Annotated in this window: 38 protein-coding genes and 1 other RNA gene (2 of these 39 running past the window's edge); 23 read left to right on the plus strand and 16 right to left on the minus strand. The window is 38.7% G+C overall.

All coding sequences use genetic code 11. From position 1 onward, the window contains the following. Both H6G68_RS04775 and H6G68_RS04780 read left to right on the plus strand, forming a co-directional pair. Nucleotides 1-2,282 carry the 3' portion of a GSCFA domain-containing protein gene (locus H6G68_RS04775; RefSeq protein WP_190905598.1) on the plus strand. 139 nt of this gene lie to the left of the window's left edge, so 2,282 of the gene's 2,421 nt are visible here — the last part of the coding sequence; its start codon lies beyond the left edge, outside the window; it ends in the stop codon at nucleotides 2,280-2,282. A 40-nt stretch (nucleotides 2,283-2,322) separates the two neighbouring features. Further along, entirely contained in the window at nucleotides 2,323-5,037 is a 2,715-nt protein-coding gene (locus tag H6G68_RS04780; RefSeq protein WP_190905599.1) for a hypothetical protein, read from the plus strand. On the opposite strand, the gene H6G68_RS04785 is transcribed toward H6G68_RS04780, so the two are convergent. The 7 genes from H6G68_RS04785 to gyrA all read right to left on the minus strand — a co-directional run bounded on the left by H6G68_RS04785 (nucleotide 5,006) and on the right by gyrA (nucleotide 15,967). Beyond that, nucleotides 5,006-5,812, minus strand: a complete 807-nt coding sequence (locus tag H6G68_RS04785) for a class I SAM-dependent methyltransferase (RefSeq protein ID WP_190905600.1) — start codon at nucleotides 5,810-5,812, stop codon at nucleotides 5,006-5,008. The two genes, H6G68_RS04780 and H6G68_RS04785, sit on opposite strands and share 32 nt — an antisense overlap. An 89-nt stretch (nucleotides 5,813-5,901) precedes the next feature. Next, the gene (locus tag H6G68_RS04790; RefSeq protein WP_190905601.1) at nucleotides 5,902-7,056 is read right to left on the minus strand and encodes a glycosyltransferase family 4 protein; all 1,155 of its coding nucleotides are present in this window, start codon (nucleotides 7,054-7,056) and stop codon (nucleotides 5,902-5,904) included. 154 nt (nucleotides 7,057-7,210) lie between these two features. Continuing rightward, entirely contained in the window at nucleotides 7,211-8,053 is an 843-nt protein-coding gene (locus tag H6G68_RS04795) for a hypothetical protein (protein ID WP_190905602.1), read from the minus strand. 98 nt (nucleotides 8,054-8,151) lie between these two features. Next, entirely contained in the window at nucleotides 8,152-10,356 is a 2,205-nt protein-coding gene (locus H6G68_RS04800) for an O-linked N-acetylglucosamine transferase, SPINDLY family protein (RefSeq protein WP_190905603.1), read from the minus strand. A 221-nt stretch (nucleotides 10,357-10,577) separates the two neighbouring features. Beyond that, the gene (locus H6G68_RS04805; protein WP_190905604.1) at nucleotides 10,578-11,129 is read right to left on the minus strand and encodes a type IV pilin-like G/H family protein; all 552 of its coding nucleotides are present in this window, start codon (nucleotides 11,127-11,129) and stop codon (nucleotides 10,578-10,580) included. Between the two features lie 473 nt (nucleotides 11,130-11,602). Continuing rightward, nucleotides 11,603-13,219 carry an apolipoprotein N-acyltransferase gene (lnt, locus tag H6G68_RS04810; RefSeq protein ID WP_190905605.1) on the minus strand — a complete coding sequence of 539 codons (1,617 nt, stop codon included), beginning with the start codon at nucleotides 13,217-13,219 and terminating at the stop codon, nucleotides 11,603-11,605. 108 nt (nucleotides 13,220-13,327) lie between these two features. Continuing rightward, nucleotides 13,328-15,967 carry a DNA topoisomerase (ATP-hydrolyzing) subunit A gene (gyrA, locus tag H6G68_RS04815; protein ID WP_190905606.1) on the minus strand — a complete coding sequence of 880 codons (2,640 nt, stop codon included), beginning with the start codon at nucleotides 15,965-15,967 and terminating at the stop codon, nucleotides 13,328-13,330. A 925-nt stretch (nucleotides 15,968-16,892) separates the two neighbouring features. Here gyrA and H6G68_RS04820 point away from each other — a divergent pair. Next, nucleotides 16,893-17,804 (plus strand): histone deacetylase family protein, encoded by a 912-nt coding sequence (locus H6G68_RS04820; RefSeq protein ID WP_190905607.1) that lies wholly within the window; start codon nucleotides 16,893-16,895, stop codon nucleotides 17,802-17,804. Between the two features lie 30 nt (nucleotides 17,805-17,834). Here H6G68_RS04820 and H6G68_RS04825 read toward each other — a convergent pair whose 3' ends face one another. Continuing rightward, nucleotides 17,835-18,359, minus strand: coding sequence for a GNAT family N-acetyltransferase (locus H6G68_RS04825; protein ID WP_190905608.1), 525 nt, complete (start codon nucleotides 18,357-18,359; stop codon nucleotides 17,835-17,837). 283 nt (nucleotides 18,360-18,642) lie between these two features. Between H6G68_RS04825 and H6G68_RS27565 the strand changes: the two genes are divergently transcribed. From H6G68_RS27565 to H6G68_RS04845, 5 genes are all read left to right on the plus strand, one after another. Then, nucleotides 18,643-18,777, plus strand: coding sequence for a hypothetical protein (locus tag H6G68_RS27565; protein ID WP_277871992.1), 135 nt, complete (start codon nucleotides 18,643-18,645; stop codon nucleotides 18,775-18,777). Nucleotides 18,778-19,323: 546 nt separating this feature from the next. After that, a complete protein-coding gene (locus tag H6G68_RS04830; RefSeq protein WP_242045136.1) occupies nucleotides 19,324-20,781 on the plus strand; it encodes a UDP-N-acetylmuramoyl-tripeptide--D-alanyl-D-alanine ligase in 1,458 nt (485 codons plus the stop codon). Nucleotides 20,782-21,427: 646 nt separating this feature from the next. Further along, a complete protein-coding gene (locus tag H6G68_RS04835; RefSeq protein WP_190905609.1) occupies nucleotides 21,428-23,284 on the plus strand; it encodes a putative bifunctional diguanylate cyclase/phosphodiesterase in 1,857 nt (618 codons plus the stop codon). Between the two features lie 11 nt (nucleotides 23,285-23,295). Further along, nucleotides 23,296-24,621 carry a hybrid sensor histidine kinase/response regulator gene (locus H6G68_RS04840; RefSeq protein WP_190905610.1) on the plus strand — a complete coding sequence of 442 codons (1,326 nt, stop codon included), beginning with the start codon at nucleotides 23,296-23,298 and terminating at the stop codon, nucleotides 24,619-24,621. Nucleotides 24,622-24,641: 20 nt separating this feature from the next. Next, the gene (locus H6G68_RS04845) at nucleotides 24,642-30,677 is read left to right on the plus strand and encodes a hybrid sensor histidine kinase/response regulator (RefSeq protein WP_190905611.1); all 6,036 of its coding nucleotides are present in this window, start codon (nucleotides 24,642-24,644) and stop codon (nucleotides 30,675-30,677) included. A gap of 110 nt (nucleotides 30,678-30,787) precedes the next feature. On the opposite strand, the gene H6G68_RS04850 is transcribed toward H6G68_RS04845, so the two are convergent. The 4 genes from H6G68_RS04850 to H6G68_RS04865 form a co-directional block, all read right to left on the minus strand. Beyond that, nucleotides 30,788-32,110, minus strand: a complete 1,323-nt coding sequence (locus H6G68_RS04850) for a CO2 hydration protein (protein WP_190905612.1) — start codon at nucleotides 32,108-32,110, stop codon at nucleotides 30,788-30,790. Between the two features lie 381 nt (nucleotides 32,111-32,491). Then, complete coding sequence (locus tag H6G68_RS04855) at nucleotides 32,492-33,994, minus strand: NADH-quinone oxidoreductase subunit M (RefSeq protein ID WP_190905613.1); 1,503 nt, start codon at nucleotides 33,992-33,994, stop codon at nucleotides 32,492-32,494. Nucleotides 33,995-34,080: 86 nt separating this feature from the next. Continuing rightward, nucleotides 34,081-35,940, minus strand: coding sequence for an NAD(P)H-quinone oxidoreductase subunit F (locus tag H6G68_RS04860; protein ID WP_190905614.1), 1,860 nt, complete (start codon nucleotides 35,938-35,940; stop codon nucleotides 34,081-34,083). Between the two features lie 440 nt (nucleotides 35,941-36,380). Continuing rightward, nucleotides 36,381-36,551 (minus strand): hypothetical protein, encoded by a 171-nt coding sequence (locus H6G68_RS04865; RefSeq protein ID WP_190648768.1) that lies wholly within the window; start codon nucleotides 36,549-36,551, stop codon nucleotides 36,381-36,383. Nucleotides 36,552-36,698: 147 nt separating this feature from the next. Here H6G68_RS04865 and H6G68_RS04870 point away from each other — a divergent pair, with 147 nt between their 5' ends. The 4 genes from H6G68_RS04870 to H6G68_RS04885 all read left to right on the plus strand — a co-directional run bounded on the left by H6G68_RS04870 (nucleotide 36,699) and on the right by H6G68_RS04885 (nucleotide 41,377). After that, nucleotides 36,699-38,240, plus strand: coding sequence for an FAD-dependent oxidoreductase (locus H6G68_RS04870; protein ID WP_190905615.1), 1,542 nt, complete (start codon nucleotides 36,699-36,701; stop codon nucleotides 38,238-38,240). A gap of 112 nt (nucleotides 38,241-38,352) precedes the next feature. Beyond that, entirely contained in the window at nucleotides 38,353-39,543 is a 1,191-nt protein-coding gene (locus tag H6G68_RS04875) for a class I SAM-dependent methyltransferase (protein WP_190905616.1), read from the plus strand. Between the two features lie 105 nt (nucleotides 39,544-39,648). Continuing rightward, entirely contained in the window at nucleotides 39,649-40,227 is a 579-nt protein-coding gene (locus H6G68_RS04880) for a PFE-CTERM domain-containing protein (RefSeq protein WP_190905617.1), read from the plus strand. Between the two features lie 559 nt (nucleotides 40,228-40,786). Beyond that, the gene (locus tag H6G68_RS04885) at nucleotides 40,787-41,377 is read left to right on the plus strand and encodes a PFE-CTERM domain-containing protein (RefSeq protein ID WP_190905618.1); all 591 of its coding nucleotides are present in this window, start codon (nucleotides 40,787-40,789) and stop codon (nucleotides 41,375-41,377) included. A 347-nt stretch (nucleotides 41,378-41,724) separates the two neighbouring features. On the opposite strand, the gene H6G68_RS04890 is transcribed toward H6G68_RS04885, so the two are convergent. Continuing rightward, entirely contained in the window at nucleotides 41,725-42,855 is a 1,131-nt protein-coding gene (locus H6G68_RS04890; RefSeq protein WP_190905619.1) for a LuxR C-terminal-related transcriptional regulator, read from the minus strand. 316 nt (nucleotides 42,856-43,171) lie between these two features. Between H6G68_RS04890 and H6G68_RS04895 the strand changes: the two genes are divergently transcribed. The 9 genes from H6G68_RS04895 (at nucleotide 43,172) to H6G68_RS04935 (ending at nucleotide 52,186) form a co-directional block, all read left to right on the plus strand. Further along, entirely contained in the window at nucleotides 43,172-45,565 is a 2,394-nt protein-coding gene (locus tag H6G68_RS04895) for a calcium-binding protein (RefSeq protein WP_190905620.1), read from the plus strand. Between the two features lie 495 nt (nucleotides 45,566-46,060). Further along, nucleotides 46,061-46,522, plus strand: a complete 462-nt coding sequence (locus H6G68_RS04900; RefSeq protein ID WP_339327838.1) for an ATP synthase subunit I — start codon at nucleotides 46,061-46,063, stop codon at nucleotides 46,520-46,522. A 53-nt stretch (nucleotides 46,523-46,575) separates the two neighbouring features. Beyond that, complete coding sequence (gene atpB, locus H6G68_RS04905; RefSeq protein ID WP_190713726.1) at nucleotides 46,576-47,334, plus strand: F0F1 ATP synthase subunit A; 759 nt, start codon at nucleotides 46,576-46,578, stop codon at nucleotides 47,332-47,334. Between the two features lie 103 nt (nucleotides 47,335-47,437). Beyond that, nucleotides 47,438-47,683, plus strand: a complete 246-nt coding sequence (gene atpE / locus H6G68_RS04910; protein WP_015206126.1) for an ATP synthase F0 subunit C — start codon at nucleotides 47,438-47,440, stop codon at nucleotides 47,681-47,683. A gap of 140 nt (nucleotides 47,684-47,823) precedes the next feature. Next, the gene (locus H6G68_RS04915; protein ID WP_127053817.1) at nucleotides 47,824-48,315 is read left to right on the plus strand and encodes a F0F1 ATP synthase subunit B'; all 492 of its coding nucleotides are present in this window, start codon (nucleotides 47,824-47,826) and stop codon (nucleotides 48,313-48,315) included. Between the two features lie 112 nt (nucleotides 48,316-48,427). Further along, the gene (locus tag H6G68_RS04920; RefSeq protein ID WP_127053818.1) at nucleotides 48,428-48,979 is read left to right on the plus strand and encodes a F0F1 ATP synthase subunit B; all 552 of its coding nucleotides are present in this window, start codon (nucleotides 48,428-48,430) and stop codon (nucleotides 48,977-48,979) included. Further along, nucleotides 48,976-49,530 (plus strand): ATP synthase F1 subunit delta, encoded by a 555-nt coding sequence (gene atpH, locus H6G68_RS04925; protein ID WP_190905622.1) that lies wholly within the window; start codon nucleotides 48,976-48,978, stop codon nucleotides 49,528-49,530. The genes H6G68_RS04920 and atpH overlap by 4 nt, the downstream gene beginning before the upstream one ends. A 99-nt stretch (nucleotides 49,531-49,629) precedes the next feature. After that, a complete protein-coding gene (gene atpA / locus H6G68_RS04930; protein ID WP_190905623.1) occupies nucleotides 49,630-51,150 on the plus strand; it encodes a F0F1 ATP synthase subunit alpha in 1,521 nt (506 codons plus the stop codon). A gap of 88 nt (nucleotides 51,151-51,238) precedes the next feature. Beyond that, nucleotides 51,239-52,186, plus strand: coding sequence for a F0F1 ATP synthase subunit gamma (locus H6G68_RS04935; protein ID WP_190905624.1), 948 nt, complete (start codon nucleotides 51,239-51,241; stop codon nucleotides 52,184-52,186). 290 nt (nucleotides 52,187-52,476) lie between these two features. Here the strand turns inward: H6G68_RS04935 and H6G68_RS04940 are convergent, their stop codons facing one another. Both H6G68_RS04940 and H6G68_RS04945 read right to left on the minus strand, forming a co-directional pair. Then, complete coding sequence (locus H6G68_RS04940; protein ID WP_190905625.1) at nucleotides 52,477-52,896, minus strand: type II toxin-antitoxin system VapC family toxin; 420 nt, start codon at nucleotides 52,894-52,896, stop codon at nucleotides 52,477-52,479. Continuing rightward, complete coding sequence (locus H6G68_RS04945) at nucleotides 52,893-53,150, minus strand: hypothetical protein (protein ID WP_190905626.1); 258 nt, start codon at nucleotides 53,148-53,150, stop codon at nucleotides 52,893-52,895. The genes H6G68_RS04940 and H6G68_RS04945 overlap by 4 nt, the downstream gene beginning before the upstream one ends. A gap of 245 nt (nucleotides 53,151-53,395) precedes the next feature. Here H6G68_RS04945 and H6G68_RS04950 point away from each other — a divergent pair, with 245 nt between their 5' ends. Next, nucleotides 53,396-56,674, plus strand: coding sequence for a HEAT repeat domain-containing protein (locus tag H6G68_RS04950; protein WP_190905627.1), 3,279 nt, complete (start codon nucleotides 53,396-53,398; stop codon nucleotides 56,672-56,674). Nucleotides 56,675-56,926: 252 nt separating this feature from the next. Continuing rightward, nucleotides 56,927-57,317, plus strand: a transfer-messenger RNA (tmRNA) gene (ssrA, locus tag H6G68_RS04955). Between the two features lie 227 nt (nucleotides 57,318-57,544). Here ssrA and H6G68_RS04960 read toward each other — a convergent pair. After that, nucleotides 57,545-57,671 carry the end of an aromatic ring-hydroxylating dioxygenase subunit alpha gene (locus H6G68_RS04960; protein WP_190905628.1) on the minus strand. 1,307 nt of this gene lie beyond the right edge of the window, so 127 of the gene's 1,434 nt are visible here — the last part of the coding sequence; its start codon lies off the right edge, out of view — the gene reads right to left on this strand; the stop codon is at nucleotides 57,545-57,547.

Here is a 57,671-nt window from a genome sequence, read left to right on the forward strand (position 1 = left end):
GAGGAATCTATGGAAGCCATGATCAAATTCTCCAGAATCTCAAGTTGATTTTGTTAGAAAAGCTTGATCTGACTCAAACATATACTGCACAGAGAATTTTACTAACAAAGTATCTAAATAAAATTATTCAACACGAAATAATGACCTTGGAGTGCCAAACATCCTATGATCCTCGTCAAAAGAGCAATCCTTATGCCGTTTTTTGGACTAATCCTCAAAATACGAGTTATCCAACATCTATTTATAATACTATTCCCTATGCTAACAAATTTCCAATTATTGATAAAACAACTCCCATCGGCTCTGCAGGAAGCTGTTTTGCAATGGAAATTGCTAACTATTTACAAGATAATGGCTATAACTATGTCAAAACAGAGCCTAATCATATTTCTAGTGCTAGGTGGGGAATTCTATTCAATGCTCCCAGTTTTAGACAAATTGTAGAACGGTCTTTTGGCCTTAGGGAGTTACCTAAAGTTCTTTCGCAAATAGTCATTGATGGTGAAAAACGCCTTTATGATCCGTTTAGAGATGATGTTTTTTTTCACTCTATTGAAGAATATGAAGCAGACTACAACAAGCATATTGAAGCTTCTAGACAAGCACTTTTAAAAGCAGAGGTTTTTGTACTGACTCTGGGAATGAATGAAATTTGGGAACTGAAGGCAGATGGATCAGTGTTTTCACGTTCCCCTTGGAGAATAGGCTCATTTGCTGTTAGACCTAGAATTTTAACAGTTGAAGAAAATATTCAAGAATTACAACGAATGCTTGACATTTGGCGTGCCTATAATAATTCTATAAAGCTGATAGTGACCGTTTCTCCTGTACCTCTTCATGGAAGTTTCAGAGGTAATGAACACCATGTTATTGCGGCCAATTTACACTCTAAATCTATTCTGCGAGTTGCAGTTGAAGAATTTACTATACGAAATAAAGATGTTTTTTATTTTCCATCTTATGAAACAGTATTGTTTTGTACAGAAAATCCCTGGGATGCAGATCAACGTCATGTTTCCAGAGAAGCTGTTGGCAAAGTGATGCAAACATTTCAAACAATTTTCGTGAAAGACAGAATAGATGAAAAATTAGAGAATACACCAAATTCAGAAGAATATTATTTAAAATTAATGGATGTTTCATTTACTCTGTCACAGATTGATGAATCTGATCTAGCTGAAACTGAAAAAAAATTAAATAAACAAAGTTATTTTCAAGAAATATTTGCGGAAATAGTGAGAGACTGGGCTGTTAATGAAGAAATACAAATTTTAGTTAATCACGAGCAGTTTTTAAGCATCCTAGATGTTTTCAATCAAGGCTATGAGTATTTTCTGAAAAATTCTCAAACCCCTCCTGAATCTTTTCAGGCTATGCGGTTACTATATTTTTTAACAGATGGAGCATTTAATAATTTTTGGGTATCCTTATATGGCTTGTTTCATTTACCCTATGATTTAAACACAGCAAAAGAATTTTTAATGCCTTGTAGCAAATCTAAGTCTGAAACGATTGCTAAGGAAATTCAAGATCAAGGTTACTATGTTTTTGAAGATAAAGTTCCCAGTGATATCTGCGAGCGGTTATTGGATTTTGCCTACTCTACACCATGTAATATCAACATACATGACCCTTCTCAAGCACAATATGAAATCTATCAAATAGAACAACCTAAAGCTACTACTTATCATATTGAAGAAAGACAACTAATTGAAAATCCAATTATTCAGGATTTAATCTCAGATCGTTTCATCTTAGAAGTTGCTCAATCTTATTGTGGTTGTAGCGTTACAAATGCAAACGTCAGTATGTGGTGGAGTACAAATTTTTCAAATAGTCAACCTTCATCGCTAGACGCTCAATTATATCATTGGGATGGAGATCAAATTAAGTTTCTGAAATTTTTCATTTATTTGACAGATGTTGACACCAATAATGGACCACACTGTTATGTAAAAGGTTCTCATACAACTAAGCCTACCGCTTTATTGAGAGATGGACGGTTTTTAGATGAGGAAATAGAAAAATACTATGACCAAGACCAAATAATAGAAATTGCAGGTTCAAGAGGTACTATTATTGCCGCAGATACGAGAGGTTTTCATAAAGGTAAACCAGTCCAATCTGGACATAGATTAATCTTGCAAGTAACTATGGCAACCTGTCTTTTTGGAGCCTTATATAACTCAATTAATCTAAAAACAATGCAAGTGACTCCAAGCTTGATGGCAGCTTATCAAGATTTTCCTGACATATACCAAAGGTTTCATATTAATCCTTAACGAAACAGAAATTATCTACGTTTTTTATCATCACTAAATTATGTCTAATAAAAAAAGAGTCTTATTCTTTTCTCCCTATGGATCAGGTTTAGTTCATAAACAAGTAGATGCTGTTGTAGCTACTTCATTAAGATTGCGTGGCTGTGAAGTTTTGGTTGTAGGTTGCGACAGAATTTATCAAAACTGTGCTGTTACAAGATTTGACGAGGACAATAACAAATGTCAACAATGTACTCAAATAGGCAAACATTTCTTTGCGGAAGTATTTGAACTTCCTTACATACAAATAGGGAGTTTTATTGAAAGTGATGATTACGCTGCTGCTAACAATTGGCTAGAAACAGTAAGTCCTGACAATTATGCAAATGCTATCTATCAGGACTTAGCAATTGGCCAATGGGTAACTTCAACTATTTACACTTATTTTCGTATTTCTGCTGCTGGACTATCTCGAAAAGATGTCCAAATAGTTCATAGAAAATATTTAATAGATGGTTTCGTAACTTATAAAGCCTTAGTGAGAATTTTTAGTGAGTATCAACCAACCAATATATTTTTATTCAATGGAAGATTTGCTCCCTATCAAGTAGCATTTGAAGTTGCACGTCTTCAGAACATAGATGTAATTACTCATGAAAGAGCCTTCATCGATGATAGCTTTATGTTCTTTGATAACTATCCCACATATAATACACAACCTATATTAGATTGTGTTAAATCTTGGGAAAACACAACTTTAACTCACGAAGAAATACAACAAACAAAAAATTATTTCATACATCGTGAATACGGTGTAAATATGAATTGGCACGCCTTTTATAATTTTCAAACTAATTATTTAGATGTTCGTTATAAACTGCGAATACCATCAGATGCCAAAATATTAGTTGTATTTACCTCCAGTGAAGATGAACTAGCTGCATTAACAGATAGAGCTAAAATTACTGCACAATTTGAGATTATTGCCAATCTTATCGAAATTTTTAGAAATAGAACTGAGTATTTAGTAATTCGCCATCATCCTTTTATAGCAGGTAATCTTACAGATATATCAGAGACTTATTCTTTAACAAAAGCCTATAAGCAAATTTTTTCTGCTCCAGAAAATGTTAGATTTGTAATGCCTTCTGAGCAACTAACTTCTTACTCATTGTTATGGAATGCAGAAGCAGCAATTGCTTGCTTTAGTACAGTCGCAATTGAAACAATTGCTAGGGGTATTCCAACTGCAATTTTAGCAACTTCAGCTTATGAAAAGGCTTCTCAGTATATTATTACTGACACTACGGTAGAGCATCTCACTCAAATTGTAGAAAGTCTTTTGGTAGATACAGTAAAAATTACAACAGATGATTTAAAGAGAGTTTATCGCTTTACGAATTCTTTCTTCTTTAAGTTTTCCCATAAATTCCGTTCACTGGGTATTAAAGATATTCATTTTCTTGATTTGCGATTTAAAACAGTAGACGAATTACAACCAGGCAATGATCCAACCCTAGATAAAATATGTGACAGGATTATGACAGGGGCTTCCTTTGCAAATCTACCTGGAGAAGATTTCAGCAACCGCATTTCCGAAAATGAAGAAGCTTTCTATCAAGAAGAATTATTAGCAATAGAACAATATAAAAAACTGGTCAGACAACAAACTGTAAATAATCTCAATAATTTAATTATTGATCCTTTAAAAGTAGGTATCATATACCTAAACTACAAAGCTAATTACACAGATGGAAGTAAACTTTCATCCGATTATTTTTCCCAATCAAGATATAAAAATATTCTCATCCATGAAGTTAATAATTGTGAAAGTGATAAGTATGAAGAAATTATAGAAGATATCCTATCTTTGATTGAAGATACACCAGCCGAATATATCTTAGTTGCTAATAACTACACACAATATGATGAATCATTCATTTCTTCATCTCTCGATATTCTCACATCTCCAGATTCTCAAAACTTGACAGGAGTTTTTAGCGCAGCTTGGTTATCTTCTATAGAAGATAGAATTGAAGATGCTATATTCATGCCAGGATTATTTAATACTCAAGGGCAATTTTTATGCCGTAGCGGAAAAATGACCTATGCAGAAGCTGTAAGGTTACTACCCATACTCGGATTTCCATTAACTCTTTTATCATTTACTATATTCAGTAAGAACACACTGAGAGGAATTTTACAATCGATACAAGGACTTTCTGTAATTGAGGCATCTCAACAAGTATTTGCATCTATTTTCGAGAGCGAAAATGTATTCAAACTAGAATTACCTAAATTAATAATTCGTCAAGAATTAGCAGTTTTTCAAGATATTAATTTACAATATTTAGTACCATATTTCCAAGAAACATTAAATTTAAGAGAAGTTAATTTAATAATGTTTCCGAATTGGGAACAGCTAGAAGAAGCTATTGTGCAAGATTTAATCACCATAATTAAATCTGTGGTTACAGATTTTGAAGTTCCAAAAACTACCTTACTCATTCATATTGGTGCAATAAATGAAGAAGATGCTCAGGTTGTCATATCTACGGCAATTATGCAACTAATCATGGAAGAAAATATAGAGATTTCTGATGAATTACAAATTTCGTTTGTAGGCATTTTGAATGAAAAGGAATGGGAAGCTTTAAAAGCAACACTCCATGCACAGATGATTGTGAATCAGGAAAATCAGATGCTCATACCACCACAACTAGAAGGAATTCCTAAGTTATGGTTTAATCAAGATTTAAGTCAAGAATATCAATAACTTCATTAAGGGAATTTAATCGTTGACCAATAATTTGATACTTTTGCTCATCACTCTCTATAGCAGAAAGTGTGACGTAGGATCTTTCATAAGCCCAACTATTAAATGAAACTCTCACATTTAAACCCGCAACACTCGCTAAAATTTCTGGTAGGTTAATAAAAAACTTCCTGTAAACATTAATATATCGGCTCTCACATAGGTAAGCTTTACCAAAACCCATAGCTACACAGTGCAAATTAGGATGACTTTTTAAATAATCAAACATTGCATGAGTACAACAAGCAGAATTAATGTTAAATATATCATCTAGCACTATCAAACCACTGTTGGAAATATATAAAGTAGAAAGATCCATATCTGAGTAAACAGCATCATAGCTATGTTCACCATCTATATGAATAAACCTGAACAAAGGAGAATAAGGTTCTAAGAACTTTGAATGACGCTTGGAAATAAAAATTGAGTCTATCTGAAAATAAACTAATTGGTTATTTTCAATGCCTGAAAAGTGAGATATTATGGGATAAATATTATCAGAATTTTGATATGGATCTATGAGAAATAATCTTTCCTTTTCTTCTAGAGAGGTTGCCAAAAGTGCAGATGTTGCACCTTCTAGTACACCAATTTCCAGAATATCACCTGGTATTTCCAGGATCTTTTGTAATCCTAAAAGTTGTTCAAAAATGTGAATATTGTATATATTTAAATGAGTAATTTCTGAAAATGTATTAAGATATCTTTGAATTAGTGGATTATTATTATCTTGCATGGGAATATCAACTTAAACTGTTCTACATTAATACTATAATTCTAGCCAAATTCTGCCCAAATTGAGAATTGTATTTTCTGAAAAAAGCGTTATTTCATGGAAACTAATTTAAATAATACATTTTCTAATTGCTCAACAGCACGGGTTTGGCTAAACTTAGACATAGCTGTTTGTTGTCCTGCATAAGTTATTCTTTCCCACTCTTCTGGATTAATCAACAGAGAAGACAAAACATCAGCTAAGTCTAAAGGATTTTCTGACTCAAACTTTAACCCATCCTCACCATGTTCTACTATTTCCCCCGCACCACCAGTTCCACTAGTGACTAATGTTAATCCAGCTGCCATTGCTTCAATTTGACTAATACCAAAAGGTTCTGGAAATCGAGAAGGAAATACTAAAACATTATGTGTACGGTAAAGTTCCTTCAGTTCTTGACGAGAGAGAACTCCAGGAAACTTTACTTGATTTTGCATTCCTTCTGATTCAACAAATTCTTTTAGAGCTTCCACAAATTCTGGTTTCATAGTTCCTCCAGCTATGGTAACTGAAAATTCAATTCCAGCATTATGGAGTAAGGAAAGAGCTTCAATGAGTACATCAGCACCTTTGTATGGCATTACCAAACTAGCATAGGCAATACGGATTTTATCCCTGGGTGGTAATTCAGCTTGATAAAATTCTTCAACCGCAGCACCTGGATAAATCGTTTGAGTAGTTTCTACGGGATAGTTTGTTTCCTCTAAATTAGATTTGATCCAATCGCTACAGGTTATATATTGATGTAACTTACTTTTAGGAGTTAATATAGGGAGATAACCAGGGCTATTATTCATTACGTAATGGGCAACTGGAATACCATCTGCGAGGATTTTATCTAATAATTCTATGCCTAAAAAATCAATATTTCCTGCTAGACAAATATCTGGCTGAAAATTTTGTAATTCTTCAGCTGTAATTTTACGATTCTCCAAAATTCTAGGTAACATCAACTCTGGAGAATACCACTGTGGTCCTTCATTTGTCCATTCTCCACACAAATATAAGCTGCGGTGAACTACGGGTGCTGGTTCAGCTATTTCGTAATTAGTAGCATATTCTTCTGCGTTACTTGTCAGCACTAAAACATTATGTCCACGAAGATGCAATAATCTAGCGTAGTCAGCTATAGAACGTTCATATCCACCAAGAACTTGAGGTGGATATAAATTACTAACAATTAAAATTTTTAACTTATCCAACATACTATCCTTTAAATATTTGTTTTCTCAATAATTCATGTACACTGATAATTTGACCCTATATAGAGCTTTATTGTTTAATAAACCAACAATAATAATTAATTTTGTCATCTTTCAAGTGGATGTGGATTTTTATCTATGTAACTATAACTAATATCTAATCAAATAACCTGCCAGGATACTTTCTCTGCTCTGGTGGTAAAACTTGAATTAACTCTTGAATACTTGGTAAGTGAACTTCTACATCATGCCAAATCATCATATTATTTCCTCCTACTACTATCGTCCCGTCATATAGTTGAAATACATATGTCCAGAATTGATAGTTATGATTCATTTGCCAGATAGAATTGTCTTTAATTCCAAACAAAGGAAAATATTGCGAATCTACAAATATGGCATTCCATTCAGTAGAAGCAATTAATTCATAACCTTTTTTTTGACCTAGTGCTTGTAATGCTAGTAAAGATGAACCATGATATACTTCTTGATCTTTAGGTTGTACATGGTATATATAATGGGGAATAGTTGGATTAAATTCAATCATAACAACTTTAGGGTGATAGACTTCCAGTGAATACCAAATATAATAATCATTACCGTCGATATCTATTGACATAAAATCAAAATCGACAGGAATAGAAGTAGTTTGTAAAACTTTATCTAAAGTGTTTTCTCCATCAAAACTAATAAATTTATTTAAACAAATAACTTCATTTTTCTCACCGTATCGACTTGCTAATAAATCATAATCTCGTGAGTTCGCTTCAATTTGTACTGATGACCAACCGCAATTGTTAATAAGATTGTAAGTATTACTAAAACGTTTACCATCACCAGCACCAAATTCCACACACCAATGATTTTGATTAGGAATTATCTCGAAAATCTTCTCAATAATCCCATCTTCACCTAACTGGGAAGTAACAATTTTTTTATGCTGCAATAACCAATTATTTGAATTATATAGAGGAAATTGTGATTGATTGTTATCTCTCATAATCTATTGTGTAAAATAAACAAAATTTAATATTTTGATTTTCCCAACATCTCTGTGTTTGTACAGTCGTAACTAACTGATGGTTAACTATCAGTAATTTATATGAACCTATCCCACATTTGCTGATAAGCCTTTTCCATATCACGGGTGAACTGTTTACCATTCCAAAGCGGTGCTGTCTGTCGTGACTTTAATAATTTCCAGTGAATTTCTTTTCTCATATCAGCATCTTTACCCAAGCGCACACCCCATTCTATATACTCTTCATCATTCCAAGCAATACCTTCACTAATACCCGCATTCACCATCATCGTATAACTATTGCGAGCGGAAAACTGCTCTCCCACTTTCGTGACCAAAGGGACACCCACCCATAAAGTTTCCATTGTTGTAGTTGCGCCATTATAGGGATAGGTATCTAACACCACATCGGCAATCATTAAATTAGCACGATGAACTGAGGATAAGGGTACTTTTTCTAAAAATCGTAATCTCTCTTTACTGACTCCTTCTTCTTCCGCAATTTGTTCAAAAAACTCTCTAATCACACGTACATCTTTATTAATATCCTTGATTAAAAAATAACTATTTGGTACTTGTTTGAGGATTTTCATTTGTAAGCGTACATTATCAGGATTGCGTTTATAACCAGATTGAGCGCTAAAATAAATTACTGCATCATTGGGGATTTCTAAATCCTCTCGTCGTAGAGTTGGTACACCAATTTCAAAACCATCAACCCCTAGATAGGCATTTGGTAAACGCCAAATTTTTTCACTGTAATATTCTTGGGCATATTCTGGTAAAACATAATTATCAGCAATATAGTAATCAATAGCAGGGATTCCCGAACCATCCCAACCTAACCATGTTACTTGAATCGGGGCAGGTTTTAGTGCTATTGCTTCACAGCTAATATCCGCAGTCATACTATCAAGATCAATTAAAATATCAATTTTATCTTGATGAATTTGTTCGGCAATTTCTATGCCATCTCTTCCTAATTTTCTGACATGATCTGAATTGTCTTCATACCAATTTTGGAGAAAATCGTCAATATGAGAAAGGTGATTTACAAAATAAGTATAAATTTCAAACTGCTCTCTATCATGATGTTGATATAACCATCTGGCTAACCAACCCACAGAATGTTCTCGAAAACAATGGGAAAGATAACCAATTTTTAGTTGTTTTTTTGGCTTTCTGATTCTCTGAGCATTGGCTTGAGAGTAACGTTTAGATTGCGCTTGAGCAGAGACTTCAATATTAGCTTGGCATAATTTGAGAATTTGGTTATGTAAAGAACGGTTTTGGCGAGCAGCATCCCGAATATAGGGCAGAAAATATGTAGAATTGATGAGACGATAAATTTTAGTACGATCTATATTTGGTTGCTCGGTAATTAGTTGATTTAAACAATTTTCATATTGTCGAATAATTGGAATTGCTTCTTGCCAACGTCCCCCAGAACGCAATAAACCCTCTAAGACGACAAAATTAGCATTAATTAAATCTGTTGTATTTTGAGCCAGATCATATATTTGTTTAGCAATTTCAATTCCTTGATTAAAATCACAAATTTCATAATAAAAACTAGCTAAATGACTCAAAACTTCGGAAATAACTGCTGGATAGGGATAGTTTATTTTTAAACATAGTTCAGCATATTTAATTGCTAAGTTAAATCGATGTCCTGCATAAGCAACTTCAGTAGCAGTTAACATCAAAGTATGAGTAAGTTGCAAAGGGTCAAGATAGGGAATACAAGCTTCAGCAAATTCTAATACCCAAGGTTCAAATGGTACTGACTTCAAAGCATTTTTTAAGACTGAAAATAATAATTCTTTATCTATTTCTAGTTCTAAATCAGCACCTATAAACTCAATAATTCCTAATTGCTGAAAATCTTCACTAGTCAGATTTCCTAAATGCAAAGATAGTTGAATTATTTGGAAAAGATTATTTATATCACCAGGATTAATTTCCCGAATATGTTGGCGAATTAACCAAGCCAGTTGATATTGTTGTAATTTTTCTTGGTGTTGTGCTTCAGTTGCTAAAACTTTGACTAATTCCTGAGTCCATTCCTCTATTTCTGCTTCTTCTCCCTCAAAAATTGCTAACATCCAAGCCGTTTGAGCATCTGCTTCTTCACCCTGCAAAAGTAGCGCTAATCCTAAATACCAATGATATTCTTTAACTTCTGGTTCATTAGTAATTAGTTCTTGATAAAGTTCTACTGCTTGCAAATATTTACCCTGATGAAAAGCTGTAAATGCTTGTTTTTCTTGATGATCAATCATTTTTTTGCTCTGTATATTTTGTTTAAGAGCTTGGTAAAAAAAACAAAAGTGAGTAAAGCCAATTACTCACTTTATTATTTAAGTATAACTAACTAAACACTGAAAATATAAATATACATCTTTGGTAAATAAACTAGAAGCGTTCCATTGAACGTCTCTACAAGAATTCTAAAAGATGCACATTTAAATTCAGTCGATGTCTAACAATCTTCCTAAGTGTTTTAGTCGATAGTAGCGAAGCCAGCGCCAGCGTTACATACAGGTTGGGTAGTTAAGTCAGCAATTAATGTTACAGAGGTAGCATCACCATCACCAGCGTTAGTTTTCTGACATAAAATAGCCAAAGTTGTAGCTGCACCACCAGAATCAATTAGATCTACGCCACCAACATAAGCTCTCAGGTTCTTGGTATTGGTAGGACTAGCAATGTTCGCAACAAAATCGGTTGGGTTAGCCGCTGGCGAAGCAGCAATAAGGTAATCGTAGTTTTTTGTACCAGATTGGATACCAAGTCCTAATTGACCTATACTAGTGCTAAAAAGTTGCTTTTCTAAATAATAGGCTTGTTGAGCGCGGTTCATAGAACCTACGTACTGTTTAGCTTCAGATTCTCTGGCTTTGTTCGCTTGGTTCAAGAAGGAAGGTAGAGCGATCGCAGATAGAATACCAATAATGATAATTACAACTAACAATTCAATCAGGGTGAAACCCTCGTTCTCTTGCTTTTTACCGAGGAGGTGTTGGATAAACTTGGCTTTCAGTTCAGTTTTCATAGTAGTTTTCCTGGCGGGTAAAGTATCGTTTCCTTGTACAAATAACTTACCCACTCTTAATCAGTTTCATATCACCCCCAGCAAAACTTTTTTTACCCAATATCAAAATCCATATAACTAGTGGAACAAGCTTGAAGGTGATAAAGCTTATACAGTAGGCTTTTTAAGCCTAAAAATATCAAACATTTTCTAACCATCTAACCCCCTTTTTTACTAGGTAAGGGGGAGTTAAAGCTCATCCCTCATACCATTTTACAAAAAGCCCGATACAAATCATTGGCCTTTTATTCTTTCCCCATGCGGTTCATTTATATCAACCTTAAAGTAAAATGGTATTAGTGGGATATATAGCAACGGACAAAGGGGTTAAGAAATCAACTGTAGTGCTAACGCACGGCGTAAGCCATTGATAAAACTTAGACACTAAAAGGCTTTTAGCACTGTCAAGAGTCACTTCCTGTCACCTGCTATATCTATTTAATCGTTCCGCCTAAAAACCACCCCAACCCAGCCAAACCCAACAACAAAGGCATCAACCAATCTCCCCAACGCACATATAAAGTCTGCGTTTGGCGACGATAAATAGTTTCTGCGTGGATTTCGTAGGTGTTATGTCCTGATTTCCACAGAGTTCTTCCATGAGGATCAACAAAAGCCGAATATCCAGTATTTGTCGCCCTGACAGCCCATCTATCGGTTTCAATTGCCCGCATAATATCCTGGGCATGATGTTGATCTGACATTGCCGCTGTGTAATGGGCATCGTTGGAGGCACTGAGAATAAATTGTCCACCCAAGAAAGCTTGACGACGGAAAATTTCTGGAAAGGCTGATTCGTAACAAATCCCCACAATTGCTCGTCCAAAGGGAGTATCAAAAACCTGATTTGGTAAACCAGGAACTTGATGTTCATCTAGTGGTGATAAACGTTGAATAATCGCGCCTAAAATTTGTTCAAAAGGAATATATTCACCTAGTGGGACTAACTTGGATTTGTCGTAGCGGCTGGTAATTTCTCCTTGAGCAGTGACAGTAAATAAACTGTTTGTATAGCTGTTTCCCCTTTCACCAAAAGCACCTATCCAAGCAACTACACCTTTTTCTCTGACTGCTTTCAGGAAAGAGGTTTGTTGTAGGTTGCGTTGAAAAAATGGTAACGCAGCTTCTGGAATAAGAACTCCATCTACACCTTGATTTGCTAATTTTAAATATCCTTCAGTATAACCTTCAATAGCTCGACGCAGTCCTTGAGGACGCAGTTTTATTTGATTAGGAATATTACCTTGAATAATGCCGATTTTTAAATTTGTATCTGGGTTTTGGATCAGAGGTTGATTATAAAGAACAAAACCAATAATATGAGAAATAACTAAAAGTGAGCAACCAACAACCAAATAAGGATTAACAAAACTCTTCCTTAAACTCCCTTCTTCCTTTGCGCCTCTGCGCGACGGACACTTTGCACAAGTCGGGAAACCCGCCCAAGCAAGTGTCCTCCTCTGCGTGCAACAATAAATCCAAGCTTCTGCAACCAACCCATTAACAGCGACAATCACAGCCGTTACCGTGGTAGTCCCAGACAATTGACCCAAATGTAAAATTACCAGATTATGCGGTGATTGAGTATATGAAAGAGAACTCCACCATAAAGGACTTGCACTCCAAAGACTTTCTAAACCGCACCATAAAGCCGTACCAATTAAGACACGCAGCCAGGGTTTTTCCTGGTCTAAACGTACCATCAAAGCCGCCCAAACTGAGACTAATATTCCTCCCCAAAGGCTAATAAATGACCAACAAAAAAGAGTGATTGCTAAACCAGGTAAAGCTGGAACACCCAGCCAATCCATAGGATAAATGCCAGTAATCCAGGATAGGGCAACTCCATGATATGCGATCGCCCAAATAAAGGCAGGGAGAATTGTGTTTTTAGTATATTTAACAACTATCACCCACAATGGAGCTAGAGCGAACCAGGCTAGAAACCAAGCACCAACGGGGGCGACTGTCACCCCCATCAATAGCCCACTGATCAAGGATAAAGCGTAAAGATGAAAGGATGAAAACGGCTTTTTTCCTAAATACTTCATCTTTATATCAGTCGTAATTTTTTTTAACGCAGAGGGACGCGGAGGTTAGCGCAAAGTCACGCAGAGTTTTAGCACAGTGAATTTGCGTTGAATCCTCCTGTCTCTTCTTTATTCTGCTTCTTCTAATTCGCCTGTATCACCAGTATCGGGAGGAACAATTGCTACTCCTGTAATTGCGTCATCTTCGTCTAAACGCTGCACTCTGACTCCGGTAGCAGAACGCGATTGGGTGGAAATTGCATTCACGGCTTGACGGATGATAATACCGCGATTTGTCACCATCATGATTTCTTCGTCGTTGTTGACAATTCGCAGGGTGGCTAATTTATCTTTGGTTTTGCGGTTTTTGAATTTGGTAGCCCTTAAACCTTGTCCAGCCCGGTTTTGCAGGCGGAATTGTCCAACTGGTACGCGCTTTCCATATCCTCCCATTGTAATCACCAAAACCCAAGGGCCAGTACTGTTGTTATTGGCTACTTCTGCGGTTTCTTCGTTATTTTCGATATCTTCAATTTCGATGAGTTCTTCAGTTTCGATGAGTTCTTCGTTATTTTCGATATCTTCAGTTTCGACAAGTTCTTCAGTTTCTGTATTCAAAGTTTCCAGAATAGCGGCTGGGAGAATATCCATCCCTACTAATTCATCACCTTTCTTTAGTTTCATGGATTTTACCCCACGAGTCGCTCTACCGAGAGGGCGCAATTGTTCATGGGTACAGCGGAAGTGAATGGCCATTCCGTGACGGGAACCAATGATCACGCTATCTTCTACTCTGGCTCTCCGTACCCAACGCAGTTGGTCGCCTTCTTCTAAGGATATGGCAATTAAACCGTTGGCGCGAATGTTACTAAATGCTGCCAATGCGGTTTTTTTGATGTTACCGCCTTTGGTGAGCATGACCAAGTATTCATCGTCCCTAAATTCGTCTACAGGTACGATGGAAGTGATTTTTTCTTCTTTGGGAATGGGCAACATTTGCACGATGGGTGTACCACGACTGGTACGGGAACCAAGGGGTATTTGATAGGTTCTCAGGGAGTAGACGACACCGCGATCGCTAAAGAATAAGACGCTATCATGGTCGCAGCAAGTTAAGAAATGCTCAATGGTATCATCATCTTTGACTTTAGCGCCGGCTTTGCCTCTGGTGGCACGGCTTTGGGCTTCAAAGGTATTAACGGGCATCCGTTTGATGTAACCTTGTTTGGTCAGAAGAATCAGGACTTTTTCATTTGCAATTAAGTCGAGATCGTCTAAATCACCTTCCGCGTGAGTAATGAGTGTGCGTCGGGGTGTGGCGAAACTTGTTTTGATTTGGCTAACTTCGCTTTCAATGATTTCTAGCACCCGTTCCCGTCTATCCAAGATATCTTGTAAGTCGGCGATCTGGTTTTGTAATTCTTCGTGTTCTAGACGAATTTTATCTGCTTCTAGGGCTGTTAACCGCCGCAGTTGCATCTGTAAAATTGCATCTGCTTGGACTTCCGAAAGTCCGTAAGTTGTGATTAACTCACCTTTGGCTGTGGGTGCGTCGGGTGCATGACGAATCAAGATAATAATTGCATCCAATTGGGATAAAGCAATTAATAAACCCTGTAAAAGATGATCTCTTTCTTGTGCTTTCCGTAATTGATAACGGGTACGTCTGTTAATGGTTTCAATGCGGAAATCCAGGAAGACTCTTAAGAACTCTCTGATGGTGAGGACTTGGGGTTCACCATTCACCAAGGCCAACATATTCGCGCCAAAGTTGGCTTGGAGAGGAGTTTGTTTGTAAAGGTTGTTGAGAACAACGCGGGGATAAGCATCGCGTTTTAATTCTATGACGATTCGCATTCCATCGCGATCGCTCTCATCCCGAATATCTGCAATTCCTTCAATGCGTTTATCATTCACCAACTCGGCTATTTTTTCAATCAATGCCGCTTTGTTGGTTTGGTAAGGCAATTCTGTGATAATAATTGCTTCCCGTTCCGGCCTTCCCCGTTGTTCAATGGTTTCAATATTGGCAACGCCGCGCATGGTGATCGAACCGCGCCCGGTGGTGTAAGCTTCTTTAATCGCCGCAGTTCCCAAAACCAGCGCCCCAGTGGGGAAATCTGGCCCGTGGATATACTGCATTAACTCGATATCGGTGATTTCTGGTTTGTGAATTAATGCCACTAACCCATCGATCAATTCCCCTAAGTTGTGAGGAGGAATGTTTGTCGCCATCCCCACCGCAATCCCAGAAGAACCATTTAGCAGTAGTTGGGGGATACGTGATGGTAAAACTGTCGGTTCTTGTTGAGAACCATCGAAGTTATCGGCAAAGTCTACAGTTTCGGCTTCAATATCTTGTAGTAAGGCGGCACTGGTTAAGGCTTGTAAACGACATTCTGTGTACCGCATTGCCGCCGGCGGATCGTTATCTACGGAACCAAAGTTACCATGTCCGTTGATTAAGGGCGATCGCATCGAAAAATCCTGCGCCATCCGCACCAAGGCATCATACACCGCCGTGTCACCGTGGGGGTGAAATTTACCCAACACTTCCCCCACCACACGGGCGCATTTTCTAAACGGGCGATCGGGCAGCAAACCTAACTCGTGCATGGCATAGAGGATGCGACGATGCACAGGTTTAAGACCATCCCTTGCATCTGGCAGCGCCCGACCTACAATTACGCTCATGGCGTATTCCAGATAAGATCGCGACATTTCATTTCGCAAATCCGTCGGGATAATCCTCTCCTGTGAGGTTGTCATAACCTAAACAACTCCAAAAATTGTAGATTTTAGCCTTTGTACTTGACAAAACACAAAATTATGTCAAATTAATCTTGAAAAATTGCCATATTTTGATATGATCCTAACATATATTCAGGTGTTTTGTGGCAAGAATGGCTAACAAAACAATAATAGATTAGCCACTCAAAATTAAAATATTATATCGATTGCAGTTACAGCAGAATTCAGGAGCCATGAGTCATATCGTCTTTGGTGAAAGATTTATAATTAGGGCTGACCCGGAGATAGGGGGACGCGGTGACGCGGGGAGTTTTTTTTATAAATAATTAAGCCCACATGATATCAGAAGTAAAAGCCGCTTAATATGTGAGTTCTGTTGATATTTGAGTTTTGATTTTCTGTTTGTAATTCATTTAGTTGCAATCAATTGTCTCATAAATTTGGATTGACTTTTTGTGGCACTTTCATAACTACAAACTACTACCAAAACTAGAGTAAAAAATAAAACATTAAATAGTAAAAAATCATATAATACAAGCTTCTTAGCGATTTTTAATAGTTAATTTACGCCGTTCTTTACTAATTAACTAAATTATAAATTTAGAAGCAGCTAAAGTTATATTGACAGATATTCTCAATATTTAACTGATGCAGTTTATAATATAAAATAGCTTTCTATATCCAGTAAAATGCAGGTAAATCAAGTACACAATTTCCACCAAAAATCAGTTATCAAGTGGCTTTAACTTCTGATATCATGTGGGCTTAATTATTTATCAAAAAACTCCCCGCGTCACCGCGTCCCCCTATCTCCGCGCGGTTCCCTGATTATAAAGTCTTTAACCAAAGACGATATGACTCCTGAATTCTGCTGTAAATCAGTTCTTATTTTGGAAAAAACGACATTTCTGAAAAATTGCCCTTTCTATGCCTGTGGGAATCCATGCTACAAATTATTTATTCTGATGAATTTTTAGAACATAAAACAGGACGCTATCATCCTGAGAAACCAGAACGCTTAACCGCGATTGTTAAAGCTTTAAAAGCTGCGAGTTTTACCGAACAAATTGAATGGCTATCCCCTACCATAAAATCCGAGCAGATGTCTTGGATAGAAAAAGTCCATACTGCCACATATATTAACAAACTTAAAGAAATTGCTTCCACAGGTGGTGGTTATTTGGATGGCGACACCCCAGTTTCCCCCCGTAGTTATGATGTAGCTTTGTTGGCGGTGAGTGCTTGGTTGGATGGGGTAGATGCTGTTGTCGCCACAGAAAATCCCGCCTTTGTATTGGCGCGTCCACCAGGACATCATGCCGAAAGTGATACAGGGATGGGGTTTTGTTTATTTTCCAATGCAGCCATTGCATCTGTCTATGCCTTAGAAAAACCGGGAATTAACCGTGTTGCCATCTTAGACTGGGATGTACATCACGGTAATGGTACTCAAGCCATAGTAGAAACTCACCCACAAATTGCATATTGTTCTCTACATCAGTACCCCGCCTATCCCGGTACTGGGAAAGCTTCCGAAAAAGGTTTTCATAATAATGTGTTAAATTTACCTATTCCTCCAGGTAGTGATATTACCGAATATCAACCCTTGTGGGAAAATAAAATCATCCCCTTTTTAGCCAATTTTCAGCCAGATTTATTAATTGTCAGTGCTGGTTATGATGCTAATGCTGATGATCCTTTAGCAAGTATGAATTTGCAGCCAGAAGATTATGGTTTATTCACAGAATATTGTTTAGGCTTAACTCGCAAAATCCTCTTTGGCTTAGAAGGCGGCTATGATTTACCAACACTTTCAGCATCAGTAATCGCTACCATTGAACCCTGTTTAAGTTAGTAGTTTTCTTTTCTTATCAGCCAGCATTGTTCATTTTTTGGGAATTCTATACTCGACCACATTTAAGATTTTACCACTCAAATTAGTATGCTCATATTCCCCTCCAATTTTACCTCCTAACTTTTCTGCGACTCTGCGGCTGGATGTATTTGCCCGATCTACAGGATATCTCAAATATTCATAATCTAAGTTTTCATCAGCCCAGCTTTTTAAAGCTGTAATTGCTTCTGTTGCATAGCCTTGTCCATGTGCTGATTTTTTTAACCAAATTCCAGTTTGGGGATGTTTACTATTAATTTGATTGATGCCACTACATCCTAAAAATTCTTGAGAATTTTTCCTTAAAAGCACAACTATTAAATTCTCTCCTTTTTCCATCTCTAGTAAAGATTGATTAATAAAAAATTCAGTATCTATAATTTTTCTAGGTGGACTGGCATATAAATATGTCGTAATTTCGGCAGTGAATTCCTGAAAAATCTCTTCCTTATATTTGAGCGATATCGGCTTTAATAACAGGCGGTTTGTACATATTGCTAAATGTAAAGATGCCATGATATTTGCTTAAGTAATAGTGACTGAATTTACTGTAAATTCAAAAAAATTACGGTAATGAAGATTGCCCTAATTTTTACTTTCAGTATTTTTCTGTATTGTGCCTAACCAAATTTAGGTTAAATTCATGAAAACTTTAGCAAAAAAAATTTGTCATGATGTCCTGAATCATCTAAAGTTTTGTTAAGATGCAAGTGCTAGGAGTTAATCAAGAAAATTCAGTCATCAGGCTGTAGATAGATAAACCATACTAGCGCCAGCATAGAGTTTAAAGGCTGAACCAATGACTACCTACATTTTTTTTGACGATGCCCTCCGGATGCTTACCAATGCCTTCCTGTTTTCGGCAATACTGCTAATTGCAGCTTCCAGCATAGGTTTAGCAGTGATTGAGACAATTGAAAAGACAGAACACTAAATTTACACTTCACTGTACAGTTCTGACTGGCAACGCTTCAATGTGCGTGTTCACACTGTGTCAATTCTTGGGAACAGTAAACACGCAATTTATTTTTTGGATTAAAAAGACCTCTGTATATTTTGTGTAGTTTCTAATATCTAGTCCGGCTAATTGCTGATCAAAAAAAACTCGACTCGTCTTTCGCCTCAGCCCTAATGATAAGTATTTAGCCGGAAACGATACCATCGGGAAGAGGCAACAGGCATATAATATAATATTTCACTGATATTTTAACTAATTACTAATTCGTAATTTTTGGGTTTAATTCCCCTTCGTCTATACATGGATTTGTTTGAGTCGAGGTCTAAATCCCCGTCTCAAAAAGTCTTTAACTACGAATTAGGTTGGGGGTAGCCTGCGGTCGGCATTATTATCAATTACGAATTATTTTAATATTTTGACCCCAAGGATTGTAGGATTTGGTAGATATCTTCCTTCAATCCTTGCTAGTGTAGGTTCGCTGTTTTTTAAATTTAAAACTAAGACACCCTAAAATTTATCAGTATGCCTGTTTCTGCCACTCTATCCCAACTGGTTGAAGTTCTTTTAGCCCAACCAGTGAATTTATCTGCATCTGCTTTAGCCCAATTGGGCAGTGGTATTCAAACAGACACCCGAATGTTGCAAGCGGGTGAAGTGTTTGTGGCTTTACGGGGCGAAAAGTTTGATGGACATGAGTTTGTGCCGATGGCGATGGCTTTTGGTGCGATCGCAGCAATTGTAGATTATGCTTATGAAAATCCTGGGGTTCCTGTATTGCAGGTGAAAGACACTCTTCAGGCATATCAGCAAATTGCTAGATGGTGGCGTGAAAGTTTTTCTGTTCCTGTCATTGGGGTAACAGGTTCAGTGGGAAAAACGACAACAAAAGAACTCATAGCCGCAGTTTTAGCCACCAAGGGAAAAGTTCACAAAACTTATGGGAATTTCAATAACGAAATCGGTGTGCCAAAAACTCTCCTCGAACTTGGTACAGAACATGATTTCGCTGTCATAGAAATGGCGATGCGGGGAAGAGGACAAATCGCCGAACTAACGCAAATCGCTAAACCAACAATTGGCGTAATTACCAATGTGGGAACAGCACATATTGAATTACTTGGTTCAGAAGCAGCCATAGCCGCAGCTAAATGTGAGTTATTAGCCGAAATGCCTGCTAATAGTGTGGCAATTCTCAATCATGACAGTCCCCTATTAATGGAAACCGCAGCGAAATTGTGGCAGGGGAAAGTCATCAGTTACGGTTTTTCAGGTGGCGATATCCAAGGAAAATTAATTGACAATGAAGTTGTAGAAGTGGCAGGAATGCGCTTACCTTTACCCTTGCCTGGCCGTCACAACGCTACTAATTTTTTGGCGGCTTTAGCAGTAGCCCAGGTATTAGAAATTGATTGGGCATCTCTACAAAATGGTGTCATGGTGAATATGCCTACAGGAAGATGCCAACGCTTTGCTTTACCTAATGATGTTTTAATTTTAGATGAAACCTATAACGCTGCCCCAGAAGCCATGTTAGCAGCTTTGCAGTTATTGGCAGATACTCCCGGAAAGCGGAAAATTGCCGTATTAGGTGCGATGAAGGAATTAGGGGCAAGATCCCAACAACTGCATCAACAAGTAGGGGAAATGGTGCAGAATTTGCAGTTAGACGGTTTGCTGGTTTTGGTAGATGGACAAGATGCAGAAACTATCGCCAACAGCGCTCAGGGTATACCTTCTGAGTGTTTTACTACTCATGCTGATTTGGTAGCGAGATTAAAGACATTTGTGCAAGAAGGCGATCGCTTATTATTCAAAGCAGCCCATTCCGTAGGATTAGATCGGGTAGTCAATCAGTTGCGGGCAGAATTGACCACCAGGAGTCAGGAGTCAGGAGTCAGCACTTCTCTTCTCCTGTCGGAGACACTACGTGAACGAGACGCTTCGCGAACGACTACGCTCAGTGACCAGAGGAAGAATTAGAAGAAGAAAAGAATAGTCTTGAATCTGGTCAAGTGATAGGTTTTTGCTAGTTTCAACGCTTATTCCTTGCACCTGATTCACCTTTTTAACCTTCAAACTCTTGATATATAGCAGGAGGCAGGAGGCAGAGGGCAGGAGGCAGGAGGGAAAGCCTTATTATATCTAAGTTTCAAGGATTAATAATGTCCTAATTATCCTGGCTACAGCTATATCTAAGTTTTAGCTTTATTAAGCAAGCCCTAATTACAGCTACAAATGAATATCCCTGTCCCCGTGTCCCCGCGTCCCCGTGTATCCGCGTCACCTGCTATAAAACGGTATTAAGCCACTTTTCACACTGTCACGTGCCATATTGTGTTCCGTTAAAGACTTATAATTAGGGCTGACGCGGAGATGGGGGACAGGGTGACGGGTCGATTTTTTTTGATAAGTAATTAAGCGAACATGATATCACCTGCTATATTTACGTGGGCTTACTTACCTCCCTTTTTTCCTATTCATAGTTCCCTGTTAAAAGCTTCCACGAGTAAGTATGGCTACGCCACGCAAACTCTCATAAATCAAACTAGATTGCTATGTATCAATACAACTTGATACTTTACAAAGATCCTTTTAAACTGAAATCATGAGATTTCTATACAAGTCTATGCAAACAGAGTCAGCAGTCCAGATATTGATTGTGGATGATAATCCAGATAATTTAAGAATTCTGTTCACTTTCTTAACAGAGTCTGGATTTAGAGTTTTGGTTGCTACAAATGGTCAAGATGCTTTACATAAATTAGAGTATGTTACTCCCGATTTGATTCTATTGGATGTCATGATGCCTATGATCGATGGTTTTGAAGTTTGCCGTCGTCTTAAAGTCAATCAGGCTCAAGAAATTCCTATCATTTTCATGACTGCTTTAACTGACACAGAGAAGAAAGTTGAAGGATTGAATTTAGGAGCAGTTGATTATATTACCAAACCATTTCAGCATCAAGAAGTTTTAACCCGCATACAATTGCATTTAAAACTGAGTAACTTAACTCGCTCTCTTCAAGAAAAGAATCAACAACTTTCTCAAGAAATTGTAGCTCGTCAGATAGCAGAAACAGAATTGCAAAAAGTCAATCAGGACTTAGAACAAAGAGTAATTGAGCGTACTCAGGCGTTAACTTTGGCATTAAATGAACTTCAGCAGCGAGAGGAAAAACTTATCTATACAGCTTTTCATGACTCTATAACGGGAGTATTTAATCGTACTTGGTTAATGCAACATTTGTCAAAATTTTCCGCACAGCAGCAATTAAAAGATGATTCAGCCATTTTATTTCTTGACCTAGATAATTTTAAAAATGCAAATGATCGTCTTGGACATCTTGTTGGTGATAAATTGCTAAAAAAAGTTACCGAAAGACTTTATAAATGCATACAGAATAACGGGAAAATAGTACGCTTAGGAGGAGATAAATTTATAATTTTTCTGCCTAATAAAGATGGTATTGAATCTATGCAAGCGATTGCTAAATGTATTATTGAACAATTACATATACCTTTTCAAATTGACGAATATAAAATTTATATTGGTGTCAGCATTGGTATTTTACCCTCTACTCTAAAATATCATCAACCCACGGAGATCCTTCGTGATGCAGATGCAGCGATGTACGAAGCAAAACGTTCTGGAAAAGGTTGCTATGTCTTATTCACTTCAGAAATGCAAGCTCGAACTTTAGATCGGATTCAGTTGGAAATTGAACTACGTCAAGGAATCGAAAGGAAGGAATTTTGCCTTTACTATCAACCCATATTTTGTCTAAATTCTCAAAAGTTAATTGGTTTTGAAGCTTTAATTCGCTGGTTACACCCAGAACATGGATTGGTATCACCTAGTAAATTCATTACCCTGGCTGAAGAAAATGGTTTGATTCAGGCTTTAGATTTATTATCTTTGCAGTTAGCTTGCCAACAAATACGTCAGTGGCAACAGAAATTTGCTAATATTGATTCCCTCGTGTTCAATGTTAATTTATCTTCTGTAAAAATTCAAAATTTAGAACTAGTAGAACAAATTAAACACATTATTAATGAAAATCACATATCACCTGCACTTATTAAATTAGAAGTAACAGAAACTGCTTTTATTAAAGAATCCAGTATTACCACTCAAGTTTTAGAAAAAATTCATGATCTTGGTGTTCAACTTTGTATTGATGACTTTGGAACTGGATACTCATCTTTCAGCAGATTTTATAAATTTCCAGTAAGTACAATAAAAATTGATCGCTCATTTATTGAGCGTCTAGATTATGGTATAGAAGGAACGGCTATTGTCAAAACCATGATTTCCTTCGCACACTGCCTAGGAATTAATGTTGTTGCAGAAGGTATTGAAACCCAAACACAACTAGAAAAATTAAAAGAGTTAGGTTGTGAATTTGGGCAAGGATATTTATTCTATAAACCTTTACCTAGTGAACAAGTAAATCATATCTTATCTAATTGTTTAATTAATTAAATGGAGAAGCCATGAAAAACCCTGAACAAACTACTCTTTTAATTGTAGATGATAACCCCACTAATATTAAAGTTCTCTTTGACTTTTTACGAGAATCTGGATTTAGAGTTTTGATTGCTAATGATGGGCAAACTACTATAGAACGTCTTGATATTGCTACACCAGATTTAATTTTACTTGATGTAATGATGCCAGGACTAGATGGATTTGAAACTTGTAAATATATTAAATCACAGCCAAAATTTCAGAACATTCCTATTATTTTCATGACTGCTCTAGGAGATGCTGAAAATAAAGTTAAAGGCTTTTCATTTGGGGCTGTTGATTATATTACTAAACCTTTTCAACAAGAAGAGGTATTAATGCGAGTTAATCTGCATCTAAAAATACAGAGTTTAACTCAGAAATTGACAAAAAATAATAATAGTTTAGTTGAGCTAAATGCATCTTTGGAACAGCGAATTGAACAACGTACTCTAGAACTTAAAAAAGCTCAATCTCAATTAGTTTTAAATGAAAAAATGTCTTCACTGGGGCAGTTAGTAGCTGGTATTGCCCATGAAATCAATAATCCAGTTAGCTTTATTAATGGCAATCTCAAATATGCATATGAATACACACAAGATATAATAAATTTGGTGCGGATGTATCAAAAATACTACCCTGAACCAGTCTCAGAAATCGCAGATAAGTTAGTAGATATTGATTTTGATTATCTGGCACATGATTTTCCTAAATTGCTGGAATCTTTACAAGAAGGAACTAACAGAATTGCAAATATTAGTAAATCAATGCGGATATTTTCACGGGTAGATACAGATGTTAAAATTAAATTTAACATTCATGACGGTTTAGATAGTACACTGTTAATTCTCGGACATAGACTAAAAGCGAATGAACAGCATCCAGAAATTATAGTTATCAAAGAGTACAGTATTTTACCAGAAATAGAGTGTTACCCTGGACAACTTAACCAGGTGTTTATGAATATCTTAGCCAATGCTATTGATGCGGTGGAAGAAACTAATAATGGTCGCCAATTTACCGATATTCAAGCTCGACCAAATTATATTTATATTCGGACTAAATTACAAGATAATCAGCACATTTGTATTTACATTAAAGATAATGGTATAGGTATAAGTCCAGAGATTAAAAATCAGTTATTTGAACACTATATGACTACTAAAGCAGTGGGAAAAGGAACGGGATTAGGATTAACTATCTCTCGTGAAATTATTGAGGAAAAACATGGTGGTAAGTTAGAATTTACATCTATTCATGGACAAGGAACAGAGTTTGTAATTGAACTGCCATTGTTCACCTCTAACAATTAAAAATAGATACTGAATTATTTATGATAAATCAAACTAATCAACTGTTGTTATCTTTACCTGGTTACGAAATCACCTCTGAAATAATTGTTAATAGTAAAAATGCTATATATCGTGGTTATAGGATCATAGATAACTGTCCTGTTGTCCTCAAAACTTTTAGTCATCATTTACCCCTACCAGAACAAATAGCTGAACTAAAACAGGAATATGAGGTACAACGACAACTACAACTGCCGGGAGTCGTTCAGGCTTATGCTTTAGAAAAGGCCAACAATCAGCCAATTCTTGTCCTAGAAGACTTTGGTGCAGAGTCACTGGCACGTTTAGAGTTAGCAGGTAAGTTAGAATTATCCGAATTTCTGGGGTTAGCAATTTCTATTACCATCGCATTGGGACAAGTTCATGCAGCTGGCATTATTCACAAAGATATTAATCCCCACAATATTCTCTTCAATCAATCCACTGGACAAATTAAACTAATTGATTTTGGCATATCCACAGTACTCGCACGGGAAAAGTCCACCCTTAAACATCTACAAACTCTAGAAGGAACACTACCTTATATTTCCCCCGAACAAACGGGAAGAATGAACCGAGATATTGATTATCGCAGTGATTTTTACTCTTTGGGTGTGACTTTTTACGAACTGATCACAGGCAATTTACCATTTCCGGGAACTGATGCCCTAGAAGTTGTTCATGCACACATTGCCAAACTACCTATTTCACCATACCAATTAACAGAAGGACGTTGCCCCGAAGCCATATCTGATATTATTTTACAACTGATGGCGAAAAATGCAGAAGACCGCTATCAGTCTGATTATGGCTTGCAGCGAGACTTAGAACAATGTCTGTATGAATTACAAACTCAGGGAATGGTAAAGGTTTTTCCCTTGAGTTACCGCGATGCTAGGGAAAAGTTTATTCTGCCACAAAAACTTTATGGAAGGGAACAAGAACGGCAACAGTTACTAGCAGCTTATGAACGCGTGAGTCAAGGACAGTGTGAATTAGTATTAGTTAAAGGTTATTCTGGTGTTGGCAAATCTGCTTTGGTGCGAGAAATTCATCAACCTATGACTGCCAAGCGGGGAAATTATATCTCTGGAAAATACGATCAATACCAGCGTAATATTCCTTATTATGCCTTAACACAAGCATTTAATGAATTGTGCGATCGCCTTCTTGCAGAACCAGAAGAGATATTAATCCAATGGAATCAGAGAATTATCCAGGCAGTAGGTAACAATGGCCAAGTTTTAATTGATTTTATTCCCTCCCTAGAACGAGTTATTGGCACTCAACCACCAGTCACTCCCGTTGGTTTGCAAGAAGCACAAAACCGCTTTCAACTCCTATTTCAAAAGTTTATCCAAGCCATTTGTTGTCCCGAACATCCCCTAGTTATCTTCATTGACGACTTGCAATGGGCAGATACCTCATCCCTAAGTCTACTGCAATCATTAATGCAAGACTTCTCCCACCAATCCCTACTAATTATTGGTGCTTACCGGGATAATGAAGTTGATATAACCCACTCACTCAAATTAGCACTAGACTCAATTCAACAGTCTGGGGCTACTATTTCTACTATTGAACTGCAAAACTTGAGTATTGCCAATGTCAATTCTCTCATCGCTGATGCACTCTTAACAGAACCTCAATATACTCATTCTTTGAGTGAATTAGTTTACAGCAAAACCCAAGGTAATGCCTTTTTTACTAATGAATTCCTCAAATCTCTTTACACAGAAGGATTACTAATATTTGAGCATCAAAAGCAACAATGGCAGTGGAATATAGAAAAAATTCGCCTGCAAAATCTCACTGACAATGTAGTTGATTTAATGATTAGTAAAATTGCTCAACTACAGCCGAATACTCAACAATGTTTGCAATTAGCAGCTTGCATTGGCAACCAATTTGATTTAGAGACTTTAGCTATTATTTGTCAGCGTCAAATACAAACAACATTAACTGAAATTTGGACAGCTATTACATCCGGCTTGATCATTCCCTTAAATGACAAATATAAATTACTAAATATTCAAACCTATCAGCAGCAAATTAGCCGTGAAATCAAGTTTAAGTTTCAGCATGATCGCGTACAACAAGCAGCTTATTCATTGATGGATGCAGATCAAAAACAAGCCACTCATTTACAAATTGGCCGCTTGTTACTAGCACAAAATACTCCCAACCAACAAGAATCAGAAATTTTTGAAATTGTCAACCAATTTAATAAAGTTATTCCTATAATTAGAGAGGAAAGCGAACAGTTACAAATAGCAGAATTAAACTTCAAAGCAGGTCAGAGAGCTAAAGCCACCAGCGCTTATTTTTCCAGTTTTCAATATTTAGCAACAGGAATTGAATTACTACCTAAAAACCACTGGCAATCCTATTACAATCTCAGTCTTAAGTTGTATGAAAAAGCAGCAGAGGCAGCATACCTGAGTGGTAATTTCCAAAAGACAAATGAACTGACTGATGTTATTTCACAACAAGCAACCAATCTCTTAGATCAAATCACCACTTACGAAATAAAACTCCAAGCGTATGTGGCTCAAAACCGTCTCTTAGAAGCTATTAACTTGGGACTGGATATGCTTGAGCAGTTAGGAATCGAGTTTCCAGCTTCCTCTACTCAGGCAAATATTAGCCTAAAATTCCAGGATATCCAGTCACAGTTACATGATAAAACTATTGCTGACTTGCTAGAACTGCCATTGATGACTGACCCTACCCAACTAGCAGCTATCCGCATTTTATTAAGAATATCATCAGCAGCTTATATGACTGCTCCAGATTTATATATCCTTATTATCTTGCAAATAGTAAAATTGTCCATTCAGTTTGGAAATGCTAGAGAGTCTACCTATGGATATGCAGCTTATGGTATGCTGCTGTGCGGTGTTTTTAATGAAATTAACACCGGGTTTGAATTCGGTCAATTAGCTTTACGGTTACTAGAAAAATTAAATGCTCAAGAGTTTCGCTCTAAAATTTTTTTTCTTGTCAATAGTTTTATCAATCATTGGCACAGTCATATTCAAACGGCTTTACAACCTTTGTTGGCTAGCTATCTCATGGCTGTAGAAACGGGAGATTTCGAGTTTGGTAGCTATTGTATTTATATTTATTTTGGGCATAATCTTTTCTGGGGTAAAGAACTGCAAAGCTCAAACCAAGAAATAACCACCTACATTACCGTAATTGGTCAAATTAAGCAGCAAATAATCTTGAACTTGTTGCATATCCATCAACAATTAATATTCAATTTACTGGGTGAAGCCGAAAATAATTGCTGTTTGAAGGGTACAAGTTATGACGTAGAATTAATGTTGCCTATTCATCAAAAAATAGGTGATATCAGTGCCATTTCTCGGATTTATATTTATCAATTAATACTTTGTTATTTATTCGGTAATTATAGCCAAGCGCGGATGAATTCCGAATTAGCTAAACAATATTTAGATGCGGTTATGGGGTTGTTAATTTTTACTAGCTTCTATTTTTACGATTCTCTGAGCTATTTGGCAGTTTATCATCAGTCCTCTGTGACAGAACAAAGAGAAATTCTCGCTCAAGTGCAGATAAATCAAGAAAAAATGCAACAATGGGCAAATCACGCCCCTATGAATTTTTTACATAAATGGTATCTAGTCAAAGCAGAAACATATCGTATATTGAAACAGCCTTTAGAGGCAATGGAATATTATGATTTAGCTATTGCGGGAGCCAAAGAAAATGAATATATCCAAGAAGAAGCCTTAGCAAATGAACTAGCAGGTCAATTTTATTTAGACTTGGGGAGACAAAAAATAGGAATTGTCTATCTCCAAGAAGCCTACTATGGTTATTTACGTTGGGGTGCAAAGGCAAAAGTTACAGATTTAGAATCCCGTTATCCCCAATGGTTAAGAATAACCGCTCCTCTATCTAAAACTCACTCAATTAATAGTTCTACCTCTTCTGCAAACTTAGATTTTGCAAGTATTCTTAAAGCATCCCAAGCATTAAGTAGTGAAATTATTCTCCATCATCTTTTAGATAAATTAATGAAGATTGTGTTGGAGAATGCAGGTGCATCTAAAGGTTATTTGCTACTAAAAAAAGATAATGATTGGGTGGTAGAAGCAGAAGGAAAAATAAATAATCAAACAATACAAAGTTTTGCATCTACTCCTTTAAATGAAATTCCCAAAACATCCATACCCAAGTCTATTCTGAATTACGTAGCTCGAACACAAGAAACCGTCGTTTTAAATTCGGTTAATCAGCAGAGTAATTTCAGTAAAGACCAGTATATTGAAATAGAAAAACCTAAATCTATACTCTGCACTCCTATCCTCAATCAAGGGCAACTTATTGGTATTTTGTATCTGGAAAATCAACTCACATCTGAAGCGTTTACTCCTGAACGGTTAGAGGTTTTACATCTTCTCACAGCACAAGCCGCAGTTTCTATTGAAAATGCCTTGTTATATCAAAACCTAGAACAAACAAAGCAACAAGTTGAGGAATATTCTCGAACTTTAGAAGTCAAGGTAGAAGAACGCACCAAAGAACTAGCAAAAGCTAAACAAACAGCAGAGTTGGCAAACCAAGCTAAAAGCGAATTTTTAGCGAGTATGAGTCATGAACTGCGGACACCACTCAATGGTATTCTTGGCTATACCCAAATTATGCAACGATGGCTACGCCAACCACAGGCATCGCACTTATTACTACACACCCCATCATCACCCCAAATAGAGCAGCATCGCAATGGGGTGCAGGTTATTCATGAATGTGGTACTCACTTACTTAATTTGATTAATGATGTGTTGGATTTGGCTAAAATTGAAGCTCGGAAAATGGAGCTTTACCCCCAAGAGGTACAGTTAAGTTCATTTTTATCTAGTATTGTAGAAATGCTGCGCGTCCGCACTGATCAGAAAGATATTTTTTTTCACTACCACGCAGATAACAATTTACCTGAAAGTGTCTTTGTAGATGAAAAACGCCTCCGACAAGTTTTAATTAACTTATTGAGTAATGCCATCAAATTCACAGACGCAGGTAGTGTGACTTTTGCAGTGGATTTATTAGAGTTGAATGTTGCTGATATTCCTTCCACAGCTTGTATCCGCTTTACTATTAAAGATACAGGGGTGGGAATGAATCCAGAACAATTAGAAAAGATATTTCAGCCATTTGAGCAGGTGGGAAATAGGGTTAAACAAATAGAAGGAACCGGTTTAGGTTTGTCTATTAGTCAGCGAATTGTAGAATTGATGAATAGCCAAATTCAAGTTAGCAGTATTTTGGGTGAAGGTAGCAGTTTTTGCTTTGTAGTTACATTACCTGTTATTACTCAATCAAATATTCGGAATAAAACCAATAATCAAGGACAAATTATTGGTTATTTAGGTCAGAAACGCCGGATTTTAGTTGTTGATGACAACCAAATTAATCGAGAAGTTTTAATTGAGTTGCTACAATCTTGGGGATTTATCTGTGCAGAAGCCAGTAATGGGGCTGAAGGTTTAACCCAAGTGATTTCTTGGCAACCGGATTTAGTAATTACTGATATTATTATGCCTGTAATGGATGGGTTTGAATTTACTCAACGGTTGCGAGAAGATTACCAGTTACATGATTTGATTATTATTGCTTGGAGTGCCAGAAGTTTAGGTATTAAAAATAATAACGCCGCTAGTTTAGAATTAAGTTGTAATGACTTTCTTCCTAAACCAATTCAATCTGAAGAATTACTTCTTTGCTTACATAAACATCTTCAAGTAGAGTGGGTATATGAACAGCCATCAAGTGATATTTCTACACCCCCAGAAATTACTGAGTCTACCCTCCAAGTTCCACCACCGGAAGAACTACAAACAATATACAATGCTGCCATTATCGGTGACATTGCCGAAATTGAACTGCAAGCACAACGAATTAAGGAATTGGATAGTCAGTATAGCCAATTCTGCGATCGCATTTTACAACTTGTCCAAAAATTTGATGTCCAAGCAATAGTTAAGCTTCTTAAAAAGACAGTGTTCTGAACTGTATGGCAGGTGAACTCACATCTTGCACTTTCTCAATAAGGGTTGGTGGGCATTGCCCACCCTACAAAATAATCAGGTTTTAAGATTTTTATTTTCGCCAAGATATTCTAGCGATAATCTTGCCTTTGAATATCCCGTAACCTAGCAGCATCACGCATATTATAATCAGCACGGGTAAAGCGATTAATCTGCATTTCAAAAAATTCACGATTTGCCTGTAAATGCTTGGGATTTGTATCATCTAAAGGATACAAAAGTGCAGTCCTTAAAGCTTGAATTACCGCAGAGGTGACGTTATACATTGAACGTTGAAAAGTAATCCCCAACTGAATCAACATATCCTCTTCACCCCGGCAATATTTTTGGTAATAATCAATCAGATATTGGGGCAAGAAATGCAACATATCTTGCATTAATAATGTGGGTGGAATTCCTGCTGTTCCCACAGGAAACACATCAGCATAGAGAATACCATAGTGAAAGTCTTTTTGATCTTCAGGAACTTGTCCTGCTTGGGCATTATAGGATTTTGTCCCCCGGAAAGGTGCAGTACGATAAAAAACGGCTTCTACATAGGGTAATGCAGCTTCATATAGCCAGGTGAAACCCTTAGATTTGGGAATGATTTCAAAGCATTCGCCATCTACATATATATGATGATAAATGGGACGACCAGCAATAGCAAATATGCCATTTACTAAAAAATCCATTGCATCTGGAACGCCTTTAAATCCGCCTTCGTCGTAGATGTCAGACATTTCAAAAAATACTGGTGCCATTACTTCCCAAAATAATCCCAAATTGGAATAGTAAGACATTTGGCGACACTGTTCCAAAAACATATCTGGAAACAGTTTGTACATTCCCATCATTAGGGGATTATTTTTAAAGTAAGCTGTAATTGCTTTATCAGCATTAGCTTTATATTCTTCTGAATCTAAATAAGCATCAAACTGATTTACTGGGGCGTACATTTTTCGATGCCACAGCATTGCCCGCATACAAGCTTCTGCAAATTCCATGTTAATTCTGTCATGGAATAAATGATGCAATAATTTTGGCATTTTGAAAGTTTCACCTTTCTCCATAAATGCCAAAAGTTCAGGATGTGCAGTGGCTTCACCGCGCCAAATTCTTAAATCAGCATCATCACCAGCATAATGATTATGTAAATCCAAATACTCTTGAGGTAGGAAGTATTTAAAGAAGGGAAATGGGTTTAAAAATTCGCGTTCAGCTATATAAAGTAAGTCCCGCCAGTAGAAATCCATCGGTACAGCATAAGCTTTGTAGATACCGATAATTTGCATTAAGTTTTCAGGGGTATCTGGCAACATTGAACCGCCAGCTTCCAACCGATGAATAATTTCTGCAAATTCGTGTCTGGAGGGTGGTAATTTGGTTGTTGATTTTTCTGGAGTTTGTACCATTTTGATTTCCTGTAAAAAAGATGAAATATTGATTTATGGTGTAGAAATATTGGGCAAATCTTTACGTATTTTCAGGGCATGAAAAATACTCAAAACATCATGTTGCCACTCTGGCAGTATTAACGTCATGGCTATTTCTTCTTCCTTCTTCCTTCTTCCTTCTTCCTTCTTCCTTCGCGCCCTTCGCGCCTATCCCTACGGGACGCTACGCGAACGCGGTTCATTTAATCATAATTCTTCTGGAGAAAAGAGAGTAAATAGAAGAACTTGATACAGCATATTTCGTTCAAATGAGGTACAAACTAGAAAAATAAAACCCTTGTGGTGCGGGCAAGATGCCCGCTAGGGGTGTACATCATCACAGAAGGAAGTACTGTATAACTACTTCAAAGCAATTTCCGAGATTACAGTTTTTTCAGGAGTGGGAATGACTGCTACCATTGATGTAGTAGTGGTTTCACTCCAACGCACTAACCAAGTTGGTTGCACTCCCAAAAAGATGATGAGAGATGCCAAAATCAAAGCGGGCATTTTTTCCGCCCAGACAACTTTAGGATAATAGGCTAAATTGTTTTGAAGTCTACCAAAACAGGTGCGGTTGAGAAGAATGACAAAATAAACTGCGGTTAAACCAGATGCAACTACACATAAAAGTGTGGGAATGGGAAAGGTAGAAAAACTACCTTGAAAGGAGATAAATTCAGCTACGAAACCGGTTAAACCAGGAATACCAGCACTAGCCATTCCGCTTAAAACGAGTAGGGCGCTAATGAGAGGTAAACCACGTATGGGACTCATTAAACCGCTGAGTTTATCTAATTCTCTTGTCCCGACTTTGGCTTCTACGATACCTACCAAATGGAAAAGAATGGCGAGTATAATTCCGTGACTGAACATTTGAGCAACTGCACCAACTAATGATAGAGGTGTGCTGGCTGCGGCTGCTAGTAAAATATAGCCCATGTGTCCAATGGAACTATATGCTACCATGCGCTTGATGTCTTTTTGCGCGATCGCTATGACTGCCCCATAAATAGCATTGATAGCTCCCCAAATTGCTAAACTAGGCGCTATTACACTCCACGCTTGGGGAAACATACCCAGTCCAAACCGCAATAGTCCATAGGTTCCCAGCTTTGCTAATACACCACCCAGCAAGATAGCGATAGGTGCAGAAACTTCGACGTAAGCATCGGGTAGCCATGTATGGAAGGGAACTAAGGGCATTTTGATCCCAAACCCTAATACTATTCCCCCTAGAAGCAGTAATTGCATTCCGGCGGAAATGTTTTGGGTAGAAACGGCATCAAAAGCAAAACTGTGAGAACCGGTTAACCATACCATACCCAAGAATGTTGCCAGAATCAAAGCCCCAGAAACTGCTGTATAAATCAAAAACTTGATTCCAGCATAAGCTCTTTTTTCTCCTCCCCAAATACAAATTAATAAATAAAAGGGGATTAATTCTAGTTCATAAAACAGGAAGAACAGCAGTAAATTCTCTGCTAGGAAAGCACCAGCAACACCACCACTTACTAATAAAACCATCGAGTAGTAAAGGCGGGGACGTTCGGTGTTTTTATTGCTACTATAAATAGCTATCCAAGTTAGAAAGCTATTTAAAACCAACATTAATATTGATAGACCATCAACTCCTAATTGATAGTTCAATCCCAGGGTTTCATTCCAAGGTAAATATTCTTGAAATTGCATTCCTGGATAACTGATATCAAATTTCAGGAGAATGAATACATTCCACAGTAACACTATTCCCGCTACTGTTAAAGATACTAACCGGGCGCGACTTGGTTCGATGGCATTACCAGGCCAAAACCCAATAATTGCAGCCGATATAATTGGTATCCAAATTAAAACACTCAGCATAATAAATTATTCTCAAAATTTACAATTCAAAATTCACAATTTTTGAGGCAGATTTTTCCTACCGAACTATCTGCCATGATCTACGTTCAGAACACTAAACTTAAAAACTGTATTCCCCAGAATGGCCAAGTTACCCACGCACCTAACACGCCAACTCCTACAAGAATGGTAAAGGCATAAAATTGAGTTTGTCCAGTGGTGCTGTATTTGAGTCCCTCTCCACCCAGAAGAGAAAATAAACCAACTAAATTAACGATGCCATCAATTACAAAACGGTCAAGCATATCGGCGAATTTGGAAATTTGGGCAACACCGAAAATGATGGTTATTTTATAGAGTTTTGGTGTGTAAAAGTCGTAAGCCAGTAAATCTTGTAACCCTTTCCAAGGCAGACGAATTGGTTTAGGAATGTTGCCTAAATAAATCACCCCACTGATGCCGCAACCGAAGATACTCGACCAAATTAACAGTAGAGCGATATCTTTATTTAAGGTAGCCCAATTGGGTAGTAATGATAAGCTTTGCAATACTAAAGGTAGATGTAAAACAAAGCCTACTAAAATTACCATTGGTAAAACCATTGGCCAAAGAGCTTCAGGAGAACGTTCACTCATTTGTTTTGGTTTACCACCAAAAATTAAACCGAATTCTCTAGTTAAACTAAAGGCAGTTAAAGCATTAACGGCAATGATAATTCCCACCAACCCAGGGTGAGTTGTCCAAAGTCCATCTGCTAATTTAAATAATGCCCAAAAGCTGCCTAGGGGGGGAAATCCAATGAAGCCCAAAGTCCCAACAATAAACGCTATTCCCGAAATGGGGCGACGTGTCCACAGTCCGCCTAATTGAGTTACATCTTGGGTAATGTTGTTCCAAACAATTCCCCCGGTACTCATTACTAATAATGCAGAGGCTAAGGCGTGGGTGAGGACTAATAAAAGTGCTGCGTCATCTTGTTGTGTTCCCACAGCAATGAAAACTAAGCCCATGTAAGCACTGACAGAGTAAGATAAACAGCGTTTGATGTCAATTTGAGCGATCGCAATTAATGAAGCACCAATTGCTGTCACCGCCCCAATGGCAACCATAGCCGAAGAAACTACGGTAGACAAGCTAAACACAGGTTGCAATTTAATCAGCACCCATGCACCACTCGCCACTACCACTGAATTCCGTAAAATTGTACTTGGTACAGGGCCTTCCATTGCTTCATCTAACCACAGATGCAGCGGAAATTGGGCGCATTTACCCATTGGCCCAGCAATTAACCCCAAACATACCAATGTCATCACAGTGGGGTCAACATTGGCAGTCGCCGCCCATTCAGCTAACTCTGTATAATTCCAAGTTCCGGCTAAAGGCCAAAGTCCCAACACCCCCATGAGTAGAAACAAGTCTCCCACCCGTTTGGTTAAAAACGCATCTCTTGCGCCTGTCACCACTAAAGGCTGACTAAACCATAAACCAACTAGCAGGTAGGTTCCCAGAGTCAGGACTTCTAAGATCACATAACTGAAAAACAAGTCATTACACAGAACTAACGCACTAAGCCCAGCTTCAAATAATCCTAATAAAGAAAAGAAGCGTCCCCAGCCCCAGTCCATTTCCATGTAACCAATGGCGAATATCTGCGCGAGGAAGTTTAAGCCAGTAATGACAATTAGCGCCCCCACGCTCACCGAGGAAATTTCTAAATTAATAGTTAAGTCTAAGCCTGCGGTAGATAACCAAGGAATAAATACTTCTCGCGCTGGTTGATTCCATATTGCTGTGAAAGCAAAGACAGCATGAAAGAATGAGAAAAACGTCATTACCAAGTTTACATATCCCGCCGGTCTTGGCCCCGTTTTCCGAATTATCCCCGGTGACCAAGGAATGGCTAAAAGACCCCCTATTAAAGCATAAACAGGAATCAGCCAAACACTGTCTAGCAAGTACTGAGCCATTCAATTACCTCTATATTTGCAACAAAACTTAAAGCGATCACATCAATTAGCGTTGATCCCTATCAACGCAGTGACGACCACTAATGGAAATTTATCTTTGTTTAATATTGTTAGATTTAGCTTACCTTTATCTGTCCCAAATGGGAATTACTTTCCTAGATAAATCCACGATATTTTCTGTAATTTATTCTTATAGTTCTATGGATTGAATTATTGAATAATAACCATGAGGTTTTATCTATGGATTGAAAAGTTTGTAGGGGCTGCCTTACCTACCCCGTTACGGTGACGCGGTGACAGGGGGACACGGGGACGGGGGGACACGGTGACGCGGAGATATGGAGATATAGCAATTAGGACACCAATTGAGAATAAAACCTAGATACCAAAAGACTTTTCACACTGTCACCTGTCACCTATCACCTGTCACCTGTTCCCTATCACCTGTCACCTGCTATACTTTCTGCAATCACTGCTGGTGGGTACAATTCACTAATAGGGGCAGGTTTCATATCTCGGTAGTCGAGAATTTGCACAACTATCAGGTAAGCAACAGCTAAAAGAATAGAAATCGCACCTGTAATAACGGCTACTATTTTTGAGCGATTCATAAGTATTTCCTACAAGTTAAGTTATTGTTTCGTTTCTATATCCACATTGCCATAAACTCAAGACTTATAGCAGTCAACAGTCAGCTTTTTAAAACTTTTGTCTGAAAAGATAATATCAATATTAGAACTCTGCTGGAATTAACTGTTATGTCCCTAACTGAAGAAATTCTTTCTCAACTACCAGGAAATGTTTTAAGCGGTTTACGCCGCACGGATAATATTTTAACATCCCTGCGAACAGACAACACAGTCATTCCTAACGTAGTTAAAGAAAACCCACAACCTTTAAACTCTGTGGAATGGGATGTAATTATTTGTGGTGGAACTTTAGGAATTCTCATTGGTTGCGCTTTAGCTGTACGCGGTGTGCGGGTAGCATTGCTGGAAAGGGGAATTTTGCAAGGAAGGGAACAAGAATGGAATATTTCCCGGAAAGAGTTGGAAGTATTTCGAGAATTGGACTTGCTAACAGCAGCAGAATTAGAAAAGACTATTGTCACCAAATATAACCCCGCACGAGTCAGCTTTCAAGGTGGTACAGAAGTTTGGGTAGAAGATGTCCTTAACATTGGTGTAGATCCTATTTATTTACTTGAAACCTTAAAAACAAGATTTATCAATGTTGGGGGAAAGTTATTTGAAAATACACCGTTTAGCGATGTAGTGGTTCACCCAAATGGAGTCAAGATCAATAATCAATTTACAGCAAGATTGTTGCTTGACGCAATGGGAAACCTTTCACCCATTAGCCAACAAGCACGTCAAGGTAAAAAACCAGATGCCCTTTGTTTAGTTGTCGGAAGTTGTGCAGAAGGATTTTCAGAAAATAACTCTGGCGATTTGTTGTTATCTTTCACCACTTTGCAAAATCAATGTCAATATTTTTGGGAAGCTTTCCCTGCAAAAGATGGTAGAACAACTTATTTATTTACTTATATGGATGCAAATCCACAACGCTTGAGTTTAGAAACTTTATTTGCAGAATATTTCCGTTTTTTACCAGAATATCAGGGCGTGGAACTTAGTCAATTGAACTTTAAAAGAGCGCTCTTTGGTTTCTTTCCTAGTTATCGCCAAAGTCCTCTCAAAACTCCTTGGAATCGCATTTTACCAGTGGGTGATAGTAGCGGTAATCAATCACCTTTGAGTTTTGGTGGTTTTGGGGCTATGGTACGTCATTTACAAAGGTTAACATTGGGAATTGAAGAAGCATTACAAATAGATAAATTATCTGTCCAAGACTTGACAATATTGCAACCCTATCAACCGAGTTTAAGTGTAACTTGGTTATTTCAAAAGGCAATGAGTGTGGGTGTAGAACAAAAAATTGACCCAAATCAAATTAACCAACTTCTCTCAGCCGTTTTTCAGGAAATGCAACAACTAGGAACTCCAGTACTTAAACCATTTTTACAAGATGTGGTGCAGTTTGGAGCTTTAACACAAACATTGTTAAAAACAGGTTTATCTCATCCTTTGTTAGTTGCGAAAATAATTCCCCAAGTTGGTTTAGATAGTTTGCTAGACTGGATGTTACATTACGTTAATTTATGTATTTATAGTGGCTTGTTTTCTATAAATCCCATGTTAAACCCATTAGTTAATAATTTACCCATTCAACAACAATATTATTGGCATCGTCTGGTAGATGCATGGAAATTTGGTTCTGGTGGTGATTATTCAGAATAATCAGAGACTTTCAACCCTGTTAAGATCTCCCTGCTGTCAGAATTCCCTCGCATAACCTTTGCCCTAATTACCCCCATCGGCTAAACTCAGAAATACTGCATTAATCCTGATCATGTCCGACTCCCAAACCGTCAGTGCTGCTGTAGCCAAACTCTACGACACCTATCCATTTCCCCCAGAACCAATCCTCGACGAACCACCACCAGGTTATAATTGGCGTTGGAATTGGTTAGCCGCTTACAACTTCTGCACGGCAAGAAAACCACAAAAGCAAGATATCCGCATTTTAGATGCTGGTTGCGGTTCAGGAGTCGGAACAGAATATTTAGTACATCTCAACCCCCAAGCGCAGGTAGTCGGAATTGATTTAAGCGCAGGAACTCTAGAAGTAGCAAAAAAACGCTGTCAAAGTTCTGGTGCTGACCGTGTAGAATTTCATCATCTGAGTTTGTACGATGTGGAACAATTACCAGGAGAATTTGATTTAATTAACTGCGTTGGTGTTCTCCATCATCTACCAGATCCGATTCGTGGTATTCAAGCATTAGCGAAAAAACTAGCCCCTGGTGGCTTAATGCACATTTTTGTCTATGGAGAATTGGGACGCTGGGAAATTCAACTCATGCAAAAAGCGATCGCACTCCTCCAAGGTAACAAACAAGGCGACTACCGCGATGGTGTCCAAGTCGGAAGACAAATATTTGCTTCCTTACCAGAAAATAACCGAATTGTCAAACGCGAAAAAGACCGTTGGTCAATGGAAAATCAGCGAGATGAATGTTTTGCTGATATGTACGTCCATCCCCAGGAAACTGATTACAACATTGATACACTATTTGAATTAATAGACGCTTCCGGTTTAGACTTTGTTGGTTTCTCAAATCCCGGATTTTGGCAATTAGAAAAGCTTCTAGAAAAAGCACCGGAGTTAATGGAACGAGCCGAAGCATTGAGCGAAAGAGAACGTTACCGATTAATAGAATTACTGAACCCTGAAGTAACTCATTACGAATTTTTCCTCAGTCGTCCCCCCCTCACAAAAACCGAATGGACAGCAGATAACACCTTATTAGCTGCAATTCCCGAACTCAACCCCTGCATAGATGGGTTTCCCAGTCAATGTTTATTTAATTACGATTACCAAATTGTTAACTTATCAGCAGCAGAGTTTGAGTTTATGCAAAACTGTGATAGTAAATCTACCGTAGCAGAGATTTTAACCAAAGTGCAGTTTGGGTTAGATGGAGTTAGAAATCTGATGAAACTACAAATGATTTTACTGACACCCTCATCTTTCACCTAAAATTCACAATTAGATGAAGATTCTTGTAAAAAATACTTTCTTACCTTCTATATAAGCTGGTTTCAGTTTATCATATCCGTGTAGTTTTTTTTACGGGGAACCCTCGTGAAATTAGTTAGAAAACTAGGAATAGCAACTGTTGGTGTAGCCTTGACTATGGCTTTAACCGAAACCAAACCAGCACAAGCATTAACATGGAACTGGTCTTTTAATGGCGGTGCTGAAGCTGGTACATTTGACACAAACGGTACTTTGGCCAATACTTCAGGCTCTTTTAACTTTGTCATTAACCCCGCTACATTTGCTGTCACAACTTCTGCATTTGCGCCTTCACTGGTGGGGGCAACTTTTACCGAAACTCAGTCGACACAGGGCTTTATCTGGAATGGTACTACTCCAATTCAGTTTTACAGAGGTAGTGGTGGCTTCACAAATGGTAGCAACTTTTTCAGTAGCCCTTACCGTGTCACATTTGGTATAATTGGAACTCCAATAGGAAGTACCCAAAATGATAATACCTTCACAAATAATGGTTTCACCCAGTTAACCTTAACTCCAAGTGCTGCAACTCCCGTACCCTTCGACTTTTCTACCAATTTAGGCTTAGGAATATTTGGGGCTTACACTTTGGGAAATCTGGCGCTGAAAAAAGCTAAAGCTGCTAGAAAAGCAGTAAAAGTATAGAAGCGAAAAAGAATATAGAGACGTTACACACAGCGTCTCTTCAAGTGTTATCAATAACACAGACTTCAATTACGTCGATATCTAATGTATATTTAATTACTATTAATAACTAGTTAACTTATCAACAGCCGAGTTTGAGTTTCTGAAAAAATGTGATGGTAAATCTACCGTAGCAGAGATTTTAACCAAAGTGCAGCTTGGGATAGATGGAGTTAGAAATCTGATGAAACTACAAATGATTTTACCGACATCCAATTACGCTTAAGATAGCTTAGTGCTTTGATTCTAAAAAAGAAAGACCAGCCTAAAAATAATTAAAAATAATATTTAATCGGGAATCCAGTTCCCCTCCACGAAACAGCGGGGAGGGGTTAGGGGTGGGGTTCTTTGCCTACAGCACTCTCCGCGAACACGATTAATCGTTAACCGTTAATTAACCCTAATTGTTCACCTAAAATCCACAATCATATGAAGATTCCGGTAAAAAGTACTTTTTTACTTTCTATGTAGGCTGGTTTCAGCTTATCATATACGTGTAGTTTTTTTACAGATAATCCTCGTGAAATTAGTTACAAAACTAGGAATAGCAACTGCTGGTGTAGCCTTGACTATGGCTTTAACCGAAACCAAACCAGCACAAGCACTAACATGGAACTGGTCTTTTAATGGCGGTGCTGAAGCTGGTACATTTGACACAAATGGTACTTTTGCCAATACTTCAGGCTCTTTTAACTTTGTCATTAACGCCGCTACAGTTGCTGTCACCAGTTCCACAGTTGCTCCATTACTGGTAGGGAAAACTTTTACCGAAACTCAGCCGACACAGGGCTTTTTGTGGAATGGTACTGCTCCAACTCAGTTTTATAGAAGCAGTGGTACCATAACAAATGGTGGTAGCAGATTTTCCTACACACCCAGTTCATTGGTGTTGGCATTTACTGTCTCAAGTTCTTCATTTAATGGAAGAATATTCCACCCCAGTTTTAACCCAAACTTTAATTTCTCCAATGGAACCTTAACTCCCATTGGTGCAACTCCCGTACCCTTTGACTTTTCTACCAATTTAGGCTTAGGAATATTTGGGGCTTACACTTTGGGAAATCTGGCACTCAGAAAAGCTAAAGCTGCTAGAAAAGGAGTAAAAGTATAAAAGCGAAAAAGAATATAGAGACGTTACACACAGCGTCTCTAAAAAGGTTGTGGTTAACATATATTTAGGGTTTGCGGAAAAAGTCTTTTCGTGAAGACAGGGAGTAGGGAATAGTTTCAACCATTTGCTATCGGTAAATTTTCCTCCCAGTCGGCTAAAAATGCTTTCTTTTTGAAACTCCTCCTGGAAAAACCTTGCACTTTTTTCACATCAAAGAGTCTGAAAGCTTTATCTATTAGTGTTTTTGCGTTTATTCAGCCAGCCCTATTTAAATTTTCGGACAAGTCTAATGTATTCAACAACCAATTTCTACCTCACGACACAACGAGCTACACTTGGATTGACATTTAAAGATTGACAATACCCAATTTCTGTAATGCGTACATGACCGCACCAAGACGGCTTTGAACACCAAATTTATCGTAAATATTTTCTAAATGTTTTTTAACTGTGCGATCGCTCATTCCCAACCCCTGGGAAATTTCATGGGTACTCTGATCCCTTGCTACCCAAAATAGTACCTCGGCTTCCCGCTTCGTTAATCCCAGCATTTCTAAATGTTTGAGTGAAAAGCCATTAGGCTGAATCTCTTCCAACAGCAGGTAAACCCGTTCCAGTCCTGCATCATAATTCAGTCTCACTGTCAGCTGACTTCCATTGTCTTCCAGGTGAAATGGACGCACAGGAGAAGAAATCTCGGTTAACTGTTTTAGTAAAGATATTTGATGATTTATCCATCTTTGAAGGATGTCAGGTAGCGAGTTTGGTAGCTTTGATATTGGGCAATATTTATGTAGCAATTCTCCAGCTTTTTGGCTTATCCATTCCACTTTGCCGTCAAGAGATAGAGTAATTAATCCTACTTGTTCGGTTGCCTGATTTAGCTGGTTAAGTTGCTCCTGTACTTGAGTAAATGCCGCAATGTTCTGATATGCCTGCTGTAAGTGGGGACGAAGAAAATTTAGAATCAAGCGATCGCGCTCATTGAAGTTTCGGCGATCGCGGTTGATTCCTAAAACTAAGTGGTCTTGTTCTTGATAAAACCGATCAGCATTTGCTATGACAGGAATCTGAAAGTGAATCGCCATCTGATCCTCCAACCCAAGGGACTGAAAAAAACCATAAAAAGCTTCTTGGCGTTGGAATTCTGACTCACTAAAAAAATCTGAAATTGCCAGTGCCTGTCCATCCAGTGTTTGAGCATAATGTTGTGAAACTGGATGAGTGAAAAAATTTTGACGTTGAGATGTGAATGATTCCGCAGCCATACCTATTTCAGGATGGGGAAACGTATGGATGCGCGGTGAGAAGGGTGTAGCTCGAATGTTGAAATTGACTACTGAGAATATTTCTGCATCTACTAACTCTGGTAAAGCCTTCAGTATTTGTACGGAAAATTTATCAATACTGCAAGGTGCGTAAAGCGATCGCAAAAAAAGCAGAATCTTCTGCCAATCATTTTGTGACAAACTTTTCACGGCTTTTTATAGGTAGATGGTTACTGCTTCACAATTAACTACGGCGATCGTCGTATTGATTTCGTAAAAAACTTTTGTAATTCTACTATAAGTATTCTTCTTGAAGAAAATGCCGCTCAGTAATTTCTTGGAGCAAATCAAACATTTGTATAACTCGCAATTATGAGATTAATCGCGAAAATGCTTGTACTGATATCTACAATACGTTATACGTAGCTGGCTTCTCTGTAGGTATACAAGATGTCTTGAAAAGACCAGCTTAAACAATTCCTTTAATAATTTTCCAACATAACTCTAAGTTAAGGAACATCTCATTATGGCAATCATTAACGGTACTAATGGTAACGACATCCTGCCCCTATTTGGTGATCCAGATCCAGGCACCCCTGATACCTTCAATGGATTTGATGGTGACGACATTATCAACGCTTTTAGCACTAACGACCTCCTTAATGGAGACGCTGGCAACGATAAACTCTACGGATGGGATGGTAACGATACACTCAATGGCGGTGCTGGCAACGATGAACTTAGAGGCGGTAGTGGTAACGACACCCTCAGAGGCGGTAGTGGCAATGATACCCTATTAGGGGGTACAGGTGTTGACAACATGGATGGGGGCGACAACAATGACACTTATGTCGTAGATAACGTACTTGATGTAGCAGCCGAAGTAGTTGGTGGTACTTTAGGCGGCGTAGACACTGTAGAGGCTTCAGTCAGTTACACCCTAAGTGCTAACCTGGAGAATCTGAATTTAACAGGAACAGCAGCAATTAACGGCACAGGTAACGCCCAGAACAATATCATCAACGGTAACAGTGCCAACAATATACTTTCTGGGTTGGATGGGAACGATACACTCTACGGATGGGATGGGAACGATACACTCTACGGGGGCGCTGGCAACGATGAACTCAGAGGTGGTAGTGGCAACGACACCCTCAGAGGCGGGGCTGGTAATGATATCCTGTTCGGAAGTACAGGTATTGATAACATGGATGGCGGTGAGAACAATGACACCTACATCGTAGACAACACACTTGATATAGCAGCCGAAGTAGTTGGTGGTATTTTGGGTGGCGTAGACACTGTAGAGACTTATGTTACCCACACCCTGAGTGCGAACCTAGAGAACCTAAATTTGTTAGAGGCAGCAGCAATTAACGGCACAGGTAACGCCCAAAACAATATCATCAACGGTAACAGTGCCAACAATATACTTTTTGGGTTGGATGGGAACGATACACTCTACGGGGGCGCTGGCAACGATGAACTCAGAGGTGGTAGTGGCAACGACACCCTCAGAGGCGGGGCTGGTAATGATATCCTGTTCGGAAGTACAGGTATTGATAACATGGATGGCGGTGAGAACAATGACACCTACATCGTAGACAACACACTTGATATAGCAGCCGAAGTAATTGGTGGTGTTTTTGGTGGCGTAGACACTGTAGAGACTTATGTTACCCACACCCTGAGTGCGAACCTAGAGAACCTAAATTTGGTAGAGGGAGGAGCAGCAATTAACGGCACAGGTAACGCCCAGAACAATATCATCAACGGTAACAGTGCCAACAATGTACTCTACGGGTTGGGTGGGAACGATACACTCTACGGGTTGGGTGGGAACGATACACTCTATGGCGATGCAGGCAACGATGAACTCAGAGGTGGTAGTGGCAACGACACCCTCAGAGGCGGGGCTGGTAATGATATCCTGTTCGGAAGTACAGGTGTTGATAACATGGATGGCGGTGAGAACAATGACACCTACATCGTAGATAACGTACTTGATGTAGCCGCAGAAGTCGTCGGTGGTGCTTTAGGCGGCCTAGACACTGTAGAGACTTATGTCTCCTACACCTTGAGTGTGAACCTAGAGAACCTAAATTTGGTAGAGGGAGGAGCAGCAATTAACGGTACAGGTAACGCCCAAAACAATATCATCAACGGTAACAGTGCCAACAATATAATCTCCGGGTTGGATGGTAACGATACACTTGATGGAGGCGCTGGCAATGATACTTTAAACGGCAATGGCGGGAACGATAGCCTTGTTGGCGGTAGTGGCAACGACACCCTCGACGGCGGTAGTGGCAATGATTCCCTCAGCGGTGGTAGTGGTGATGATAGGTTGTTTGGCGGCAGTGGTGGTGATAGCTTTGTTGGCGGTAGCGGCAACGATACTTTAAACGGTGATGACGGCAACGATTTCCTCAGCGACGATGACGGCAATGATAGTTTGAACGGCGGCAGTGGCAACGACACCCTCACAGCAGGTAAGGGCAATGACACCTTGATTGGTGGTGCTGGAAATGACAGTCTGGTTGGAGGGGTCGGTAATGATATTCTCAACGGCACTAACTTTTCTTTAGCAGGCAATGGCGAACGAGATTTTTTACGCAGCGATAGCTTACTAGATACTGATATCTTTATCCTTGGGGATAGAAGCAACATACCCGGAACTGTCTACTACAGTAATCAAGGTAATACAGATTATGCAGTAATTAGTGATTTTGACAGCTTCGACATTAGCGATCGCATCCAGCTACTAGGTAGTGCTGCAACCTACTCCTTATTAAATGTAACTGTTGACGGTATTTCCGGTACAGGAATCAGATTTGGCAGTGACTTAATTGGTATTGTTCAAGGTATTAATGCCTCAACTCTCAGTCTGACGAATACCAACCAGTTTATCTATGTCTAGCGATCGCTAGATGGCATATATGTAAGGGCGAACAACTTTTCGCCCCTATAAAACATTTTTGTACGCTAAGATACAAACTTAAATCATCAACTTATCAACAGCCGAACTTGAGTTTATGCAAAAATGTAATGGTAGTGCCACATTGGCCAACATTTTAGCCCAAGTCGAGCTAGACTTAGACAGAGCAAGATACCTCCTCAAACAACAACTGCTCTTACTAACCCCCGCTTCATGAAAGAAATCGGTAATAAGTAATTCTGTCGCCAATGACCAATGACCAATGACCAATGACTAATGACTAATGACTAATGACCAATGACCAATGACCAATGACCAATGACCAATGACCAATGACTAATGACCAATGACCAATGACCAATGACCAATCCCAAGAAGTTAATTGTTTTTTCCTAAAGTATTGTTACCGGATCGTGATATGATTCAGCTGACTGAATGTGCAGTCATCATAATTTAGCTGTACTGGTTTCAAGTCCTGTGAGCTTGTCAGAAGAATCAATTGCACCGACTCCGACAACACAACAAGATGCTCAACTTGGTTTTGAAGACACAGAACCAGTAGACTCTTCCATGCAAGACTTCTATCAACTCTATCAGGAGTTGTTAGTAATCACACTTGTGCTGACAGGGGTTATTTTTATCTCTGTGTGGATTGCCTACTCCCTAAACATTGCCCTGAATTATTTGTTAGGGGCGTGTGCAGGTGTGCTTTACTTGAGGATGTTGGCAAAAGATGTTGAGCGTTTGGGCAGAGAGAAACAATCACTGAGCAAAACTCGGTTAGCCTTATTAGTAGGACTGATTTTATTAGCATCGCGCTTAAATCAGCTACAAATACTGCCCATATTTTTGGGATTTCTCACCTATAAAGCTACGCTCATCATCTACGTAGTTAGAGTGGCGTTTATCTCTGACTCCACAAAGCTCCGGCAACCTTAAAAAGGCTCCTCCTCTCCAGGTAATATTGGAGAAACGATTGAATTGGAAAGAAAATGCTGAATTTTCTGAACTTCTACTCTGTTCCACTTGCCGAATTGGAAGTGGGTAAACATCTGTACTGGCAAATAGGTAACTTGAAGCTACATGGCCAGGTGTTTCTCACCTCATGGTTTGTTATTGGTGTGCTAGTACTAGCTTCCGTCTTGGCAAGCAGTAACATCAAAAGAATTCCCAGTGGGCTACAGAACCTGATGGAGTATGCCCTGGAATTCATTCGAGATTTGGCTAAAAACCAGATTGGCGAAAAAGAATATCGCCCTTGGGTGCCATTTGTCGGCACTTTGTTTTTGTTCATTTTTGTGTCAAATTGGTCAGGGGCGCTAGTTCCTTTCAAGCTAATTCATCTGCCAGAAGGTGAACTGACAGCACCCACAAGCGACATCAACACAACTGTTGCCTTAGCTTTGTTGACATCCTTAGCGTATTTTTATGCTGGGTTCAGCAAAAAGGGTTTAGGGTATTTTGGCAACTACGTGCAACCAGTTTCGTTTATGTTGCCGTTCAAGATTATTGAAGATTTCACCAAACCCCTTTCCCTAAGCTTCCGTTTATTCGGTAACATTTTAGCTGATGAACTGGTGGTAGGAGTACTAGTTTTGCTAGTTCCTTTGTTCGTCCCCTTACCAGTAATGGCCTTGGGATTGTTTACCAGCGCCATTCAAGCACTAATTTTTGCCACTTTAGCTGCTGCTTACATCGGTGAAGCGATGGAAGATCATCATGGTGGTGAAGAGCATGAGGGACATCATTAATCTCTCAGAAAATAGTCATGAGTCATTGGTCATGGCTTATGAGCAACTAACAACTGACCAACTACAAAACCCGTTCAACTCAGTAAAGTAAGGAAAGAATATCATGGATCCATTAGTTTCTGCTGCTTCCGTTATTGCTGCTGCTCTAGCTGTTGGTTTGGCTGCAATCGGCCCCGGTATTGGTCAAGGTAACGCAGCCGGACAAGCTGTAGAAGGTATTGCTCGTCAGCCAGAAGCTGAAGGCAAGATTCGCGGTACATTGCTGTTAAGCTTGGCATTCATGGAAGCGCTAACCATCTACGGTCTAGTAGTTGCTCTAGTGCTACTGTTTGCTAACCCCTTCGCATAATCAGTAATGAGTGCTGAGTAATGAGTGCTGAGTAAAAACAAGTTAAGAGTTGGGAGTTTAACAAAAATAACTCAAAACTATTAACTCAGGACTCAGGACTCAGGACTCAGCACTAAAATAGTAGATAGGAATAAGCAAACATGACACACTGGATCACCTTATTGGCTGTAGAAGAAGTTGCCAAAGAAGGGGGTTTGTTTGATCTAGATGCTACCCTGCCTTTGATGGCAATCCAGTTTCTAATCTTAGCCCTAATATTGAACGCAACTCTTTACAAGCCCCTGGGCAATGCGATTGATGGACGGAATGAATACATCCGTAGTAATCAATTAGAAGCTCAAGAACGCTTGTCAAAAACAGAAAATTTAGCACAGCAATATGAGCAGGATCTAGCAGGAGCTAGACGGCAAGCACAAACAATTGTTGCTGAAGCTCAAGCCGAAGCTCAAAAAATCGCTGCCCAAAAAATTGCCGCAGCGCAACAGGAAGCCCAGGCACAAAGAGAAAAAGCCGCTGGTGAAATTGAGCAGCAAAAACAACAAGCTTTAGGTTCCTTGGAAGCACAAGTTGATGCTCTCAGTCGGCAAATGCTAGAAAAGCTTTTAGGAGCAGATTTAGTTAACCAGCGCTAACTCAAAAAATAGTCATTGGTCATTAGTCATTAGTCATTAGTCATTAAGTAAGACAACTGACAACTGACAACTGACAAAAAAGTTTTGGCAGCGCAGTTGTGGATGAAAAATCATGGGGACTTTTTTACTGTTGACGGCCGAAGCTAGCGCCGTCGGAGGTGAATTGGCAGAAGGAGGGTTTAGTCTAAACACAAATATTTTAGACACTAACCTGATTAACCTGGCCATTATTATTACTGTGCTGTTTGTCTTCGGACGGAAAGTTGTGGGTAACACCCTAAAAACTCGTCGAGAAAATATTGAAACAGCAATTAAGAGTGCAGAGCAAAGAGCTAAGGATGCAGCCGAAAAGTTGAAAGAGGCGCAACAAAACCTAGATCGAGCTACTGCGGAAGCGGAAAGAATTAAAAAAGCAGCCCAAGACAATGCCCAAGCTGCTAAAGAAGCTATTCTGGCACAAGCTGCTGTAGATATTGAGCGCTTGCAGGAAGCAGGGGCAGCCGACTTGAGTGCAGAACTAGATAAAGCGATCGCTCAATTACGTCAAAAAGTAGTTGCTCAGGCACTGCAAAAAGTTGAGGCGCAACTCAAGAGCGGAATTGCTGACGATGCTCAACAAGTTTTAATTGAACGCAGCATCTCACAATTGGGAGGGAAAGTATGAAAAGTAATGCAGCAGCAGCCGAAATAGCCCAGCCTTATGCACAGGCGCTGTTGTCTCTGGCGCAATCGAAAAACTTAACAGAAGATTTCGGCACAGATGCACGTACTTTCCTAGGCTTCTTTACAGCCAACAAAGAGCTTGAGACATATTTGGGCAACCCCTTTATTCAAGCTGAAAACAAGAAGAGTCTGCTCAAACAAGTACTTGGGGAAGGCGTTAGTCCCTACCTACGTAACTTTTTGCTGCTGCTAGTTGACAGACGACGCATTTCTTTCTTGGAACCGATTTTACAGCAGTATTTAGTACTGTTGCGGCAGCTGAATCAAACCGTATTAGCCGAAGTTACTTCTGCCGTTGCTTTGACAGAAGCTCAACAGCAAGCAATTACAGAAAAAGTAATTGCCATCACCAAGGCTCGCCAGGTAGAAATACAAACCAAGATAGATAGCGAGTTGATTGGCGGTGTGATTATCAAAGTCGGCTCACAAGTAATTGATGCTAGTTTGCGCGGTCAACTACGTCGTCTTTCCTTGCGCTTAAGCAGTAGCTGAAATAATTAATAATTCAAAATTAAAAATTAGAAAAAACTATTTTTAATTTTGAATTGTATTGACTTCTTCCGTCTCGAAAGAAAACTAAAGCACAGACAAATGAGTATTTCCATCAGACCAGACGAAATCAGCAACATTATCCAACAACAAATCGAGCAATATGACCAAGAGGTTAAAGTTGCTAACGTTGGTACAGTCTTACAAGTTGGTGACGGTATTGCCCGCATCTATGGCCTGGAAAAGGCTATGGCTGGGGAACTCCTAGAATTTGAAGATGGCACAATAGGCATCGCCCAAAACTTAGAAGAAGATAACGTGGGCGCGGTATTGATGGGTGAAGGCCGGGAAATTCAAGAAGGTAGCTCCGTAATTGCTACTGGTAGAATTGCTCAGGTACCTGTAGGTGAAGCCTTAGTTGGTCGCGTTGTCGATGCTTTGGGTCGCCCCATTGATGGTAAAGGCGATCTGAAAACTACAGAAACCCGCTTGATTGAATCCCCAGCACCTGGGATTATTGCCCGTAAGTCTGTACACGAACCAATGCAAACCGGGATCACCGCTATTGACTCGATGATTCCCATCGGTCGTGGTCAACGGGAATTGATTATCGGTGACCGTCAAACTGGTAAAACAGCGATCGCTATCGACACCATCATCAACCAAAAAGGTGAAGATGTAGTTTGTGTTTACGTTGCCATCGGTCAAAAAGCTTCCACCGTTGCTAACGTAGTTCAAACCTTACAACAAAAAGGCGCAATGGACTACACCGTAGTTGTAGCCGCTAACGCCAGTGACCCAGCCACCTTACAATACCTAGCTCCCTACACAGGCGCAACCATTGCTGAGTACTTCATGTACAAAGGCAAAGCGACCTTAGTAATTTACGATGACCTTTCTAAGCAAGCTCAGGCTTATCGCCAAATGTCCTTGCTACTACGTCGTCCACCCGGACGGGAAGCATACCCCGGAGACGTATTTTACATCCACTCCCGCTTGTTGGAACGTGCCGCTAAATTGAGCGATGAACTAGGTAAAGGCAGCATGACCGCCCTACCAATTATCGAAACCCAAGCTGGTGACGTATCTGCCTACATTCCTACAAACGTAATTTCCATCACCGACGGTCAGATTTTCTTGTCTTCTGACTTGTTCAACTCTGGTATCCGTCCCGCTGTAAACCCCGGTATCTCCGTATCCCGCGTAGGTTCTGCGGCACAAACCAAGGCAATGAAAAAAGTTGCCGGTAAGATTAAGTTGGAATTGGCACAGTTTGACGACTTGCAAGCTTTCGCGCAATTTGCTTCTGACTTAGATAAAGCCACCCAAGACCAATTGGCACGTGGTGTCCGCTTACGGGAACTCCTCAAGCAGCCCCAAAACGACCCACTGTCAGTAGCTGAACAAGTAGCGATTCTTTACGCTGGTATCAACGGTTACTTAGATGATATCCCAGCTAATAAAGTTACCGTATTCGCTAAAGGTTTACGTGATTATTTGAAGACCGTTAATACTGCATACTTCCAAGGAGTACAAGGCAGCAAAGTCCTCGGTGACGCAGAAGAAGCAGCCTTGAAAGCAGCACTAACCGAGTTCAAGAAGACCTTCCAAGCAGCAGCGTAATCGGTAATTGGTAATTGGTGATTGGTGATTGGTAATCCCAATGACCAGTGACCAATGACCAATGACTAATGACTCAGGACTATAAATTATGGCCAATCTTAAAGCAATACGCGATCGCATTCAGTCGGTCAAAAACACCAAAAAAATCACAGAAGCCATGCGGCTGGTGGCTGCGGCACGGGTACGTCGCGCCCAAGAACAGGTAATTGCCACCCGTCCCTTTGCAGACCGCTTGGCACAAGTATTGTATGGGTTACAAACCCGTCTGCGGTTTGAAGACGTAGACTTACCACTACTGAAAAAACGCGAAGTTAAATCAGTAGGTTTGTTGGTAATTTCCGGCGACCGGGGTCTGTGCGGTGGTTACAATAGTAACGTCATTCGCCGTGCAGAAAATCGTGCTAAGGAACTTAAAGCCGAAGGTATAGACTACACATTTGTAACTGTCGGACGCAAAGCTACTCAGTACTTTCAACGACGCAATCAGCCTATTGATGCTAACTACAGCGGTTTAGAACAAATTCCCACCGCAGCAGAAGCTACTAATATTGCTGACGAACTACTTTCCTTGTTTCTCTCGGAAAAAGTAGACAGAATTGAGCTAGTTTATACCAAATTCGTTTCCTTGGTTAGCTCTCGTCCCGTGGTACAAACTTTGCTACCCCTTGATACCCAAGGTTTAGAAGCAGCAGATGACGAAATCTTCCGCTTAACTAGCCGTGGTGGTCAATTCCAAGTAGAACGGGAGAAAGTGGTCAGCCAAGTCCGCGCCTTGCCTCGTGATATGATTTTCGAGCAAGACCCTGTACAAATTCTTGATTCTCTGTTGCCATTGTATCTGAGTAATCAGTTATTGCGATCGCTTCAAGAGTCAGCAGCTAGTGAACTAGCAGCACGAATGACAGCCATGAGTAACGCCAGTGAAAACGCCGGTGAATTGATAAAGAGCCTTTCATTGGTTTACAACAAAGCCCGTCAAGCAGCAATTACCCAAGAACTCCTAGAAGTTGTGGGTGGTGCAGAGGCTTTAACTTAATTTGGTAATAGGTGATTGGTGATGGGTAATTGTTAAATGAACCAGAGCCAATCATCAATTATTGGTTTATTAATCTAAAAATTATACGTAAACAATTACTTGAAACTTTTATATTTAGGACTTACGCAAGATGTGACTGAAAACCTTATTCCTGTGTAGCGGTAATTCATGAATTACCGCTACTTTGGTTCTGTTTTGCGTAAGTCCTAATATTTAATCTATACCATAACCAGTAATTGGCAGTTTCAATATTATTTAATTTTGTTACAAATTACCTGAACATAAGCAACCTAAATAAACCAATTCTCAATTACCAGATCCTCAAATTCCTGAAAATCTGCAACATTATTTGTTACTAAAATCAAGTTATTGCAGAAGGCAATACTCGCAATCTGTCCATCAATAAAAGCAGGTATTTTACCAATTTTTGATAATCTAGCCCTTTCCTGTGCGTGCCATTTTGCGGCATTGAGATCATAATCAAACACTGGCATTTTAGCAGGTATTTCTTCGATATAATCTTCTAAAAAACGTCTTCTTACAGAGTCAGGAGGTAAACGTAAACAGCCAAATAATAATTCATGAATAACTACCGAAGCAGTAGCTACTCCACCTTGGTACTGATTCATTTTATCAACGACTAATTTATTTGGGATTTTTTTATTAATTTCCGAAATAATATTAGTGTCTAAAAGAAAACGAAAACTCACAGTTCTACCTCCCGTCCTGGGCTACGATCTCTAAGATTCGCAAAATCATCATCTGTAAATTCTATACCCTCCCTTTCCATACGTTCCCGAAATCGCAAGGTCATTTCCCAGAAATTTTCACCGTCAGGATTAAAAGTTTTTATCTGTTCCTTTTCCTTGTTTTGGGATAATTGAGACTCAAGTACATTAAGCAGAGAAGTTTTATCTTCTACAGATAAATCATCCAGAGATTTAATTATTTCTTGTAATGTCATTGTAAAACCTCCTCTAAAGGTCATTTAAATATTTTACAATACTCAAAGCAGTTATTGTTATTGTAGTCACTTCTGGAAGTTGTTGGTGGTTCATAAGCATTTACTTAATTTTGTGTTTGGGAATTTTAAAATAAATCACGGATAATTATCGGCATTGCATAGAGACAGTTATGTAAGTAATCACACTCCAGAGATATTTTATCGAGTAACATAGAAAACAGCGCCTATCTTTCTCTCGTCGATGTATGAGCATTGATTTTCAAAGATACCTGGAATCTATTTGCAGCAAGTATCAACAGTGGTGGAGCCTAGTAGATAAATTAACAAATACAGTAGGTTGTCAAAAAGCTGATGGGGAAAAATTATCCTCACTGTTTGATTTTGGCTTGATGGCGCAGATAATTGAGCCAAGAAAACGACAAAATGAAATTTCTGAAAAAATAGAACGTCTCTCAGTTTTAGAGGGATTGCGTAAGTATGCTGCTAAGGAATCTGTGTTATTGATAGGTCGTCCAGGTGCAGGTAAATCAACGACTTTAGCGCGGCTGTTGGTGGAATCAGCCAAAGAAGCACTTCAAAATCAGCAAAGCCAGATTCCGGTGTTGGTGGAGTTGCGATATTACAAGGATTATTACGAAACTTCAGTCCTGGATTTAGTGCAAGCTTTTCTAGAGCGTCACGAGTTATACGACTTATCTATTTCTGAGTTAAAGAAGTTGTTAAAAGAAAAGCGGTTCTTGCTGTTGATGGATGGTATCAACGAACTACCTGATGACGATGCTCGGAGAAAGATCAAACTTTTCCGTCGGGATAACTCTAATACACCCATGATATTCACCACAAGAGATGGTGGTGATGATTTGGGGATTGGAAAGAAATTGGAAATGCAACCCCTGTCAAATTGTGAGGTGCAGCGATTTATTGATGATTGTATGCCAGGGCAGACTAGAGAAATTTTACAACAATTACGCGATCGCTTGCGGGAGTTGGGACAAACTCCGCTAGTAATGTGGATGCTGTATTTCATATTTCAGAAAACGCAAGATGTACCTTTAAGTAGTGGAGAGGCATTGCGTAAGTTTACTCAGTTGTATGAACGTAATTCTAATGATGTCCCCGTTTCTGAAGAATGCCGTCTTTGGAGGTCTGGTTTATTGGAACATCTGGCTTTTGAAATGATGCAAGCTGATAAACCTACAGATTTTCGTTTAAGTATTTCTGAAAGAGACGCAAAGAAAAATTTTACAGAATTTCTACAAGGCAAGGAAGAGTATCCAGAACGTTCAGCGATTATTTGTCTAGATGATTTGCTAAAGCACCACTTGATTCAACGCAATCCGCAGAATGATGAAATTGAATTTTGTCATCAGTTACTTCAGGAATATTACGCCGCAGAATCTCTACTGCGACAGCTTGATCAAATTAGTCCTGAGAATTTGAAATATTTTTATCTAAATTATTTGAAATGGACAGAACCTTTATTGCTGATGTTGGCATTGCCTGAAGTAACAGACAAAAAGGCGGTCGAAATAGTGAGTTTAGGTTTAGATGTTGATTTACATTTGGGTGCGAAGTTGGCGGGAGCAGTAAAATCAGATTATCAGAAAAATACAGTTATTTTAGTTGATAAATTAAATATTGATCATCAACTCAAAATATTGCTTTTAGGACTAACCCGCTCTACCAGCATGATTCCGATTGTATCTAAATATTTAAATAATGCTAATCCTGGTTTTCGTAAAAAAGTTATCGAATCTTTCGATAGGATTGAATGTGAGGAAGCTACTCAGATTTTGTACCAAGTCTTGAAGGATGAAAATTATGATGTAAATAGGACTGCTGCTATCATTCTTGGAAAACGTGGTGATCAAGCTGCAATTCCAATTTTGATAGATGCTCTAGAAGATAAAAATTTTTCTGATTATTTCTGGGTTTCCTATGCTTTAAAGAAAATTAGTACAAAAACTTTAATTAGTGCTATACAGAAAGTTATAAAACATGGAGATGCTGAAGTTCGCAAGAAAGCTATAGAAACACTATATCCTAACCAAGTTAATTCTTTAGAAGCAGTTAATATTTTGATTGAATGTCTAAAAGATACAGATAGTAATGTTAGGAATAGTGCTGCTTTTCGATTGGGTTTAATTGATAATAAAAAAGCTGTATTACCTTTAGTAGAATCTCTCATAGATGAAAGCTTCTCAGTGAGAACTACTATTTGTATATCATTAAAAAAGATTGATAGTAATGCGGCAGTTTCCTATATAACTCAAATATTGTGGGATAAGAACTCCAATAGTCATATACAAATTGCCGAGCCATATTTACAAATAGGTAATAGCAAGATTCTTCAAGATAGCCGCTCTAATTTTTGTCAAAAATATATAGAGGCTTTAGGATTTATAGGAAATGATAATGCAATTCCTACATTAATTTATGCTTTATATGATGAGAATATGAACATTTACTCCTATGCCGCTATTGCATTAGGTAAAATTGGAAATAAAGCTGCCATTTCCGCTTTAATTCATGCTTTAAAAAATGTTTATTTCGGAGTTAGGAATATAGCTGCTTATGTATTAGGAGACTTTGACAGTGACGAGGTAATTTCTGCTTTAATTATGACCCTCAAAGATGAGTGTTATTTGGTTCGTGAAAGCGTTACTGTTGCATTAGATAAAATTCGCATTAAGCAGGATGAAACTTTAGATACTCAGAGCGAAGATATTACGGAATTAGAAGGAAATGATCAAGCAATTGTTCTAAGTCTTGCTTTAAAATCCCAAGACATAATTCCTTTTGGAAATGCTATTGATGAAATAGAAAAATATAGTTATAACGTTGCTATTCCTGAGCTATTCAAGGCTTTAGAAAGAGAAGATACTTCAATACGTTGGATGGCTGCGTCTGCAATAGGTAAAACAGGTAATACTGAACTTCTACCTCGTCTTTCCGAACTTCTAGTTAGAACTGGTGATGAACCTTTGAGTGCTGCAATTTTTGGAATTCAAGAGCGTTGTAAGTATTATAATTATATAATTGCAACTTCTCCCCTTTTGGAAGAGGAGAATAACACCGATTCGTTAGCTAATTCTATAAACACACTCACTCATACTATCAAAACCATGTCAGAAAATAGCCAAGCTTCTAAATACAGTTTCCCAAATGCTACAACTGTTCAAATTGTTGAAAATAATAACGGTGAAGTTATTGCTCATAAATATGCAGCCCATCAAAAACAAAATATCGCTGAAGTAGAAACAGTAATTCAAAAATTGCTTGAGCAAATTGAACAAAATAAACCAACACCAATCGAAGCTGAGTTAATTGTCAATCAAGCCGTTGATAATCATCCAGTGCTTAAAGATAAACAAGTGATTGAACAAGCGATAAAAAATTATCCAAATCTAAAAATACGTTTGCGTAGAGTTGCAACAGCAGTCGGTATTGAAACAGTCAAGGTAATATTTGCTCCTGCTGGTATTTTAATTGAAGGCGTTAAGGCTTGGACTCAACCTGAATAGAATTTAATTTCTGTGGTTCATCATCCGATAATCAACGCGAACTAATTTTATTTAGCAAACTCTCATAAATTTGCCAACTAATACCTGATAAATGGACGATTTCTTCTGATTGAGTCAAAATTTGGCTAGTCATGGCGATATCCAAAGTCAGCAGAGCGATCCGATCGCAATCAGCGATAAAATATTTCTCTCTACCTTGAATTTATTGTCAATTTCCAAAACGGCGTACTATAATAAAAGTGTGAAGCACATGGGGCTTTAACGGTTTCGACAGGTTGGCGAAAGCTTCTCTGTGATTCAGGTCGAGAGCGAGTCACCTCTCGGAAATCAAAGACTCGAAAAAAAAGTAAATGCGAACAATATCGTAAAATTTGCTCGTCGGGAAGCTCTAGTAGCAGCCTAAAACACCTCTTACAGGTTCGAGCGTCTCCAGTTTGACTCCGTTAAGGACTAGAGACCTAACCCCAACGGATGCTTCAGTAAGCGTTCTCTGGTTGGCTTGCTGGCTAAGATTAAATCAGAGCATCCTACGTTCGGGATAATGAACGATTCCCGCCTTGAGGGTCAGAAAGGCTAAACCTGTGAACGAGCGGTGGGTTAATACCCAATTTGGACATGGGTTCAACTCCCATAAGCTCCATTTTCAAGAATGAACCAGTCCACTTACACTTTTATGTGTGGGTGGATTTTGGCTTTCAAGGTGGATTTATAGCAGGAGTCAGGAGTCAGGAGTCAGGAGTCAGGAGACGCTTCGCAGACCTTCGGTTCAGGAGTCAGGAGTAAAACCCTCTTGTAGTGAGAGTTTCACTATCAATTGATGTCCTAACCACCCTGTCCACGGCTATAAATTAAGCACTACTGAATATTTTTCTAGTTTTTCTCAGGCAGATTTCTAGGTGGAACTAAGCGTCCTTGATAAAACCGTCGTTCTAACCTACCCAAACCAAACCAAATCCCAGCACCACTAATCACAAGCAATGTCAGAAAACTAATCGTG

Source organism: Anabaena catenula FACHB-362, from assembly GCF_014698735.1.
Taxonomy (GTDB): domain Bacteria; phylum Cyanobacteriota; class Cyanobacteriia; order Cyanobacteriales; family Nostocaceae; genus Anabaena; species Anabaena variabilis_A.

Bases quoted from the DNA above. Each gene is read 5' to 3' on its own strand.
- H6G68_RS04780 (WP_190905599.1), top strand. From the start codon at position 2,323: ATGTCTAATAAAAAAAGAGTCTTATTCTTTTCTCCCTATGGATCAGGT.
- H6G68_RS04785 (WP_190905600.1), bottom strand. From the start codon at position 5,812: ATGCAAGATAATAATAATCCACTAATTCAAAGATATCTTAATACATTT.
- H6G68_RS04790 (WP_190905601.1), bottom strand. From the start codon at position 7,056: ATGTTGGATAAGTTAAAAATTTTAATTGTTAGTAATTTATATCCACCT.
- H6G68_RS04795 (WP_190905602.1), bottom strand. From the start codon at position 8,053: ATGAGAGATAACAATCAATCACAATTTCCTCTATATAATTCAAATAAT.
- H6G68_RS04800 (WP_190905603.1), bottom strand. From the start codon at position 10,356: ATGATTGATCATCAAGAAAAACAAGCATTTACAGCTTTTCATCAGGGT.
- H6G68_RS04805 (WP_190905604.1), bottom strand. From the start codon at position 11,129: ATGAAAACTGAACTGAAAGCCAAGTTTATCCAACACCTCCTCGGTAAA.
- lnt (WP_190905605.1), bottom strand. From the start codon at position 13,219: ATGAAGTATTTAGGAAAAAAGCCGTTTTCATCCTTTCATCTTTACGCT.
- gyrA (WP_190905606.1), bottom strand. From the start codon at position 15,967: ATGACAACCTCACAGGAGAGGATTATCCCGACGGATTTGCGAAATGAA.
- H6G68_RS04820 (WP_190905607.1), top strand. From the start codon at position 16,893: ATGCTACAAATTATTTATTCTGATGAATTTTTAGAACATAAAACAGGA.
- H6G68_RS04825 (WP_190905608.1), bottom strand. From the start codon at position 18,359: ATGGCATCTTTACATTTAGCAATATGTACAAACCGCCTGTTATTAAAG.
- H6G68_RS27565 (WP_277871992.1), top strand. From the start codon at position 18,643: ATGACTACCTACATTTTTTTTGACGATGCCCTCCGGATGCTTACCAAT.
- H6G68_RS04830 (WP_242045136.1), top strand. From the start codon at position 19,324: ATGCCTGTTTCTGCCACTCTATCCCAACTGGTTGAAGTTCTTTTAGCC.
- H6G68_RS04835 (WP_190905609.1), top strand. From the start codon at position 21,428: ATGCAAACAGAGTCAGCAGTCCAGATATTGATTGTGGATGATAATCCA.
- H6G68_RS04840 (WP_190905610.1), top strand. From the start codon at position 23,296: ATGAAAAACCCTGAACAAACTACTCTTTTAATTGTAGATGATAACCCC.
- H6G68_RS04845 (WP_190905611.1), top strand. From the start codon at position 24,642: ATGATAAATCAAACTAATCAACTGTTGTTATCTTTACCTGGTTACGAA.
- H6G68_RS04850 (WP_190905612.1), bottom strand. From the start codon at position 32,110: ATGGTACAAACTCCAGAAAAATCAACAACCAAATTACCACCCTCCAGA.
- H6G68_RS04855 (WP_190905613.1), bottom strand. From the start codon at position 33,994: ATGCTGAGTGTTTTAATTTGGATACCAATTATATCGGCTGCAATTATT.
- H6G68_RS04860 (WP_190905614.1), bottom strand. From the start codon at position 35,940: ATGGCTCAGTACTTGCTAGACAGTGTTTGGCTGATTCCTGTTTATGCT.
- H6G68_RS04865 (WP_190648768.1), bottom strand. From the start codon at position 36,551: ATGAATCGCTCAAAAATAGTAGCCGTTATTACAGGTGCGATTTCTATT.
- H6G68_RS04870 (WP_190905615.1), top strand. From the start codon at position 36,699: ATGTCCCTAACTGAAGAAATTCTTTCTCAACTACCAGGAAATGTTTTA.
- H6G68_RS04875 (WP_190905616.1), top strand. From the start codon at position 38,353: ATGTCCGACTCCCAAACCGTCAGTGCTGCTGTAGCCAAACTCTACGAC.
- H6G68_RS04895 (WP_190905620.1), top strand. From the start codon at position 43,172: ATGGCAATCATTAACGGTACTAATGGTAACGACATCCTGCCCCTATTT.
- atpB (WP_190713726.1), top strand. From the start codon at position 46,576: ATGCTGAATTTTCTGAACTTCTACTCTGTTCCACTTGCCGAATTGGAA.
- atpE (WP_015206126.1), top strand. From the start codon at position 47,438: ATGGATCCATTAGTTTCTGCTGCTTCCGTTATTGCTGCTGCTCTAGCT.
- H6G68_RS04915 (WP_127053817.1), top strand. From the start codon at position 47,824: ATGACACACTGGATCACCTTATTGGCTGTAGAAGAAGTTGCCAAAGAA.
- H6G68_RS04920 (WP_127053818.1), top strand. From the start codon at position 48,428: ATGGGGACTTTTTTACTGTTGACGGCCGAAGCTAGCGCCGTCGGAGGT.
- atpH (WP_190905622.1), top strand. From the start codon at position 48,976: ATGAAAAGTAATGCAGCAGCAGCCGAAATAGCCCAGCCTTATGCACAG.
- atpA (WP_190905623.1), top strand. From the start codon at position 49,630: ATGAGTATTTCCATCAGACCAGACGAAATCAGCAACATTATCCAACAA.
- H6G68_RS04935 (WP_190905624.1), top strand. From the start codon at position 51,239: ATGGCCAATCTTAAAGCAATACGCGATCGCATTCAGTCGGTCAAAAAC.
- H6G68_RS04945 (WP_190905626.1), bottom strand. From the start codon at position 53,150: ATGACATTACAAGAAATAATTAAATCTCTGGATGATTTATCTGTAGAA.
- H6G68_RS04950 (WP_190905627.1), top strand. From the start codon at position 53,396: ATGAGCATTGATTTTCAAAGATACCTGGAATCTATTTGCAGCAAGTAT.